55 protein-coding genes, 1 other RNA gene and 1 pseudogene are annotated in these 55,650 nt (G+C 52.0%); 39 read left to right on the top strand and 18 right to left on the bottom strand.

Annotated elements, in window-relative coordinates:
* The 22 genes from SIK69_RS06650 to SIK69_RS06755 all read left to right on the top strand — a co-directional run.
* A partial coding sequence (locus tag SIK69_RS06650) for a hypothetical protein (RefSeq protein ID WP_319785696.1) occupies window positions 1–1,151 on the top strand: 1,151 nt, incomplete at its 5' end.
* 31 nt (window positions 1,152–1,182) lie between these two features.
* A complete protein-coding gene (locus SIK69_RS06655; RefSeq protein ID WP_319627593.1) occupies window positions 1,183–1,425 on the top strand; it encodes an acyl carrier protein in 243 nt (80 codons plus the stop codon).
* 13 nt (window positions 1,426–1,438) lie between these two features.
* Window positions 1,439–1,813, top strand: a complete 375-nt coding sequence (locus SIK69_RS06660; RefSeq protein WP_319627592.1) for a hypothetical protein — start codon at window positions 1,439–1,441, stop codon at window positions 1,811–1,813.
* A gap of 214 nt (window positions 1,814–2,027) precedes the next feature.
* Entirely contained in the window at window positions 2,028–3,245 is a 1,218-nt protein-coding gene (locus tag SIK69_RS06665) for a PrgH/EprH family type III secretion apparatus protein (protein WP_319627591.1), read from the top strand.
* Between the two features lies 1 nt (window position 3,246).
* Complete coding sequence (locus SIK69_RS06670) at window positions 3,247–3,510, top strand: type III secretion system needle complex protein (RefSeq protein WP_319627590.1); 264 nt, start codon at window positions 3,247–3,249, stop codon at window positions 3,508–3,510.
* Window positions 3,511–3,525: 15 nt separating this feature from the next.
* Window positions 3,526–3,828 (top strand): type III secretion system inner rod subunit SctI, encoded by a 303-nt coding sequence (sctI, locus tag SIK69_RS06675; RefSeq protein ID WP_319627589.1) that lies wholly within the window; start codon window positions 3,526–3,528, stop codon window positions 3,826–3,828.
* Between the two features lie 2 nt (window positions 3,829–3,830).
* Window positions 3,831–4,703, top strand: coding sequence for an EscJ/YscJ/HrcJ family type III secretion inner membrane ring protein (locus SIK69_RS06680; RefSeq protein WP_319627588.1), 873 nt, complete (start codon window positions 3,831–3,833; stop codon window positions 4,701–4,703).
* Window positions 4,693–5,232 (top strand): OrgA/MxiK family T3SS sorting platform protein, encoded by a 540-nt coding sequence (locus tag SIK69_RS06685; RefSeq protein ID WP_319627587.1) that lies wholly within the window; start codon window positions 4,693–4,695, stop codon window positions 5,230–5,232. Before SIK69_RS06680 ends, SIK69_RS06685 begins: the two co-directional genes overlap by 11 nt.
* On the top strand, window positions 5,213–5,926 hold the full coding sequence (locus SIK69_RS06690; RefSeq protein ID WP_319627586.1) for a hypothetical protein: 714 nt from the start codon (window positions 5,213–5,215) through the stop codon (window positions 5,924–5,926). The genes SIK69_RS06685 and SIK69_RS06690 overlap by 20 nt, the downstream gene beginning before the upstream one ends.
* Entirely contained in the window at window positions 5,913–6,113 is a 201-nt protein-coding gene (locus tag SIK69_RS06695) for a hypothetical protein (RefSeq protein WP_319627585.1), read from the top strand. The genes SIK69_RS06690 and SIK69_RS06695 overlap by 14 nt, the downstream gene beginning before the upstream one ends.
* A complete protein-coding gene (locus SIK69_RS06700; protein ID WP_319627584.1) occupies window positions 6,094–6,678 on the top strand; it encodes a hypothetical protein in 585 nt (194 codons plus the stop codon). Before SIK69_RS06695 ends, SIK69_RS06700 begins: the two co-directional genes overlap by 20 nt.
* A gap of 239 nt (window positions 6,679–6,917) precedes the next feature.
* A complete protein-coding gene (locus SIK69_RS06705) occupies window positions 6,918–8,465 on the top strand; it encodes a winged helix-turn-helix domain-containing protein (protein WP_319627583.1) in 1,548 nt (515 codons plus the stop codon).
* A gap of 953 nt (window positions 8,466–9,418) precedes the next feature.
* The gene (locus SIK69_RS06710; RefSeq protein WP_319627582.1) at window positions 9,419–9,952 is read left to right on the top strand and encodes a fimbrial protein; all 534 of its coding nucleotides are present in this window, start codon (window positions 9,419–9,421) and stop codon (window positions 9,950–9,952) included.
* A 52-nt stretch (window positions 9,953–10,004) separates the two neighbouring features.
* Complete coding sequence (locus SIK69_RS06715) at window positions 10,005–10,562, top strand: fimbrial protein (RefSeq protein WP_319627581.1); 558 nt, start codon at window positions 10,005–10,007, stop codon at window positions 10,560–10,562.
* Entirely contained in the window at window positions 10,562–13,060 is a 2,499-nt protein-coding gene (locus SIK69_RS06720) for an outer membrane usher protein (protein ID WP_319785697.1), read from the top strand. Before SIK69_RS06715 ends, SIK69_RS06720 begins: the two co-directional genes overlap by 1 nt.
* Before the next feature lie 81 nt (window positions 13,061–13,141).
* A complete protein-coding gene (locus SIK69_RS06725) occupies window positions 13,142–13,894 on the top strand; it encodes a fimbria/pilus periplasmic chaperone (RefSeq protein WP_319627579.1) in 753 nt (250 codons plus the stop codon).
* A gap of 5 nt (window positions 13,895–13,899) precedes the next feature.
* Window positions 13,900–14,532: a fimbrial protein gene (locus SIK69_RS06730; RefSeq protein WP_319785698.1), complete on the top strand. Its 633-nt coding sequence runs from the start codon at window positions 13,900–13,902 to the stop codon at window positions 14,530–14,532.
* A gap of 10 nt (window positions 14,533–14,542) precedes the next feature.
* A complete protein-coding gene (locus tag SIK69_RS06735) occupies window positions 14,543–15,040 on the top strand; it encodes a fimbrial protein (protein WP_319785699.1) in 498 nt (165 codons plus the stop codon).
* A gap of 22 nt (window positions 15,041–15,062) precedes the next feature.
* The gene (locus tag SIK69_RS06740) at window positions 15,063–15,566 is read left to right on the top strand and encodes a fimbrial protein (protein ID WP_319785700.1); all 504 of its coding nucleotides are present in this window, start codon (window positions 15,063–15,065) and stop codon (window positions 15,564–15,566) included.
* Between the two features lie 10 nt (window positions 15,567–15,576).
* Complete coding sequence (locus tag SIK69_RS06745; RefSeq protein ID WP_319785701.1) at window positions 15,577–16,131, top strand: fimbrial protein; 555 nt, start codon at window positions 15,577–15,579, stop codon at window positions 16,129–16,131.
* 10 nt (window positions 16,132–16,141) lie between these two features.
* Window positions 16,142–17,065: a fimbrial protein gene (locus SIK69_RS06750; RefSeq protein WP_319627574.1), complete on the top strand. Its 924-nt coding sequence runs from the start codon at window positions 16,142–16,144 to the stop codon at window positions 17,063–17,065.
* Between the two features lie 204 nt (window positions 17,066–17,269).
* Window positions 17,270–17,824 (top strand): hypothetical protein, encoded by a 555-nt coding sequence (locus tag SIK69_RS06755; protein WP_319627573.1) that lies wholly within the window; start codon window positions 17,270–17,272, stop codon window positions 17,822–17,824.
* 84 nt (window positions 17,825–17,908) lie between these two features.
* Here SIK69_RS06755 and ychF read toward each other — a convergent pair whose 3' ends face one another.
* Both ychF and pth read right to left on the bottom strand, forming a co-directional pair.
* Window positions 17,909–19,003 carry a redox-regulated ATPase YchF gene (gene ychF / locus SIK69_RS06760; RefSeq protein WP_319627572.1) on the bottom strand — a complete coding sequence of 365 codons (1,095 nt, stop codon included), beginning with the start codon at window positions 19,001–19,003 and terminating at the stop codon, window positions 17,909–17,911.
* Between the two features lie 115 nt (window positions 19,004–19,118).
* A complete protein-coding gene (pth, locus tag SIK69_RS06765; RefSeq protein ID WP_319627571.1) occupies window positions 19,119–19,703 on the bottom strand; it encodes an aminoacyl-tRNA hydrolase in 585 nt (194 codons plus the stop codon).
* A gap of 271 nt (window positions 19,704–19,974) precedes the next feature.
* On the opposite strand from pth, the gene ychH reads away from it, so the two are divergent.
* Window positions 19,975–20,250 (top strand): stress-induced protein YchH, encoded by a 276-nt coding sequence (gene ychH / locus SIK69_RS06770; protein ID WP_319627570.1) that lies wholly within the window; start codon window positions 19,975–19,977, stop codon window positions 20,248–20,250.
* Between the two features lie 92 nt (window positions 20,251–20,342).
* Here ychH and SIK69_RS06775 read toward each other — a convergent pair whose 3' ends face one another.
* From SIK69_RS06775 to lolB, 6 genes are all read right to left on the bottom strand, one after another.
* A complete protein-coding gene (locus SIK69_RS06775) occupies window positions 20,343–20,741 on the bottom strand; it encodes a YfeC-like transcriptional regulator (protein WP_319627569.1) in 399 nt (132 codons plus the stop codon).
* A 166-nt stretch (window positions 20,742–20,907) separates the two neighbouring features.
* Window positions 20,908–21,435, bottom strand: coding sequence for a GNAT family N-acetyltransferase (locus SIK69_RS06780; RefSeq protein WP_319785702.1), 528 nt, complete (start codon window positions 21,433–21,435; stop codon window positions 20,908–20,910).
* A gap of 40 nt (window positions 21,436–21,475) precedes the next feature.
* Window positions 21,476–23,170, bottom strand: a complete 1,695-nt coding sequence (gene dauA / locus SIK69_RS06785; RefSeq protein ID WP_319785703.1) for a C4-dicarboxylic acid transporter DauA — start codon at window positions 23,168–23,170, stop codon at window positions 21,476–21,478.
* A 122-nt stretch (window positions 23,171–23,292) separates the two neighbouring features.
* Window positions 23,293–24,240, bottom strand: coding sequence for a ribose-phosphate diphosphokinase (gene prs / locus SIK69_RS06790; protein ID WP_097164424.1), 948 nt, complete (start codon window positions 24,238–24,240; stop codon window positions 23,293–23,295).
* Window positions 24,241–24,364: 124 nt separating this feature from the next.
* Window positions 24,365–25,234, bottom strand: a complete 870-nt coding sequence (ispE, locus tag SIK69_RS06795) for a 4-(cytidine 5'-diphospho)-2-C-methyl-D-erythritol kinase (RefSeq protein WP_319785704.1) — start codon at window positions 25,232–25,234, stop codon at window positions 24,365–24,367.
* Window positions 25,231–25,848, bottom strand: coding sequence for a lipoprotein insertase outer membrane protein LolB (gene lolB, locus SIK69_RS06800; protein ID WP_319785705.1), 618 nt, complete (start codon window positions 25,846–25,848; stop codon window positions 25,231–25,233). Before lolB ends, ispE begins: the two co-directional genes overlap by 4 nt.
* A 194-nt stretch (window positions 25,849–26,042) precedes the next feature.
* On the opposite strand from lolB, the gene hemA reads away from it, so the two are divergent.
* The 5 genes from hemA (at window position 26,043) to kdsA (ending at window position 31,042) form a co-directional block, all read left to right on the top strand.
* On the top strand, window positions 26,043–27,299 hold the full coding sequence (hemA, locus tag SIK69_RS06805; protein WP_319627564.1) for a glutamyl-tRNA reductase: 1,257 nt from the start codon (window positions 26,043–26,045) through the stop codon (window positions 27,297–27,299).
* Window positions 27,300–27,341: 42 nt separating this feature from the next.
* Window positions 27,342–28,424, top strand: a complete 1,083-nt coding sequence (prfA, locus tag SIK69_RS06810) for a peptide chain release factor 1 (protein ID WP_319627563.1) — start codon at window positions 27,342–27,344, stop codon at window positions 28,422–28,424.
* Window positions 28,424–29,260, top strand: a complete 837-nt coding sequence (gene prmC, locus SIK69_RS06815) for a peptide chain release factor N(5)-glutamine methyltransferase (protein ID WP_319627601.1) — start codon at window positions 28,424–28,426, stop codon at window positions 29,258–29,260. Before prfA ends, prmC begins: the two co-directional genes overlap by 1 nt.
* 78 nt (window positions 29,261–29,338) lie before the next feature.
* The gene (gene sirB1, locus SIK69_RS06820) at window positions 29,339–30,148 is read left to right on the top strand and encodes an invasion regulator SirB1 (RefSeq protein ID WP_319627562.1); all 810 of its coding nucleotides are present in this window, start codon (window positions 29,339–29,341) and stop codon (window positions 30,146–30,148) included.
* A 39-nt stretch (window positions 30,149–30,187) separates the two neighbouring features.
* Window positions 30,188–31,042 (top strand): 3-deoxy-8-phosphooctulonate synthase, encoded by an 855-nt coding sequence (gene kdsA / locus SIK69_RS06825; protein ID WP_319627561.1) that lies wholly within the window; start codon window positions 30,188–30,190, stop codon window positions 31,040–31,042.
* A 120-nt stretch (window positions 31,043–31,162) separates the two neighbouring features.
* Here kdsA and SIK69_RS06830 read toward each other — a convergent pair whose 3' ends face one another.
* The 3 genes from SIK69_RS06830 to chaA all read right to left on the bottom strand — a co-directional run bounded on the left by SIK69_RS06830 (window position 31,163) and on the right by chaA (window position 36,074).
* Window positions 31,163–33,202 carry a glycoside hydrolase family 31 protein gene (locus SIK69_RS06830; RefSeq protein ID WP_319785706.1) on the bottom strand — a complete coding sequence of 680 codons (2,040 nt, stop codon included), beginning with the start codon at window positions 33,200–33,202 and terminating at the stop codon, window positions 31,163–31,165.
* Between the two features lie 39 nt (window positions 33,203–33,241).
* Window positions 33,242–34,615, bottom strand: a complete 1,374-nt coding sequence (locus SIK69_RS06835; protein ID WP_319627559.1) for an MFS transporter — start codon at window positions 34,613–34,615, stop codon at window positions 33,242–33,244.
* 358 nt (window positions 34,616–34,973) lie between these two features.
* The gene (gene chaA / locus SIK69_RS06840; RefSeq protein ID WP_319627558.1) at window positions 34,974–36,074 is read right to left on the bottom strand and encodes a sodium-potassium/proton antiporter ChaA; all 1,101 of its coding nucleotides are present in this window, start codon (window positions 36,072–36,074) and stop codon (window positions 34,974–34,976) included.
* A 267-nt stretch (window positions 36,075–36,341) separates the two neighbouring features.
* Here chaA and chaB point away from each other — a divergent pair, with 267 nt between their 5' ends.
* Window positions 36,342–36,572, top strand: a complete 231-nt coding sequence (gene chaB / locus SIK69_RS06845; protein ID WP_319627557.1) for a putative cation transport regulator ChaB — start codon at window positions 36,342–36,344, stop codon at window positions 36,570–36,572.
* Window positions 36,573–36,748: 176 nt separating this feature from the next.
* Complete coding sequence (locus tag SIK69_RS06850) at window positions 36,749–37,429, top strand: gamma-glutamylcyclotransferase (RefSeq protein ID WP_319627556.1); 681 nt, start codon at window positions 36,749–36,751, stop codon at window positions 37,427–37,429.
* 77 nt (window positions 37,430–37,506) lie between these two features.
* Here SIK69_RS06850 and SIK69_RS06855 read toward each other — a convergent pair whose 3' ends face one another.
* The 4 genes and pseudogenes from SIK69_RS06855 to SIK69_RS06870 all read right to left on the bottom strand — a co-directional run bounded on the left by SIK69_RS06855 (window position 37,507) and on the right by SIK69_RS06870 (window position 39,236).
* A complete protein-coding gene (locus SIK69_RS06855; RefSeq protein ID WP_319627555.1) occupies window positions 37,507–37,752 on the bottom strand; it encodes a DUF1883 domain-containing protein in 246 nt (81 codons plus the stop codon).
* Between the two features lie 215 nt (window positions 37,753–37,967).
* Window positions 37,968–38,168, bottom strand: a pseudogene (locus SIK69_RS06860) (methyl-accepting chemotaxis protein); the annotation flags it as partial.
* Between the two features lie 71 nt (window positions 38,169–38,239).
* Complete coding sequence (locus tag SIK69_RS06865; RefSeq protein WP_319785707.1) at window positions 38,240–38,590, bottom strand: DsrE/DsrF/TusD sulfur relay family protein; 351 nt, start codon at window positions 38,588–38,590, stop codon at window positions 38,240–38,242.
* A 94-nt stretch (window positions 38,591–38,684) separates the two neighbouring features.
* Entirely contained in the window at window positions 38,685–39,236 is a 552-nt protein-coding gene (locus tag SIK69_RS06870) for a YbhB/YbcL family Raf kinase inhibitor-like protein (RefSeq protein WP_319627553.1), read from the bottom strand.
* Between the two features lie 179 nt (window positions 39,237–39,415).
* Between SIK69_RS06870 and SIK69_RS06875 the strand changes: the two genes are divergently transcribed.
* On the top strand, window positions 39,416–40,810 hold the full coding sequence (locus SIK69_RS06875) for a YchO/YchP family invasin (RefSeq protein ID WP_374941384.1): 1,395 nt from the start codon (window positions 39,416–39,418) through the stop codon (window positions 40,808–40,810).
* On the opposite strand, the gene narL is transcribed toward SIK69_RS06875, so the two are convergent.
* Together narL and narX are read right to left on the bottom strand one after the other, a co-directional pair.
* Window positions 40,807–41,457, bottom strand: a complete 651-nt coding sequence (gene narL, locus SIK69_RS06880; RefSeq protein ID WP_319627552.1) for a two-component system response regulator NarL — start codon at window positions 41,455–41,457, stop codon at window positions 40,807–40,809. The two genes, SIK69_RS06875 and narL, sit on opposite strands and share 4 nt — an antisense overlap.
* Entirely contained in the window at window positions 41,450–43,246 is a 1,797-nt protein-coding gene (narX, locus tag SIK69_RS06885; protein WP_319785708.1) for a nitrate/nitrite two-component system sensor histidine kinase NarX, read from the bottom strand. Before narX ends, narL begins: the two co-directional genes overlap by 8 nt.
* Before the next feature lie 310 nt (window positions 43,247–43,556).
* On the opposite strand from narX, the gene SIK69_RS06890 reads away from it, so the two are divergent.
* From SIK69_RS06890 to narI, 8 genes are all read left to right on the top strand, one after another.
* On the top strand, window positions 43,557–44,948 hold the full coding sequence (locus SIK69_RS06890; protein WP_319785709.1) for a NarK family nitrate/nitrite MFS transporter: 1,392 nt from the start codon (window positions 43,557–43,559) through the stop codon (window positions 44,946–44,948).
* Between the two features lie 189 nt (window positions 44,949–45,137).
* The gene (locus SIK69_RS06895) at window positions 45,138–45,857 is read left to right on the top strand and encodes a GntR family transcriptional regulator (RefSeq protein WP_319627549.1); all 720 of its coding nucleotides are present in this window, start codon (window positions 45,138–45,140) and stop codon (window positions 45,855–45,857) included.
* A complete protein-coding gene (locus SIK69_RS06900) occupies window positions 45,854–46,828 on the top strand; it encodes a sugar phosphate isomerase/epimerase family protein (RefSeq protein WP_319785710.1) in 975 nt (324 codons plus the stop codon). Before SIK69_RS06895 ends, SIK69_RS06900 begins: the two co-directional genes overlap by 4 nt.
* Window positions 46,829–46,927: 99 nt before the next feature.
* Window positions 46,928–48,196, top strand: a complete 1,269-nt coding sequence (locus SIK69_RS06905) for an MFS transporter (RefSeq protein ID WP_319785712.1) — start codon at window positions 46,928–46,930, stop codon at window positions 48,194–48,196.
* A 340-nt stretch (window positions 48,197–48,536) separates the two neighbouring features.
* On the top strand, window positions 48,537–52,280 hold the full coding sequence (locus SIK69_RS06910; protein WP_319785713.1) for a nitrate reductase subunit alpha: 3,744 nt from the start codon (window positions 48,537–48,539) through the stop codon (window positions 52,278–52,280).
* Window positions 52,277–53,812 carry a nitrate reductase subunit beta gene (narH, locus tag SIK69_RS06915; RefSeq protein WP_319785714.1) on the top strand — a complete coding sequence of 512 codons (1,536 nt, stop codon included), beginning with the start codon at window positions 52,277–52,279 and terminating at the stop codon, window positions 53,810–53,812. Before SIK69_RS06910 ends, narH begins: the two co-directional genes overlap by 4 nt.
* Entirely contained in the window at window positions 53,809–54,519 is a 711-nt protein-coding gene (narJ, locus tag SIK69_RS06920) for a nitrate reductase molybdenum cofactor assembly chaperone (RefSeq protein ID WP_319627544.1), read from the top strand. The genes narH and narJ overlap by 4 nt, the downstream gene beginning before the upstream one ends.
* On the top strand, window positions 54,519–55,196 hold the full coding sequence (narI, locus tag SIK69_RS06925; protein WP_319785716.1) for a respiratory nitrate reductase subunit gamma: 678 nt from the start codon (window positions 54,519–54,521) through the stop codon (window positions 55,194–55,196). Before narJ ends, narI begins: the two co-directional genes overlap by 1 nt.
* A gap of 279 nt (window positions 55,197–55,475) precedes the next feature.
* On the opposite strand, the gene SIK69_RS06930 is transcribed toward narI, so the two are convergent.
* Window positions 55,476–55,605, bottom strand: a non-coding RNA gene (locus tag SIK69_RS06930) — RtT sRNA.
* Window positions 55,606–55,650: the final 45 nt, after the last annotated feature.

A 55,650-nucleotide genomic window follows, 5' to 3' on the forward strand; every position in this document is an offset into this window, starting at 1 on the left:
AAGATACTCAACGCCGTGAGGTGGAAAACATCTTTGAAAGGTCAGTTCAGCAGACGCCTGATCTTTCTGAGCGGCATACTCAGACAACATCAGCCGCCGGGTCCCCGGGGTCGGCGTATATCGGCGGGCCGGGCTCCTCAAGCGCACGCACGAATCCGGCAGAGTCCCGCCGCACGGCGCTGAACAACCAGGGGACGCCGTTCCAGGGGCTGAACCGCGGCCAGACGGAAGGCACGCAAGATACTCAACGCCGTGAGGTGAATAAGGTCTTTGAAAGGTCAGTTCAGCAGACGCCTGATCTTTCTGAGCGGCATATCCAGACAACATCAGCCGCCGGGTCCCCGGGGTCGGCGTATATCGGCGGGCCGGGATCCTCGAGCGCACGCACGAATCCGGCAGAGTCCCGCCGCACGGCGCTGAACAGCCAGGGGACGCCGTTCCAGGGGCTGAACCGCGGCCAGACGGAAGGCACGCAAGATACTCAACGCCGTGAAGTGAATAAAGTCTCTGAAAGGTCAGTTCAGCAGACGTCCCATCTTTCTGAGCGGCATATTCAGACAACATCAGTCGCCGGGTCCCCGGGGTCGGCGTATATCGGCGGGCCGGGCTCCTCGAGCGCACGCACGAATCCGGCAGAGTCCCGCCGCACGGCGCTGAACAGCCAGGGGACGCCGTTCCAGGGGCTGAACGGTGGACGGGCAAGAGGGACTGCGGGCGCTCCGGCGTCAACGGGCACCTCGGGCTTGCCGCGGGATGTCGGTACGAATACGACTGCTACCAAATCCCCACGCATGACTCCGGGCGGCACGGGGACACTGAACCATCAACGCTCGCAGCAGGACATGATTGGTGGACAGGCACGCCGCGCGACGGGTAATTCTGCACCATCGGGGGCTATGGACTCATCGTATATCGGCGGACCGGGCTCCTCCAGAGCACCCGCGAACCCGGCTGAAGCTCGTCGCTCCACTCAGGATGAACCTGGCATGCTCAATCGTCAGGGTACGCACTGGCAAGGCATGGATGGGAAACAGGCGAGCAAAGTGATCCCAGAGCAGACATACAAATCATCATCGTTTATAGGGAGTCGCGGTTCATCGCAGGCGACACCGGATTTCAGCGGTGTTTCAAAATCCACGGTGAAAAAATAGTTCGCTGTGTGCCATTTTGAAAGAGGAAGTTATGAAAATAGAACAAGATGTTGTAGGTACCGTGAACAATATTATTGCGCAAGCATTATGTTGTGATATTGAACAGGTCACTAAAGATAAAGATATGTACTACGATCTTTTGGCCGACTCATTGACAATGCTTGATATTTTTATTGCACTGGAGCAGACGTATTCGATTGCTTATACTGAAGACGATATAACCAAAGTAGAACGTGTGGAAGATTTATACCGTTTTGTCGAAGTTCACATTTAATGAGGAGTGGTTGATGAAAATCAATACAGCTATCTCTGTGGACTATCTCTATCAAAACTCAGGTCCTCTTTTCTCGTATCCTTCTCGGTATTTTCTGACGCAATTAGAGGGTGTAAGGGGAGGGATCCCAACGAATATGTTCAGGAAGAATGTGTGTGATTATCAAAATCTGGTGAATTATAAGATAGATGATGATGATCTTACTGATGAGCATATTTTTTCTCCGTTACGTAAAGCAAAGTCATTGCACATAGTATCGTTAATCCGGTTAGTTTCCGGTGTGGAAGGCCAACTTCTGGCCTATTTTGTGCCTTTCCAGTCTGGAAAACGCACAATCTTTAAAGTACGCCATCGTGGTTACACTGTCAGAAGGTGTAAAAATATCTAAAGTCGCTTTACAATTAGATTCGTAAGCGTAGTTAAAAGGCACTATGGATTTTCCTCCTAGTGCCTTTTTTATGGAAAAATGATCTTATTTATCGTTATTTGATTATGTTTCCATCACAATTGAATCATGATGTTTATCGTGCCTCATAGTACTATTGCGACATGATTGATGGGCTCGCTGTCTATCATTTATCACAGGATCATAAAAACTTATTATGCTGGAAAAAAAACAAAACGATATTTCTGCGCGAAAAGTCGTAATTCGTTTGATTAATGGTTCGCTACGCGGCTGTGAGTTCACACTTACGGCGGGGAGAACCATATTCATCGTCTGTCATGCAGATGATATTAAGCAGCAGCATCAGGGAACCATCACCCCGGATAACACGATTTACATCCCGTGTAGCGTGCCATCGCCAAATTTTGAAATTGTTGTACCAGAGGATAAAGATAAGCTTCTTGTTTTACATACACTTGACGCCGATGGCACGACTGAAAAAGAAATTTCTGCGAATAAACTGATTGCTATCGGTGAGCAGAAGATCTGCTGGAGGGATGCAAAGGATACTTTTTCCGACGATCTGTTGACGGATTATGTTCATCAACACTCCGAAGATGAGGCTGAGCAAAAAGATGATGCCAGGAATGCCACTGGCAAAAGCCCTTGGTGGAAACTGGCTGCGGCTTTAGTCATTATTGGCTGTGTTTCTGCTGCCGGATACTCTTATCTGAACGAAACGCAGCGTCAAATTACTTCAGTCGCTGAATTTTTAGATGATAAGGTAGGTGACTATCATATCATCTATGGCAAGGACAATATTATCTATATCCTCTCTGAAAGCGAAAGCGCGGCGCAATGGGCCGTTCAGAGTATGATTCGCACGCCTTCGCCGTACCGCACTAAGATCCTGACTACCGATAATGAAGAACAGCGAATCGGCAAATGGATAGAAAGCAACTGGCCGCAGGTCAAGATCCATCGTGTCAGGCTTGATGATCCCGAACACCCTATTATTGAGGTTAGCAAGGAGCGAACGAAACTGTCGCCAGCGGAAATGAAAAGGTTTACTGATTCGATAGCCAAAAATATTAATTATGCTACGGGTATCGCAGTTAATAGTATTTCAGATCAGCGCATTCGCCGCTTAGCCATCGATGGCCTTGAAAAATTATCGCTATCCTTTACGGAAGTGAAAAATAGCAACAGCGTGACGCTGGTTATTCGTGGAGCACTCGACGATGGCGAGTTTGAAAGATTAAAAATATTTATTACGCATTACTCTCAAATATGGAAAGGGGAGTATGTGCAATTTGCTATGGAGCTTAAAGATGATTGGCTCAAAGGCAAATCATATAAATACGGAGAGCGCGGCTATGTCAAGTTATCTCCAGGACATTGGTATTTTCCCCGGAACATAAAAAAGGAACTATGAAATGAGTAATATGAATTATGCAACATTTATCAACTGGGATGGTTTTTTATCTGAAATGTCCTCCTCGTTCGATGCTGGCGTGACTAACCTGAATATTCAACTGGACGAAGCATTAACAGAACTGACAGGCGATCCATCAAACCCTGAGCTGTTGGCAAAATACCAATCACGCTTATCAGAATATACACTTTATCGTAATGCGCAGTCCAACGTGGTTAAAGTATATAAAGATGTCGCTTCAGCAATTATTACTAACTTCCGTTAATATGAGATTAATGTTATGAGCATCATGGTTAATCCTATCGAGGCATTCGCTGGTCAATCAAAAGATATTTCAATGTCAGACCCAACATCTGTCACACTGGAAGCTCGGATGATTCAGGCCTATGCCAAAACGTCAACGACATTTGAAGCTGAACAAAATGATGTGATCAACCGATTGCAGCAATCGAAAGTGACCTCGGATCCTGCAGAGTTATTCAGGTTACAGCAGCGCACATCGGATTATAACCTGCAAGTTTCTATGATCAGTACCTTAACTCGCAAAGGCGTCAGCGCGGTTGAAACACTACTACGTTCCTGATAATGAAAAAATCATATTTATTTTTGCCATTAACAGTGTTGCTTCTTACGGGCTGTAAAGAAGAGCAATTACTCAAAGGCCTTGAGCAAAATCAGGCTAATGAGGTTATTGCTTTGTTACAGCGGAATAATATTATGGCGGCGAAAATCAGCACGGCTAAAGAGGGTTTTACCGTTTCTGTTAATGCTCGGGATTTTGCCGCTGCCGTTGATCTCATGACTATGTATGGTCTGCCCAGACCACCGGATATTGAAATCGCACAGATGTTTCCTGCTGATTCTCTTGTGTCGTCTCCACGAGCGGAAAAGGTCCGACTTTACTCTGGTATTGAGCAACGTCTGGCCCAGTCGCTGTTAGCTATTCGAGGGGTAGTCTCATCCCGGGTCCACGTTAGCTATGATATTGATGCAGGAGAAGGAAATAGCAGGAAAAAACCTATCCATTTATCGGCGCTGCTCAATTACGATAATCAGATCACTGATACCTCGCTTTTAGTTGGGGATGTGAAACGTTTTTTGAAAAACAGCTTCGAGGATGTGGAATACGATAACATTTCAGTCATTTTATCCAAGGTTAATAGCGTTCAGCGGATAGCGCCTGCCATTGCGTCCGAGCGCTCTCCATCGTGGATGTCCTGGTTATTTATCGTGGCCATGCTGGCAGTGAGCTTTGTATTAATTGCTGTGTTGATGTTCAAAAGGAAAGGTCATACGTTGGCTTCGGCTTTAAGTAAGCATTCCAGGCTCAATGGCAATAAAGGCCAGCATAAGGAAACTGGCGGAGAGCAGGCGGAAGTAAACCCCGACGTACAGAGCATCGGAGCGGTTTCAGAACAAAAATCTTCACAGGCTGAAGGGAAGGAAAATGTACGCTGAAGCACAGCGGATACTTTATGACCCCGTATCCTGGATTCATCCACATCGATTTCCGGCGATAGAGAATTTTTCTTCAGCAAGATGTCAATCTGTATTGAATGACATTCTTTTAGAGGAGTTTAAGTTATCGACTGATTGTGTCGATCTTAATAATAATCGTGAGCGTTATATTATTTCGCACTGGGCGCTTTTGCCCGGTGCGGCATTAATGGCTGCCTGCCATCGCCATCGGGCAAAACTGGCGCGCAGCGGTTTGATTGCAAAACTGGATAAGGTGACTCAGCAATTTGCTCTGTCGTGTCTTACTGAGTCAGAGAGTGATGGTCATGAGAGATTAACAGGCCCGGAATTAGCGCAGTTGGCCTGTCAGGAAGCAATGGCATTCAGTTGTTCATTATCGGTATCAATACGAGAAAGAATCCCATTACTTTTTTCATCCTCACCGACGAATTCGGATAAGGAAGTTTATAATGAAAGTGATGAACTGCTATTAAGGATGGCTATTCAGCATGCAAAACGAGCCCCATGATATTATTTTTCAGAATGTTGCCGAAGGTGTCTTGTTGCCTGCAGCTAGATTATCGTTGATAAAGCGGTCACATGACATTATTGCGCAGGCAAAAAAAAATGCCAGCAGGATAATTAAAGAGGCAGAAGCAGAATGCGAGCAAATCCGCTGTGAATCATACAGAGCTGGCTATGAGCAGGGGCTGATGATGTCGATCGGTTCGGTATGTCAATTCATTGACAATAGTGAAAAACATACTCAAGAAATGGAAGTAAAGATAAGAAATGATTTGAAAAATACTTTGTCTGATATTATCAGCGAAGATGATTTTAATGTAAAGGTGGTTGAGCATTGGGCCGAAGGACTCGATAAAAGTGATGAATCTTTACCTTTACATATCCTTATGCCTTATGCGAATCGAAAGCTTAAGGAGCGATTTTCACAGGCGATCAAACAAAAGTATGCCGGGAGCGTTATCTTTGAATACCACGATGAACCCCGGTTTGTTTTTAAATATAATAATCGACTGGCAGAGTTTTATCCTGACGAATTTGTCTATGCGACCGTTGATGCATTGACATCAAAATATACATTTGCTGAGCGAACGCGTGAAATATCTAATGAGGCCATCATGTATCTCCATGAACAGCTGAGCTTATTGTATCCGCCGTTACACGAAGACGATATTGAGGAAGCAACAGATGACAATAATTGATGCAATCAGTAGCAACAACCCTGGGTTGGTATCGCAAAATCACGTCGAGGAAATTAAAAGTCTCGATCAAACGATGAGTGAGTCGAAGACCGACCTGAATCTCGGTTTCCTGATGATGTATGAAGAGTGGAAACAAAGCATTCTCTTATCCGATGGAATTAATGAGGATGAAAATGCCGAATGGTAAATTGTTGTATATAAAATCCAGTCTTGCTGCTGGGGTTATTTTGTTGGGCGGCTGTCATTCATTCTCGCCGGATAAAAGACTAACAGCCAGCCATCAGCAAGAGGTTATTGGCCCGGAGTATCGATGCGTCAGCGGGGAGGGCAAACTCAATAATGTATTACCGGCGACACTGTATAAGAATATGAATGCGTGTATTGCCAGGGAATCATGGAGTGATGCGGTATATTTGTATGCTCTGGCTGGGAGTTCAACATGGTATGATGCTATTCAGGTAAATACGCAATTTGCGCGTTCCATGCACAGTCGGTTACTTAAAGAAACTATGGATGCTCTTGATAATACCCAACGAAATAATTTCTGGCGGCACATTCAGGTTACTATGTCAGATGTTACTCAAAAGACAACATTATGTGAAGCTCTCATTGCCTCAGGCGCACCAACTTATCGGCCTGATTATATGCTGCTATCTGCTTCCATGAACGTAGAGAGAAAACTTCCAATAGCGATGGGCTGGAAAAAGGCCGTTTATTCGTATGTGGGCTGTGGTAACGAAAAGTTACCTTGATAACTAATGTTCATAATAGTCCTGCCATTCTTGAATATTGGTGCATGTTTTATCATTAAGGCGCTTCTACTCTTTCTTTTATTATATGGGTATGTTAAAAATAACAGACATGACGAATTGAACAGTCCTTTTATCTGCTATGAAGTTCTTGCATAAACAAGAATCATTGTTTTTATCAACTCATTTAAAAGAAATTTTAGACTATATTGGGATTTATCTTCACAGTAAAAGGATTTTTTATGGATTCTATATGTTACAAATTTGAAGGGTATAAGTTTCGATATGGACGTCTCATCAACAATGAAATGAATGAAATTACGCTAGCGCCAAAGGAAAGCGCGGTGCTGAGGCTATTGCTGGAACGTGCGAATGAAATTGTGACCAAGGAGGATTTCGTTCAGCTAGTGTGGAAGGGGGGGATTGTTTCTGATGAGTCATTGACACGCTGCATTTACGTTCTGCGACGCATTTTGGGTCACTCTGATAGCAGGCGTTTTATTGAGACAGTATATGGCAAGGGTTATCGTTTTGTTGTTGATGTGCAGACAGTCGATGATGATTTTTCATACGATGATACTCCTGCGCCAGTGCTTCAACCCGATGCATCGGGCAACCCCAGCATTGCATTATTTCCATTTGAGATGGAGAATAATAAATTATCTATATCGCTACATGATATGCTGGTAGAAAGATTACAACGCATAATAATGGACAGTTCGGCATCAATGCATGTGATCTCTTCATTTGTTACGCGAGCTTATCGGGACTATAGCGATTTTCTATTAGCAATTGAAAAATCAAATGCCGATTATTACATTACTGGTGCAGAAGTCTATTCTGACGATAACTGTATTATCAGGCTAGAGTTAGTCAGAGCTTACGATCATTCTGTGCTGGGTCGTGAGGGGGTGACGCTGACGGGCGATCATCATCTTAATTTTCACGCTATTTTTAAGATGATCACCATCCTGCTCTCCGGGATTGGTGTCGCGATAAAAGATGTCAATATCACCACTCCCGTGCCCGAAATAGGCAGTGAAATAATAGCAGAAGAAAAACATCAGCATTACTCTACTCACACATTGAGAAATCATCTGGACCTTATCTGCGAGGAGAGGGGGCATCGAAAGGGATATGCTAATAATTTCCATGAGGCCATTGCTATCTACTTCTCAATTGCTAATCACGGAATTATAAAATATCCGTATTTACGCGATGAGATAAACCACATCTTTAAGAAGATGGCGGCCAGGGAGCCAAATAAAGCGATTGCTTTAGCGTTGCAGGCGGTACTCGAGGAAGGGGATACGGCAGCGGAAAAATTTAAACTCGGGCTGTTGCTGTACCCAGGTGTAGCGGAAGTCTATTACTATTACGCTTGTTTTCTGGCCACCAATGGCGACTATTATGATGCACTGCGGATGAATAATATTTCCATAGATCTCAACAAGAATTCATCTGCTGCAAAAATATTATCACTTATTATTTATTATCTCATGGGCGACTATTCTAAAGTTTTTGAAATTGGTGACAGGCTGTTATTAACTCGCTCCTGCTTTACATCTATTGTGAAAGGCATACTGGCTTTAATTTATGTCAGCAGAGGGGAACTAAAAAAAGCACAGAATTTTACCCATGCCTTTGAGAAAATAAAGAGTGAGTGTGATTTTATCGCCTACTGCTATGATGAGGTTCACTCCAGAGTCAAGGGTGATCACACAAGACATTTTCCTAATGCGGTAGAGAGAATGTCTCAAGAAAGCAAGTATGTTGCTTTTAACTTATGATAATACTTGTTCATCTAAGGTTATTGTGATGTTGTTTTTATAAGCGTGAATTTATAATTATGAATGATGATGAATGCCCTCTCCATATAATTTGCGATTAACCACGTGTTAGTTGTCGTTAGGCTTTATATGTCATATAAATCACACTGACAATGTATTTATTGGGTTAGAGGTTATTCATAATAACATTTAATGCATTTTTGATTGGCACCGTAAAAGAGAAAAAATTAAAATGTCAATTGATTCCATCTGCAATGTGTAATTGATGCTGTGCCGTTCCTACGGCTTCAATAATGATGAGCGCAAAAACACATACCTATACATAGTTTTAAACCACTAGACTCTCCTTCTGGCGGTAGTCGTCAGAAGGGGTTGTTGAGACCTTACCTATTGTAGTAACAGCGGTGTTTTAGCACGCCAGAGAGTATCTGAAGTTCTAAAGTGGGAAATACGTTGTATCCGCGGGGTTCACCACACGCGATAACTTCTCATTGGTGTTTTCGCTTCTGATGTGCACAATTAACCCGACAGCAGGATGTACTAACGAAGGTCTTACACATTCCCATATAAACTCACGGCGCTTATTCAGTTATGGATCAGACGTTATTTCTGTTTTACGTGCGCAATCACGCTAAAGGCCTCGGATTTTTGGATGAGATATCCGGACTATCTCGCTTACGATTTATTCAATGAATTTTAGAACAGCGGTGATCGATCCAATTTAATGCTGGCCAGAACTATGTTCAATACAAGCGAGCCTGACTTGCGGAAAACGTATTTCTTGCAAAAAACGCTTTTTAAAAATAGATATATATTCATGGTGTCGTTTTTTGAAAGTCGTGATTGTAAATATTAAATAGAATAAATCCTTATAACTTTATATGGATCGCTCACTCTTTGCGGATAAAGCAAGAGTTGGTGATATCTATTCACTTTTTCAGGAATGAACAAAGATGCAATTAACCAAATGGGCTTGGGCCATTGGCCTGACGACCACCGTACTCGCCGGTCACGTGCAGGCGGGAGACCAGGGTCACGGCAAGGTCACATTTACCGGAGCAATTATTGATGCCCCATGTTCAATCACCCCCGATTCCATTGAGCAAACCGTCGATCTTGGTGAAATTTCTAACAAAGCACTGATGAATGGGGGGAAATCACGTCCACGATCGTTTGATATCAAGTTGGAAAGCTGCGATCTCTCCGGCCTCACAGATAAAACGGTCACCATCACCTTCACCGGCTCAGAGTCCAGCGCTCTACCGGGCTACCTGGCGCTGGTTGGCACCGCCAAAGGCGCGGCAATCGCCATTACCAATGATGAAGGTACCAATATCCCGCTCGGGACACCGAGCTCGGCAACGAAAACCCAGCAGGGTGATAACACCCTGACCTATGCCGCTTATTTGCAGGGCAATGGTGCCTCTTCGTCGGTGGTGCCGGGCGACTTTACCTCGGTTGCTAACTTTACCCTGGCCTACCAGTAAGCCGTCTCTGGTCTTACGCATTTTCGGTACGGTTTTTATGTGCGGGGTATCTATGAAATGTAGTGCTTCATTTGTCACGCCTTTGCGGTTGCTGTGGCTAATGCTGCCTTTTCTCTCCGCGAGCGTACTGGCGACCGATGTTAGGGATCAGGGGCACGGAAAGGTCAGCATGCAGGGGGCAATTATCGATACGCCCTGCGCGATTAAGGTCGATAGCCGCGATCAGGTCATCGACCTTATCACGTTGCCGTTGGACCAAATTATCAGTACCGGTGTTGGGCCATCGAAGTCGTTCAGCATTCACCTTGTGAATTGCGCGCTGGAGCCGATGTTGCCCAATCATCCTGATTGGTCACATTTTCGCGTTACTTTCGATGGCGCTATCACCGATGGATCGCTGTTTGCTCTTGGTGGTGAGGCCCGTGGAATTGGCCTGGAAATTATGGATGCGGCGGGAAACCGCATGCAACCCGGTATCGCTTCTTCTGAGGGGCAGATACTGCCTGGCGCGATGCGCCTTGATTACAGTCTGCGTCTGGTGGGCAACCATCAAAAACTGCGGGCTGGGGCCTATCAGACGACGGTGCGTTTCAAACTGGATTATTTTTGATGAGGCGAGTTTTTAACTACTCAGGGATTGCGCTGCTGGTCGCGCTGGCTGTACAGGGCGCGCCGAGCTTGGGATATGCAGCGGAAGCTATCCAGTTCAATACAGACGTACTGGATGTTGGCGATCGGGCGAAAATCGATCTAAGCCAGTTTTCTCGCGCCGGATATATCATGCCGGGAAAGTACCATATGGTCGTGCGTCTGAATAAGACCGAGTTGCCTGAACAGCCGCTGAATTTTTTTGCGCCGGATGATGACCCAAAGGGCAGTGAGGTTTGTCTGACACCGGACTTGGTTGCACAGCTAGGACTTAAATCTTCTGTGCAGAACTCGCTGACGTGGTGGCATCACGATACCTGCCTACAGTTGGTCAGTTTGCCTGGGGCCAGTGTACGCGCCGATCTTGGCAGTAACACGCTCTACCTGAGCATTCCCCAGGCGTATCTGGAGTATACCGCCGAGAACTGGGATCCTCCGGGGAGCTGGGATGAAGGAATTGGTGGGGCGATTTTCGATTATAACCTGAACGGACAAGCCTCTCGTTATGCAGCGGGAAACCGTCGTGAGATGAAGTCGCTGACCGGTAATGGGACGACCGGCTTCAACCTCGGTGGCTGGCGGGTACGCGCCGACTGGCAGGGACGCTATAGCCATAGTGATGGAGCGTACAAAGACGAGCAGCGTGAATGGGCGTGGAGTCGATATTACGCATGGCGCTCTCTGCCCGCGCTTAAGGCGAAACTTATGCTAGGCGAAAACTATCTCAACTCAGGCCTGTTTGACAGTTTTCGCTATACGGGAAGCAGCCTGGAGTCGGATGACACTATGCTGCCGCCAAATCTCCGCGGCTATGCGCCGGAGGTGGTTGGCGTCGCCAGAACCAACGCCAAAGTCACCATCAGCCAGCAGGGACGCGTACTCCACGAAACCACCGTGGCGGCAGGGCCGTTTCGTATTCAGGATCTGAATACGGCGGTCTCAGGAACGCTGGATGTCGCCATACAGGAACAGGATGGCACCGTACGCCGTTTCCAGGTGGATACCGCCAATATTCCCTATCTGACACGACCGGGAATGGTGCGTTACAAGCTGGCGATGGGCAAACCGTCGGACTACCGCCACCACAGCCTGGGGCCGGGATTTGTGACGGGGGAATTTTCGTGGGGGGTGAACAACGGTTGGTCACTGTACGGCGGCAGCCTGCTGGCGGGGGAATATAACGCGCTGGCGGCGGGGATCGGACGGGACCTGCTAGCCTTGGGGGCGGTCTCATTTGATTTGACAGAGTCACGTGCCGTACTGCCGCACGCTGGCAGTAAAACCGGCGGCTCCTGGCGTCTTAGCTACTCTAAACACTTTGACGAATATGACAGCCAGGTCACCTTTGCGGGCTATCGATTTTCGCAGCGTAATTTTATGAACATGGCTGAGTTCCTCAACGCGCGTTATCACGGCATTGCGGGTAATAACAACAAGGAGCTTTACACCATTGCCTTCAATAAACAGTTTCGGCAGCTCGGGCTAAGTGCCTATATGAACTATAGCCATCAGACCTACTGGGACCGACCGGATAACGAAACCTACAATTTCTCGGTATCACGCTTTTTTGATGTCGGGCAATTGAAAAATCTGGGACTGAATTTATCGGCCTATCGCACCTACTTTAACCATACCCGTGACGATGGCGCTTACCTTAGCCTCTCCGTGCCGTGGGGAAATAGCGGAACCTTTAACGTCGATAGCCAGGCGGGAAGTTCTGGCAATGGCGCGACGGTAGGTTATTTCGACAGCATTGATCTGAACAACAGCTATCGACTTAAAGCCGGTGTTGCCCAGCAGGGCCGGGGAACCAGTAGCGCGTATTTTACCCATAAAGGTGACGTCGCGGAACTGTCCGTCAATACAACCTACGAACAGGGACACTACCGCTCATGGGGTGGCGCTATCCAGGGTGGGCTGACGGCGACGGCGCAAGGCGTGGCGATGCACCGGGTAAGCAGTATGGGCGGGACGCGCATGATGGTGGATACCGCAGGCATAGCCGGAGTACCCATCCGCGGCTACGGCGCGGGAACGCAGACGAACCGTTTTGGCAAAGCGGTGGTCGCGGATATCAGCAACGGCTATCGCAGCAGCGTTAGCGTGGATGTTAACGATCTAGCCGATGACGTTGAAGCCACGCGATCGGTAGTGCAGGGAACGCTAACGGAAGGGGCTATCGGCTATCGCCGTTTTGGCATGATCGCCGGACAAAAGGCCATGGTGCGATTGCGTCTTGCGGACGGTAGCGCCGTGCCATTTGGCGCGGTTGTGGTCAGCCACCACGAAAGTCAGGTGGGGATCGTTGACGATGATGGAATAGTGTGGCTAACGGGGATGGTAGCAGGAGACACCATGCGGGTGAGGTGGGATGGGCAAACGCAGTGCGCAATCATGCTGCCAAAACCTTTACCAACAGGTAGCCGTATTCTGCCGTTAACCTGCTCGCCGCAAATATAACACCTCAACTCTCCGCAGCCGTGGAGACAACAAGCGGCCCGGCATATTTTTCGGCGGGCCAATAACAGCGAGTATCTCAGTATGAAATATCATTTATTGCCCACGATGGCAGGCGCGGCTCTGAGCTGCGTACTGGTAAGCCACAGCTCTCAGGCTGCCGTTACGCTCGATCGCACGCGTGCGGTGTTTAATGGCGGAAACCAGTCAATGAGTTTGAACATCACCAATCAAAACAAAGCATTGCCTTATCTGGCACAGGCATGGATTGAAGATGAATCGGGGAATAAAGTCAGCGGGCCGATTGCGGCGTTACCGCCATTACAGCGAGTGGAATCATTGGCTAAAGGCCAGGTGAAGCTGCAGCTTACTGATGATGCGCAGTCGCTGCCGCAGGATAGAGAGTCAATTTTTTATTTTAACCTAAGGGAAATTCCGCCTAAGAGCAGCAAAGCGAATACCCTTCAGATAGCGCTGCAAACGCGAATCAAACTTTTCTATCGCCCCGCAGCGCTACAGCTCAATCGCGGTAACGCCCAGGACCTCTGGCAGAAAAAACTGGTTATAACCCGCCAGGGTGAGGGTTATCGCGTCAGTAATAGCAGTCCCTACTATGTGACGCTGGCCGCCGCTTACAACCAACCCGGCGGTAAACCTGTTTCGGGGTTCGATCCGGTGATGATTGCGCCTTTCAGCGAATCACCGCTCACCGTGAAGGCGGGCGCGCTCGGTGATAAACCGGTCTTGACCTGGATTAACGATTATGGCGGTCGGCCAAAGCTGATATTTAGCTGCCAGCATGATGTTTGCCGGGTAGTGGACAGTAAGGCCGGATAAGCGCCATGACGATGATTGAAACCATGAATGGCGCAGGATGCCGGATGGTGGTGCCGGGAAAAGGTATCGCGGCCTTGCTTATTGCCTGCGCTGTCGGCCTGCCGTCTGTGGCTTGCGCGGATCCGGACAAGTGGAACGTGGAAGGGGAACATGGCGAGCTGCACGTTTACGGCGAGTTCGTAGAGGGTGCCTGCCGCCTTGATATGGCCTCGCAAAATCAGGAGGTCACACTCGGGACGATCCCGACGCAGCTTCTGAGTAAGGTCGGTTCCCGTGGTGAGGGGGTAGCCTTCGTGATGCGTCTGCGTGACTGCGTTCATATCGGCGGCAATATGCTCGACCAGCGCACGGGCAATCACCTTTGGGACCGTTATCAGCCTATGGTCAGCGTGACGTTTATCGCCCCTGCGGATGTGGATACGCCTGAGCTTGTTAAGGTGGAGGGTATCACCGGAATGGGGCTGCGTATGACCGATAGCGCGGGTCGCGATATTCGTCTTGGGCAACGCGGTGCGCCACAATTTGCTGCCCCGGGTAACGATGCGTTGATCTATCGCGTTCAGCCAGAAAGGACGGCGCAGGCGCTGACGTCGGGCGAATGGCGCGCAACGGTGGGTTTCGAACTGAATTATGACTAAGGAACGCTTTATGAAGTCCCTGACCCACAGCGCGGCCGCGCTGATGCTGCTGGTGGCCGAGAACGCGGCTGCCGGACCGGGATCCAGCAATGTGAATATCAATCTGACCGGCGAGGTCATTGCTACCGCATCCTGCAGTTTCTCAAATGGCGATCCCATTAAGGTCGAATTCGGCGATGTTTATATCAATGAGATCGTTGGTACGACCTATCGCCAGATGATCCCCTATCAGGTGAATTGTAAGGGTGACCCGGATGGTAAAACCTTGCAGATGCAGGTTTCTGGTACCTCTTCGGGCGGTGATAACAGCAAGCTAAAAACGGATGCCAGCGGCCTGACGATAAAGTTGCAAAATGGCAGCGCGACGCTCCCACTTAACCAATGGTTTGACTTTAATAATGCCAGTCCACCTTCGTTGTATGCGGTGCTGGAAAAACAAAACGGTGCCCGGTTTCAGGATGGTCAAGCGTTTAACGCAACGGCAACCCTGAAAGTGGCCTATAACTGAGGCGAACAGGATGAACAACTCCATGATTAGTCGACAGTCTCTGAGCGTTGCACTTTTTGTACTGGCCCTGTGCAGCGCAGGGCCAGCTCTCGCTGTGGCAACTGGAGACAGCCGGGATATCGCATTTCATGGCACCTTGAAAATTCACCCCTGTCATATCAACAACGACCGTGACCTGAGTATTCATTTCGATAATGTTGGCATCCATAAGGTGGACGGGCAGCGTTACAAACAGACTATTGGTTATCAGCTGGTTTGCGATGATATCGACCCGAGCTGGCGTTTGACCATGATAGTGAAAGGCAGCGCCGCCTCATTTGACGCCAGTGCGCTGAGTACCAATGCCACAGGGCTGGGGATCCAAATTCGCCAGAATGGCCAACCATTTGAGATCAACAAAGCGCTGGATATCACCTATCAGAATCCGCCCACGCTCGAAGCGGTGCCGGTAAAAGATCCCAACGTCAGCGAGCTGAGTGAAGGCGCGTTCAGCGCAACCGCAACCCTGCTAGCGGAATATCTATAAGGAGAGTGGCATGAACACCATCAGCAAGCGGCGCATCGTGTTGGGCGTATTACTGCTGAGCGCGGCGCAGTTAGCTCTGGCTGCCGGCGGTGGCGTAAAAGAGGTCAGTAACAATCTGCGCTTTGACGGCCAATTGGTTGCAGATCCCTGCGAACTTGACCCAACGTCTACTTCGATTACCCTCGATTTTGGCACGGTGATAGATACCTACCTTTATTTACATACCCGTACCCATGCGCAGCCGTTTGTTATCAGACTTAAAGAGTGTGACCTCACGCTGGGCACCCAAGTTGAAGTGACGTTTAAGGGGGCCGAGAGCACGGAACTTCCTGGTCTGTTGGCCGTAGCTTCGCCTGCCGATAGCGGGCTGGCCATCGGAATGTCGCTGCCTGACGGCACACCTTTGCCCTTCAATAAAACGATACCGGCGTTTTCTCTTCATAGCGGCAATAGCGAACTGGAGCTTAATGGTTACGTGATGGGGGAACCAAGTGCGTTGGCAAATCGTACTTTGCGTCGTGGCGTATTCAGCGCGTTGGCGACTTTTGAGCTTAATTATCCTTAGGAAGGATCAAATGAAAACGACATTGCCTTTGCTGGCATTTTTGCTGCTTCAAAGTATGGCGGCATCGGCCTATGAGTGTGCTTCTATCGGCTGGCACGGTGGTGACGCTGATATCAGTATTAACATCAGCTCAGATGTCAGCACCGGGAAAAACAGAATTATCGATCTGGCCCCGCAAATTACCTGTAAAAATACGGCAGGTAAGGACGGATGGATTGATACCATGTGGCTGGCGAGCGATGGGGTAAAACTTGATAGGACTATTTTTAAAAATCTTAAATATGGAGTGTTGATCTCAGGTAAAGATCATCCGTCGCCGGTATCCGAGACCAAAATTTTCGACCTGGACAATGGTGAATCAAGAGAATTGCCCGTCGTACTTTATTTTGAATTAACCTCGCTGGGAGAAGAAATTCATATCAAGTCGGGTGATAAACTCGGCAGCATACGATTCGTGCAAACAAATAATCATAGCGAGCGTCACTACTATCAGTGGACTTTCTTTGCGGCAAATGATGCAGATATTAATACCTCTTCTTGTAAAGTTTTATCTGGTTCAACCTTTAATGTGGATTTGGGGCAGATAGAGCGCGGGGATATCGTCTCTGGCGGCACATCATCGCAAACGATAAATAAAGACTTCAATATTGTTTGTGATGCTGCACATGCCGTAGATTTTGATGTCAGAATGAGTCTGGTATCTCCTGCCTGGAATAATAAGGCGATTAAAACCAGCAATGACAATCTGGGCGTGGAAATGCTCTGGAATGGCCATGCCGTCAGCAACGGTGGTAGCCAGAAGTTGAGTGTGATGAACGGTAGCGCTACTGTGCCATTAAGTTTTACGCCAGTTAAACCGGCCTCACTGAGTTTTGAAGATATTGCAACCGGTGCATTTACCGCCTCGGCCACCTTGATTTTGACGCAGTATTAATAGCCTAAATAGCGTTTTTTGATAGAGAGTATTCTTTGCTCTGTGTTAAATTTTGAACATGGATTGAGCCGGAGAGATAATAATGTCTGTTATCAAGACAACTCCGTAAAGTGGTAACCTTCATGTAGCGTGAGGACATTGCTTTTGAGCGGACAGGGACGTTCCGCAATAATATTTTTGTTGTATTCAACAATGGATGGGTGTGTGAAGATTATTTCGAGGGATAATTGTTTCATTTCTGCGATGGCGTGCATTACTAAGCAGGTGCCAATTTCTAATGCTGATGATCTTGTTATATTCGATGCTGGGCAGCACTATGTTTATATCTTTCACTCAAGTGCGTTACAAAAATATAGGATATCAGATCCCTATCGTGCATTGATGTACTGCTGTGATTATCGTATTGTACGTGATGCGCCAATAAATGAATATATTCAATGCCTGTTAGCCGAAGAGATTAAGACGAAATCAAGTTCGCGTTTGAGTCGCAAAGATGAGTGGATAATTAAAATATTGTTTTGCGAACCTGATGCAGATGAATTGAGAGAGCGGTTGTGCATTAATAGAAAAACGTTCAGTGCGCACAAGGTTAAAGCGTTACGTAAGCTTGGGGTCAAGAATGTGAATTTTCTTCATTCGCTGCTACAGGCATGGAAGGAACACTGGCCTTCCATTCGATCAGAGCTTCAACGTGAGGCTAAATATAAATGTCCTCCAGCCAAGAGCAGAAATACCGATTCTCGGTTATCGAGAATATAAAAAAATCCACGCAGCTGCGTGGATTTTAAAGTTTTGGCAATTCTTATGAGATTTAGCGAAACCCCATAAGACGACAAATTTTATTTAGACGTTGAACAGGAAGTTCATCACGTCGCCATCTTTAACGATGTAGTCTTTACCTTCGGCACGCATCTTACCGGCTTCTTTCGCGCCTTGTTCACCCTTGTAGGTGATGAAGTCTTCAAATGCGATGGTCTGCGCACGGATGAAGCCTTTTTCGAAGTCGGTATGGATTTTACCGGCCGCCTGCGGGGCAGTCGCGCCAACAGGGATGGTCCACGCGCGAACTTCTTTCACTCCAGCGGTGAAGTAGGTTTGCAGGTTCAGCAGTTCGTAACCGGCGCGAATAACGCGGTTCAGACCTGGCTCTTCAATGCCCAGCTCGGCCATGAATTCTTCACGGTCGGCATCGTCCAGCTCAGCGATGTCGGATTCCACGGCGGCGCATACAGCTACCACAACGGAACCTTCGCCAGCGGCAATTTCACGCACTTTGTCGAGGTATGGGTTGTTTTCGAAACCGTCTTCGTTGACGTTAGCGATATACATGGTTGGCTTCAGGGTCAGGAAGCTCAGGTATTTGATTGCCGCTTTATCTTCGTCGGTCAGATTCTTCAGCGCGCGCAGCATACCGGCGTTTTCCAGCTGAGGCAGACATTTTTCCAGCGCAGCCAGTTCCGCTTTCGCATCTTTGTCGCCGCCTTTGGCTTTCTTCTGCACGCGATGAATGGCGCGTTCGCAGGTATCGAGGTCAGACAGCGCCAGCTCGGTATTAATGACGTCAATATCATCAGCCGGATCGACTTTGTTATTCACGTGGATAATGTTGTCGTTTTCAAAGCAGCGCACCACATGGCCGATAGCTTCGGTTTCACGGATGTTAGTCAGGAACTGGTTGCCCAGACCTTCGCCTTTGGATGCACCTTTCACCAGACCGGCGATATCGACGAATTCCATGGTAGTCGGCAGAATACGCTGCGGCTTCACGATTTCAGCCAGCGCATCCAGACGCGGATCGGGCATCGGCACGACACCGGTGTTCGGCTCGATGGTACAGAACGGGAAGTTGGCCGCTTCGATACCCGCTTTGGTGAGCGCGTTGAACAGGGTGGATTTGCCGACGTTAGGCAGGCCGACGATACCGCATTTAAATCCCATGATGTAAATCACCTTAATCTTTGGTAATCAACCTGTTACGTTGAACAGATTGCATAAAAGTAAATAACTTCGCCTATTATACACGGCGCGGGGCAAAATTGCCGCCTGCCGGGCGTTATTGTGCTTTAAAAGCGTGTAAGCGGTTGGTGGCTTTAGTCAGGCCGTCTTTCAGCCAGATTTCAGTGCAGCGTGCCGCTTCGTCAACCGCCTCGTCAATCAGCTTCTGCTCAGCAGCCTGGGGTTTACCCAGCACGAAGCCGACAACTTTGTTTTTATCGCCCGGATGACCAATTCCCAGCCGTAAACGGTGAAAATTAGGGTTATTGCCGAGTTTGCTGATGATGTCTTTTAGGCCGTTGTGGCCACCGTGACCGCCGCCAAGTTTGAATTTCGCCACCCCGGGCGGTAAATCCAGTTCATCGTGTGCCACCAGAATTTCATCCGGCGCGATGCGGAAGAAGGTCGCCATTGCCGCCACCGCTTTTCCACTAAGGTTCATAAAGGTGGTCGGTACCAACAGGCGCACATCTTCGCCCGCGAGGTTGATGCGAGAGGTGTAGCCGAAGAATTTGCTCTCCTCGCGTAGCGGGGCGCGAAAACGATCCGCCAGTAAATCCACGTACCATGCCCCGGCATTATGGCGGGTAGCCGCGTATTCCGCGCCTGGATTGGCGAGCCCGACAATCAGTTTAATCGTCACGTTATTATTCCTGGGTGAGTCGAAATCTGGCGCGTAGTGTACTGTAATCGCAGCGGTTGACACAATTGCACCAGCCAGACAAGGCGAAGCGGATAGTTGCGTCGATGAACCATTATAAATTCATATAGTTCAGCCTGTTATTTGTAAAGTTTTGTTATCCAGATGTTCGTAATTGTGATCGCCTACGCACTTAACAAGCAGAGTGTTGTCTATACTTTACACACAAGGACCAGGGATATTCCCTGTCAACCCAAAGTTCCGGAGGTGACATATGAAACGCAGATACGCTTCACGACTCGGTAACGTGCTCATGGGTTTAGGGTTAGTCGTCATGGTCGTTGGGGTGGGTTACTCAATTTTAAACCAGCTGCCTCAATTTGACCTGCCGCAATATTTCTCACATGGTGCGGTGCTGAGCATTTTCCTCGGCGCGGTACTGTGGCTGGCAGGGGCCCGCGTGAGCGGACACGAACAGATAAGCGACAGATACTGGTGGGTGCGCCACTTTGATAAACGCTGTCGTCGCAACGGTCAGCATCACAGTTAAGCCCTAAGAGTGTGATGCGCTGGGAAAATGAATCCCATGAACAGATGAGATCCGGAGATGCTGCGCATTTCCGGATTTTTTTCGCCTGACGCTTACTCGCTTGGTTCAGCCATACTCACGTGCATCAGAACCGCACTCCGATCTTCCCGCTCCAGCAGACCCAGTAATCGCTGTTTCTCGGTCATGGTCATCGTCAATAATATCGCCTGAATCATGCGCAACAGCGGATCGTTTTCCTGCGCCTGGTAAAAGGGGTCTGGTTCTTCCGCCTGCAATCTCAGTGTGAGCTTGCGAAGCTTTCGGGTTGAGGCCAGCGTATCTCTGACCACCGGGGTGATAACAATCACCCGACCCCGGCCACCTTGTACACCCATCACTTTTTGGGTTGCCCAGTGATGCTTTCGGATCCAACGGTTAACGGTCTGGGTTGTTACCCCGACAAGGGTTGCCAGTTCGCTGGTACTCATTTTACGAAGAAGGGTTATTTTCATTGTGCGTGTGACGCACGTTCAGCGTTGATCGCGTTCTTTCCCTGAACATGCTGCTTCCTGCAATCATGATGGTGGCTATTAGAGCTTCATTTTATAGCATCCTTTTAGTTGAACGCATGACGGGTTTTGTTAATCATTGCGAGCATGCTCGCAATGTGAGAAAGCCTCAGCGTACAGCGGGGCGGGTAAACATACGTACCGGTTTACCGTGGTAGATGACGTCATGTTCGTAAGTGAATCCGAAACGTTCCGCCAGATGAATGGAACGCAGATTATCCTCATCAATAATGCAGCACAGCGGGCCGCCGAGTTCATGGTCGGCCCAGTGCAGCATTGCTGCTAACGCTTCTTTGGCGTAGCCCATGCCGTGTACGGCAGGGGTAAGCGCCCAGCCCGCTTCGGGGCAATCCAGCGCGGGGGTGAGCTCCCGACGCGCATCCTGCAAACCAAACGAGCCGACATAGCGTCCGGACTGCTTTTCAAACGCCGCCCAGTAACCGTATCCCAGCACCTGCCAGTGGCCGATGTAGCGCAGCAGCCGGCTCCAGCTTACCTCCGCACTTTGCGGCTCCCCACCGATAAACTTCACCACCTGCGGATCGGCCCAGAAGGCCGCCAGGTCGTCAAAATCATCCACGGTAAAATGGCGTAACACCAGGCGTTCAGTCTCCAGGCGCGGGGCGTGAGTTTCCATCGTTATCTTTCCCATAGGTCGTTTAAATCTGTGTCTGGCTTTATGGCTGATTATCGACGATATCCGCCAGCGCCGCATCGCGGTTCGGGTAAAATGCCAGTCGACCCGCAATGGGTTGAACTCCGGCCCGCGCCAGGGTGCGTAACGGCTGGAACTCCAGATTTGATACCCGCAGTTCACAGCCTTCCGGCAGTTTACTCACGAAACGCTGGAACGCTTCCAGGCCGCCAGCATCCAGCACTGGCACCGCATCCCACTTCAACACCACCACACGCTTGCCGCTGATGCGCGACTCCAGGTCGGTAAATACCGTTTCGGCGGCGGCAAAAAACAGCGGACCGATCACCCGAATGACCAGCACGTCGTCCGGCACGGTGACATTCACCGGGGCCAGATGGGTCATGCGCGCGATACGGCGCATAAACAACAACGAGGCCAGCACAATGCCGACGCTGATCGCCACCACCATGTCGAATAACACCGTGAGCGACATACAGATAAGCATCACTACGATGTCGTCGATTGGCGCGCGGCGCAGCAAATGCACCACTTTGTGCGCCTCGCTCATGTTCCACGCCACCATTAATAGCAGGGCGGCCATCGCGGAGAGCGGCAGCCACGATAGCAGCGGGGCCAGCACTAACAGCGCCATGATCACCAGCACCGCGTGGATTATCGCCGCCACCGGTGAGGTGGCTCCGGCGCGCACGTTAGCGGCTGAACGGGCGATGGCGGCAGTGGCGGTAATGCCGCCAAAGAATGGGGCAATCATGTTGCCCAACCCCTGACCAATCAGCTCGTTATTAGCTTTATGGCGGGTGCCGGTCATGCCGTCGAGTACCACCGCGCACAGCAGCGATTCAATCGCGCCCAGCATTGCCATGGAGAAGGCGGCGGGCAGCAGGGCCTGCAAGGAATCCCAGCTCAGCGTAAAGTTTGAGTCAGGCATGTTCCACGGCAGCACCAGCTGCGGCAGAAGTTGTGGAATGCCGTTGCCCTGGATTCCGTCGCTGAGAATATAGTGGAACTGTGATCCGATGGTCGCCACATGGCCGCCGAGTAGATTGACCACGCCCATTACCGCGCAGCCTCCCAGTAGGGCCGGTAGATGACCTGGCAGTCGAATACCCAGACGCGGCCACAAAATCAGGGTCGCCAGCGTCACTACACCGATCGCTGCATCGCCCGGATTGATCGTCGGCAACGCCATAACCAGTGCCCCCACTTTTTGCCAGTAGTGTTCCGGCATAGGGGTTAACTGTAGGCCAAAGAAATCCTTAATCTGCATGGTGGCGATGGTGATGCCGATCCCGGAGGTAAACCCGAGGGTGACCGAGATCGGGATATATTCAATCAGGCGGCCAAACCGGGCGAGGCCGAATAGCACCAGAAATACGCCCGACATCAGGGTCGCCACCAGCAGGCCCGCGAGTCCGAACTGTTGGGATACGGGGTAGAGGATAACCACGAACGCCGCGGTCGGGCCGGAGACGCTGAAACGCGATCCGCCAGCCAGGGCAATTACGATCCCGGCGACCGCCGAGGTATAGAGGCCATATTGCGGCGCAACGCCGCTGCCAATCGCCAGCGCCATCGCCAACGGAATGGCAATAATGCCGACGGTTATCCCGGCGATCAGGTCGCGGGTGAAACGGTTAACGGTGTACTTTTCTTTCCAGCAGGCGTCGATAAGGGCGCGAAACGGTAAGATATCTGCGAGTGTGGCTTTGTTCACAGCGGTCTTTTCCAGGAGCGCATCATTTGCTTTGTGAATGGCAAATGAAGGAGGCATTAGTCATACAAATAGTTGTTGAAAACAAAAAAACCCGCCGCAGCGGGTTTTTATACCGGGTTCGATTAATGCTCGAACATGGCAGAGATGGATTCTTCGTTGCTGATACGACGAATCGCTTCCGCCAGCATACCTGACAGGGTCAGGGTACGGACGTTTGGCAGCGCTTTGATTTCATCAGACAGCGGAATAGTATCGCAGACAATAACTTCGTCGATGACGGAGTTACGCAGGTTACTCGCCGCATTGCCAGAGAAGATCGGGTGAGTTGCGTAAGCAAATACGCGTTTCGCACCACGCTCTTTCAGCGCTTCGGCGGCTTTGCACAGAGTGCCGCCGGTGTCGATCATGTCATCAACCAGCACGCAGTCACGACCCGCAACGTCACCAATGATGTGCATCACCTGGGAAACGTTAGCGCGTGGACGACGTTTGTCGATGATAGCCATATCGGTATCGTTGAGCAGTTTCGCGATAGCGCGAGCACGCACAACGCCGCCGATGTCCGGAGAAACCACGATTGGGTTTTCCAGTTTCAGCTGCAGCATATCTTCCAGCAGGATTGGGCTGCCGAAGACGTTGTCTACCGGTACATCGAAGAAGCCCTGGATCTGTTCAGCATGCAGGTCAACGGTCAGTACGCGGTCAACGCCGACGCTGGACAAGAAGTCCGCGACAACTTTGGCAGTGATTGGCACACGAGCAGAACGTACGCGACGATCCTGACGGGCATAACCAAAGTAAGGGATAACGGCGGTGATACGGCCTGCGGAAGCACGGCGCAGAGCATCGACCATTACAACCAATTCCATCAGGTTGTCATTGGTTGGGGCACAAGTGGACTGGATGATGAAAATATCACCACCGCGTACATTTTCATTAATTTGTACGCTGACTTCACCGTCGCTAAAACGACCTACGGCGGCATCGCCAAGAGAAGTGTACAGGCGGTTGGCAATACGTTGTGCTAGTTCCGGGGTAGCGTTACCAGCAAAAAGCTTCATATCAGGCACGAGAAGAACCTCAGGCATGCGTCCAGTGGTGGATGAATGGGCCAAAAACTGTGCGGGCCAGGCGCATTTCATCCAGGCGGTGTATTAATGAGCACGATGCAACGTCTGGAACGGGGTGACGTTGTCACCGAAACTCAGTCTGCTCCTTCAAAGCGTGCATTAACGGTGAGATGTTCACACCGCGGGCAATAAAGCCCTGCAGCCATTCCGGGGCTTGCTCAAGCACCTGGCGGGCAGCGGATTCGGTGTCAAATTCAGCAAACACACAGGCCCCGGTGCCAGTCAGGCGCGACGGGGCGTATTCTAACAGCCAGGAAAGCGCTGCATCAACCTTACGAAAACGTTTTCTTGCGATAACCTCGCAATCGTTGCTGAATTCACATTTTAGTAACGTTTCAATTGACCTGCGCGGTGAATTTCTGGGCAATTCGGGATCGTTGAAGATGACCGGGGTCGGGATACTCTCGCCGGGGTGCGCGACCAGGTACCATTTTTCCGGGACGGTGACCGGGGTCAACACTTCTCCCACCCCTTCGGCGAAGGCGGCATGACCGCGAACAAACACCGGCACATCGGCCCCGAGCGTCAGACCTAATGTCGCCAGTTCATCCACTGACAGCCCGCAGCGCCACAGATGATTCAGTGCCACCAGCACGGTGGCTGCATTTGAAGAGCCACCGCCCAGCCCGCCGCCCATCGGCAAACGCTTGTCGATGCTTATGTCTGCGCCCGCGCCCTGCGGCAGGCGACCACTGTTCGCCGCAGTCTTCATCAACAGACGCGCGGCGCGCACGATCAGATTCTCTTCATCCGCGACACCTGTTACCGGCGTCAGCAGGTGCAGCTCGCCGTCCGCCCGCACATCGATGGTTATCGTGTCGCCGTAATCAACAAACTGAAACAGCGTCTGCAACGTGTGATAACCATCAGGGCGCTGGCCGGTGATATAAAGAAAAAGATTCAGTTTTGCCGGGGAAGGCCAACGGGTACTCATTTAACGATCCAGCTATCCATTTTCAGTTTGATGCGCTCGCTGCCTTCGGTCAGCTCCATATTTGACGGCAGGGACGGTTTGCTCTTGCTGTCATAACCGCTGTACACCACTTTCCAGGTTTTGCCGTTCTGGGTGTAGTTCAGCTCGCTCAGGCGCGCCTGGTCGTCAAGTTTGTAGTCGGTGGCATCGCCCGGCAGGCCGAGGATCCACTGGCGCAGGCTGTTGAGCGGGATAGGCATTCCGGTCAGTTTGCCAATCATCTCTTCAGCATCGGTGGAGGTGTACGACTGACCTTTATTATCCACCAGCGTCGCGCTGCCCGGCGTCGCGGTCAACGACAGCTCAGTGCTGCCGAGCGGGTTGGTCAGCAGCAGACGGTAGTTATCTTTCCCGGTCTGCTGCCAGAAGAAGCGGGCATAGACTTTTTGCTCATCATTCAGGAAAGCAAACGCGCCACGGGTCTGATACTGGCTTAACTGACGCACTTCCTGCTGATGCTGTTGCCACTGTGGAGAATCTGGGCTTTTGCCCGGGCCCTTCGGGGCGTTAATGGTACAGGCGGTCAGTACCAACGCGGCCAGGGGCATCAGGCGTAATACACGGGTCAGGTTCATAAAAATCCTTGAGATACGTTGCAGTTATAACCGTCAATGCTAGCGCCGCCTGCGGGCAGCGTCTACGTTCAAGTTGTCCCAAATCATAATATTACCGATTACTCCGAAAGGGGGGCCTCCCTTTTATTGACCTTGCGCATCCTGTATGATGCGCTGAGACTAACCTTATCAACGCTGGTACTACTCCTGCATTCATGACGCTCCTGGCACTAGGCATTAACCACAAAACCGCTCCGGTCGCGCTGCGAGAACGTGTTACGTTTTCGCCGGATACGCTCGACAAGGCGCTGGAAAGTTTGCTTTCCCAGCCAATGGTGCAGGGCGGAGTCGTGCTGTCGACGTGTAACCGGACCGAACTTTATCTCAGCGTTGAAGAACAGGGTAATTTGCAGGAGTCACTGATCCGTTGGCTGTGCGATTATCACCAGCTCAATGAAGAAGACCTGCGCAATAGCCTTTACTGGCATCAGGATAATGACGCGGTCAGCCATTTAATGCGTGTGGCCAGCGGGTTGGATTCACTGATCCTCGGTGAACCGCAAATTCTGGGACAGGTAAAAAAAGCCTTCGCTGACTCCAGTCGCGGCCATTTGCACGCCAGCGACCTGGAACGCATGTTCCAGAAATCCTTCTCCGTCGCCAAGCGAGTACGGACCGAAACCGATATTGGTGCCAGCGCGGTATCTGTGGCGTTCGCCGCCTGTACGCTGGCCCGGCAAATCTTTGAATCGCTGTCGTCGGTCACCGTATTACTGGTCGGTGCCGGCGAAACCATCGAACTGGTGGCCCGTCATTTGCGTGAACATCGCGTCAAAAAAATGCTGATTGCCAACCGCACCCGCGAACGTGCGCAACTGCTGGCGGATGAAGTCGGAGCTGAAGTCATTGCCCTGAGTGATGTCGATGATCGCCTGAAAGAGGCAGATATCATTATCAGTTCCACTGCCAGCCCGCTGCCGATCATCGGTAAAGGAATGGTTGAACGCGCGCTGAAGGCGCGACGTAATCAGCCGATGCTGCTGGTGGATATTGCCGTCCCGCGCGATGTTGAGCCGGAAGTCGGCAAGCTCGCCAACGCCTATTTGTACAGCGTGGACGACCTGCAAAACATCATTCAGCATAACCTGGCGCAGCGCAAAGCCGCCGCTCAGCAGGCTGAAACCATTGTTGAACAGGAAACCAGTGAATTTATGGCCTGGCTGCGCGCGCAAAGCGTCAGCGAGACCATTCGTGAATACCGCTCGCAGGCCGACCAGGTGCGTGATGAACTCACCGCCCGTGCGCTGGCCGCGCTGCAACAAGGCGGCGACGCCGAAGCCATAATGCAGGATCTGGCGCGTAAGCTGACCAATCGCCTGATCCACACCCCAACGAAATCACTTCAACAGGCTGCCCGTGACGGGGATGATGAACGCCTGAATATTCTGCGCGACAGCCTCGGGCTGGAATAGCGCCGCTCTCTCAAATTCTCATTACAGGATGAATCCAGGCCTATGAAGCCGTCTATTGTTGCCAAACTGCAAGCACTGCATGAGCGCCATGAAGAAGTTCAGGCGCTGCTGGGTGATGCCGGAACCATCGCCGATCAGGATCGTTTTCGCGCGCTGTCGCGGGAGTACGCCCAACTCAGCGACGTGGCGAAATGTTTTACCGACTGGCAGCAGGTGCAGGAAGATATTGAAACGGCACAGATGATGCTCGACGACCCTGAAATGCGCGATATGGCGCAGGAAGAGTTGCAGGACGCCAAAGCTAAAGGCGAACAGCTGGAGCAAGAGCTTCAGGTGCTGTTACTGCCGAAAGATCCGGATGATGAACGCAGCGCGTTTGTCGAAGTTCGCGCCGGAACCGGTGGCGATGAAGCCGCCCTGTTTGCAGGCGATCTGTTCCGCATGTATAGCCGCTACGCCGAATCTCGCCGCTGGCGGGTAGAAATCATGAGCGCCAACGAAGGCGAGCACGGCGGCTTTAAAGAAGTCATCGCCAAAATCAGCGGTGACGGCGTTTACGGGCGTCTTAAGTTTGAATCCGGCGGTCATCGCGTACAGCGTGTCCCGGCCACCGAATCGCAGGGGCGTATTCACACCTCTGCCTGCACCGTGGCAGTGATGCCAGAACTGCCGGAAGCCGAAATGCCGGACATCAACCCGGCGGACTTGCGTATTGATACCTTCCGCTCCTCGGGCGCGGGCGGTCAGCACGTTAACACCACCGACTCCGCAATCCGTATTACTCACCTGCCAACCGGCATCGTGGTGGAGTGTCAGGACGAACGTTCGCAGCACAAAAACAAAGCCAAAGCGTTGTCAGTGCTTGGGGCGCGTATTCGTGCTGCCGAAGTGGCGAAACGCCAGCAGGCGGAAGCCTCAACCCGTCGTAACCTGCTGGGCAGCGGCGATCGCAGCGATCGCAACCGCACCTACAACTTCCCACAGGGCCGCGTGACCGACCACCGTATCAACGTGACGCTGTACCGTCTGGATGAGGTGATGGAAGGCAAACTCGATATGCTGATTGAACCGATCGTCCAGGAATATCAGGCCGATCAGCTGGCGGCATTGTCCGATCAGGAATGATAAATTTTAAGCAGTGGCTGACGCAGGCGATTGCCCGTCTGGCGCAGAGTGAAAGCCCGCGTCGCGATGCCGAGATTTTGCTTGGTCACGTCAGCGGAAAAACGCGGACCTATATTCTGGCCTTTGATGAAACGGCTTTAACGGCCGAGCAAAGCGACAGGCTGGAATCGCTGCTGAGCCGCCGGGTCAATGGCGAACCGGTGGCGCATTTAGTCGGCATGCGTGAGTTCTGGTCATTGCCGCTGGCCGTCTCGCCGGCCACGCTTATCCCGCGCCCGGATACCGAATGTCTGGTTGAACAGGCGCTGGCGCGTTTGCCTTCCAGGCCCTGCGATATCCTCGATTTAGGCACCGGCACCGGGGCGATCGCCCTGGCACTGGCGAGCGAACGCCAGGATTGCCGGGTGACCGCCGTGGATTTTGTTGCGGATGCCGTTGCGCTGGCGCAATGTAACGCCACCAGTCTGGGCATCGACAATGTAACGATTGTTCAGAGCGATTGGTTTAGCGCACTGGCGGGCCGCACATTCGACATGATTGTCAGTAATCCGCCGTATATAGACGAACAGGACCCGCATCTCGCTGAAGGTGACGTGCGTTTTGAACCGCTCAGCGCGTTGGTGGCGGCGGATGAAGGGCTGGCCGATTTGGCCCACATCATTGGTGAAGGGCGGCACTTTTTAGCACCCGGCGGCTGGATGCTGCTGGAACACGGCTGGAAGCAGGGCGACGCGGTGCGTCAACGCTATCTTCAGGCGGGTTATACGCAGGTGGAAACCTGTCGTGACTATGGCGGCAACGAGCGCCTAACGGTCGGACGACGTAATGCTGACTGAAAGCCCGTTTAGCGTTATTATTAGCATCATTTTGAAGTTATCCGGTTGCCATTGCGCAACCCGCAGTTGGGGTAGGTCATGAGGTCATTAGCAGATTTTGAATTTAACAAAGCACCTTTGTGCGACGGCATGATCCTCATCTCTGAACTGATCCGTGACGATTTCCAGGCCCAGTATGTAATCGACGAGCTGGAGCAACTGGTGAGTCTGGCACGGGAAGAGATTAGCCCTTCGTGGACTGAAACCCGTCAGGTGGAACGTCTGATTGAGCTGTTCTACGGCGAATGGGGTTTCAGTTCCGCGCACGGTATTTACCGTCTCTCCGACGCGCTGTGGCTCGATACCGTTCTGAAGAATCGTGAAGGCAGCGCCGTTTCGCTCGGGGCGATCATGCTCTGGGTCGCCCGCAGCCTGTCTATTCCAATGATGCCGGTGATTTTCCCGACCCAGCTGCTGCTGCGTGCCGACGTTGAAACCGGCGAAATGTGGCTTATTAATCCGTTTACTGGCGATACCCTTGATGAACACACCCTCGAAGTGTGGCTGAAAGGCAATATCAGCCCGGTGGCGGAACTGTTTAACGAAGACCTGGATGAAGCGGACAACGCCGAAGTTATCCGTAAGCTGCTCGACACCCTGAAATCTGCGCTGATGGAAGAGCGGCAGATGGAGCTGGCGCTGCGCGTCAGCGAGGCGCTGTTGCAGTTCAATCCGGAAGATCCGTATGAAATCCGCGATCGCGGCCTGATCTACGCCCAGCTGGAGTGCGAGCACGTGGCGCTCAGCGATTTGAGCTATTTCGTCGAGCAGTGTCCGGAAGATCCGATCAGCGAAATTATTCGCGCGCAGATCAACAACATCGCGAACAAACACATTACCTTGCATTAATCCGGAAAGAATCCGATTAACCCCTGATAAGGCGATCCTATGAAACAAAAAGTGGTTAGCATTGGCGATATCAACGTCGCAAACGACCTGCCGTTCGTACTGTTCGGTGGTATGAACGTGCTCGAGTCGCGTGACCTCGCGATGCGTATCTGTGAGCACTATGTGACCGTGACCCAAAAGCTGGGCATTCCTTACGTGTTCAAAGCCTCTTTTGATAAAGCCAACCGCTCATCCATCAAATCCTATCGTGGCCCGGGCCTCGAAGAAGGGATGAAGATTTTCCAGGAACTGAAGCAGACTTTCGGCGTGAAACTGATAACTGACGTTCACGAAGCGCACCAGGCGCAGCCTGTGGCCGAAGTCGTTGACGTTATCCAGCTGCCTGCATTCCTCGCCCGTCAGACCGACCTGGTCGAAGCGATGGCGAAAACCGGGGCGGTGATCAACGTGAAGAAACCCCAGTTCGTAAGCCCTGGCCAAATGGGTAATATCGTCGACAAATTCGCCGAAGGCGGGAACGACAAGGTTATCTTGTGTGACCGTGGGACGCAGTTTGGCTACGACAATCTGATTGTCGACATGCTGGGCTTTAGCGTGATGAAAGCCGTTTCAGGCAACTCTCCGGTGATTTTCGACGTGACCCATGCGCTGCAGTGCCGTGACCCGTTTGGTGCCGCATCCAGTGGTCGCCGTGGTCAGGTAACCGAACTGGCGCGTGCCGGGATGGCTACCGGCCTGGCCGGCCTGTTCATTGAAGCGCATCCGGATCCAGAAAACGCGAAATGCGATGGTCCATCCGCGCTGCCGCTGGATAAACTGGAACCGTTCCTGAAGCAGATCAAAGCCATTGACGACCTGGTGAAGAACTTCGAACCGCTGGATACCAGCAAGTAAGAAGCCGTTGAAAGGATCCGGAAATGCGCAGCCATTTTCGGATCCTTGATGGTGCTCAGCGCAGACACTCAAGCAGTTTACTCCCCTCCGGTGATGCTTAAGCCATCAAAGGCGTCTGATTTACATCGGCAGTATGTGACGATATTTCCCTTTTTCCTTAATGAAAACAGGGATCTGATTCAGCGGTGCGGCGTGAGAACGTGTTTGGCCTCCCGCATAGCGCTCTCCGCTATAAAAATCAATCCAGGTTTCCCCTTCAGGCAGCCACACCTCCCGCTCCCGAATGCCTTCATACAGAATCGGCGCGACCAAGAGATCCGGTCCGAAACAGTATTGATCGGTAATATTCCAGCTCATGGGTTGATCCGGGAACTCAAAGAACAGCGTTCGCATGACGGGCGTATTTTTACTGTGGGTTTCCTGCATAATTTGGGTGATATAAGGTTTCAATGTCTCGCGCAGTTGCAGACAGCCAGTCACAATCTCCTCAACCTCACTTCCGTAGCTCCAGACCTCATTGGGTGCCCCGGTTGGGCATTGTGCAATGCCGTCACGATAAGGTTGTTCCGGCAGTATCTGTGGATCCCGATTCCCGTGTAGACGCATTACGGGGCTGAAAACACCCCACTGGAACCAGCGGATTAACAGCTCATGGAATTTCGGATCGTGGATGTTGCCCCCGTGAAAACCGCCGATATCCGTTGTCCACCATGGGATGCCCGCAATGCCCATATTCAGACCCGCCGCCAACTGGTTGCGCAATGAGCGGAATGAGGAGTGAATATCGCCGGACCAGACCAGCGCGCCGTATTTCTGACTGCCTGCCCAGGCGCAGCGCAGGAGATTGATCACCTGTTCCTCACCTTCAGCTTTCATTCCGTCAAAGAACGTTTTGGCATACATGCGTGGATAAATATTACCAACCTCCAGTACCGGTCCGGCGTGGTAGCGATAGTTATCATAGTCGTAGACGCTGAATTCAGGCTCTGCTTCATCCAGCCAGAACAGCTTCACGCCTTTGTCATAGTAATGGCGTTTTGCTTTGCCCCAGACATACTCCCTCGCCCCCGGATTTGTGGCATCGAAAAAGGTCGTATTGCCGAGGAAATCCATATTGATGGGCAAACCACGTTCGGTATGGACCAGCCAACCGTTTTGTTTCATTTCTTTGTAGCTGTCGGTGCGATTATCGACTGTCGGCCAAATCGACACCATCAGTTCAATGCCCATCGTTTTTAGCTCTGCAATCATGGCATCCAGGTTGGGCCAGTCGCGGGAGTCAAACATCCAGTCGCCCTGGTTCGGCCAGTGAAAGAAATCAATGACGATGACAGAGAGAGGGAGTTGGCGACGCTTGTATTCACGTGCAACGGTCAGTAATTCTTCCTGATTACGATAACGCAGTTTGCATTGCCAGAACCCCATGGCGTATTCCGGCATCATAGGGGGTGTACCGGTGACCCGGGCGTAGGCTTCGCTAATTTCAGCGGGGGTATCCCCTGCGGTTATCCAGTAATCTAACTGTTCACTGACAGCCGCTTCCCACTCCGTTCCATTTTGGGCAAAAGTGACGCGGCCAACTGCCGGGTTATTCCATAAAAAGCCGTACCCTTGACTCGATAAGAGGAAGGGGACCGACGCCTGAGAATTTCGTTGGGCCAGCTCCAGCATGCAACCTTTTAAATCCAGATTAGGCTGTTGATATTGCCCCATCCCATATAATTTTTCGCCGTCATTGGCCTCAAAACGCGCTTTGATGGAGAACTTGCCGCCGGGGATGGGTTTGAATTCGCGTCCTTCCAGATTCAGGGCGCTGACATATTGCCCATGGGCGGATTCGTCTTCACCCATTTCGCCGCGCTGACGCCAGAATTCCTGAAGCAAACATCTCTCTGAATCGCGCCAGAAGCTGACTTGCCCCTGTTGATTAACCACCGCGGTAATTTTTCCATTCTTCAGCGTGACGTGTTTATCGCCATAGGTCAGTTGTGCCGCAGAGGTGGCGGGAACCTCCGTTAAGGCCCAGTGCTCATTTCGCATCACCGGCAGATGACGGCCACTACGAACGCGCAGACTATTTTCGCCCCAGGCTTCAATCCATAGATAGCGATCGTTGTATTGCCAGATCAAACGCTGGGGATCTTGCTTGATAAACGACATAGGTATTCCTTCCGATTGTGATTGATGGGTTGGAAATTTTCAGTGAGTGTCAGACAGCAGGTCCTGCTGGATACGGCTCTCCATCGCTTCATACCGACGAAAGAAGAGCAAAGGCAGCGCAGCCAGCGCAAAGAGGAGTGCTGGTAGCCAGATAAAGGCGCAGGTAATGCCGGTAAGGCTATCGGCGGTCTGGGCATGATTAGGCACATAGCCAAAACTGTTCATAATCCATGCCGCAAATGCCGTACCTATCCCGCTGCCCATTTTGATGCAGAAGGTACTGCCGAAAGCGATCAGGACACCCGTGGCGCGGATACCGGTTCTCCATTTACCGTAATCGACCGCAAAACCGAGCATGGCGAAGGGCATTGAGCAGGCAATACCGCTGCCGATATTGGCGAGCACCCAGGCGGCGATGAGGAAAGGAATATTATCTGCCGCGAACCACATCAATACCCCGCCGAAAGCAGCCACCAGCAGACCGCTTATCCATATCCAGGTTTTGCTCAGAAATTTACTAAAGAAGGGGATGGCGATGATGAATAAAATCTGCAACGTGGCGAGGCTGTTGATGAGCGGTACCAGATCTTTACGATCAAGGTTCCAGGTTAAATAGTAAACAATGGTGGTGGCCCGTTGCTGTAAGGCAATCCAGAAAATGAGGTTCGCCAGCACCATCAGGATCCACGGCCAGTTTCCCTTCATGGCCGAGAAACTTTTTATCATTGGGAGTCGTGGTTGTTGCTGAATCTTTCCTGCATCTAATTCACGAATATTTTTAAAGGCAAAAAGCGTGAGCGCACAGGATATTACGGCGAACGTTATCGCAGTATAAATAAAGCCGGTTTTGTCATTGCCATTGCCCAAAAAAGCAACCAGTGGTAATGCCGTGGCATTCATTAATAACACCCCGATTTGTCCACCCGTCATGCGGTACGAATTCAGAATTAATCGCTCTTTTGGCGAGAGGGTCATGAGGGGTAATATTGCACTCAGTGGCGTGTTTAAACCGGTAAAAAGAATGCTGGCCAACATGTAAGATATGGCTGCATAGATGGCTTTTCCTGTCATGCTAATATCGGGTGACCAGAACGAAAGTGCACTAAATACAGCAAAGGGTAACGGCAACCATAAAAACCAGGGGCGACATTTACCATAGCGTGATCGCGTCTTATCAATGATAACTCCCCATACAGGGGCATCAATGCCGTCTACGATACGTGCCAGCAGCAGAATTATCCCTGCAATAGCAAGGCTGATACCTGCAACATCCGTGTAAAAATAAAGAATGTAGGTTGAACCAAAGCAGTACAGCAAGTTGCCAGCGACATCCAGCGCACCATAACTGATCCGTTGTATCAGAGGTAATGAATCAGAATCAGATGGCTGGGTGCTTTCAATAAGAGAACTCATTTCATTCGCTCCAGTAATAGAAGTGCAGGCCCAGAAATACAGCTTTATTTTCTAAGCGGAGAGAGATGTAAAATCCTGTTCATATTATTTTGGTGAATATCAACGTACTGAGGGTGAGATGACTTGATAATGAATGTGTGCAGGTGAGAGTAGTGAAGGTTGGTGGTGTGGACAATTATTATATTTTGTTTTGAGGTTGCGTTAATTGGTTTTTAGACTGTTCACGCTGATATTTGCTAAGCGCTTCACGTTTTCAAATAAAAATAAATAGTGTCGAGGGAGTGAAAGAATAACGCTCAGATAGCTCCCCAATTCAAAGGAGAGCTATCTGCAATAACGCCATTGCTGGCAGCTGTTATCAGGCAAATATTGTCATCAAATACGCCACAAACAGTGCCAGATGCGCAGAACCGTTAAGCACATTGGTGCGTCCGGTGGAGAAGGAGAGCTGGCACAGCACCAGAGACGCCACCATCACAATCATTTCCGGTGCACCCAGCGCAAACTCCAGATGATTGCCCGTTGCAAACGCAATGAGCGTCACCACCGGCACCGTCAAAGAAATGGTCGCCAGCACCGAACCAAAGAAGAGATTCATTGCGCGCTGTACCTGATTATTCAGCACCGCACGTAGCGCCCCAAGACCTTCAGGAGAGAGGATCAGTAGCGCAATCAGGAAGCCGGTAAAGGCCACCGGAGCGTTCATGGTGCCGAGCAGCATCTCCAGCGGACCGGCGTTCATTTTCGTCACTGCGATGACCGCAATCAGATGAATTACCAGCCACACCGCATGCCAGACGCTGCTGTGCGCCGAGGGTTTACCATGATGCGGGTCATCGTCGTCGGCCTCGTCCTCATGCTCGTACACGAACAGGCTCTGGTGCGTTTTGGTTTGAATCAGCAGGAACACGCCGTACATCGCGGCGGAGATCAGGGCAACCAACAGCGCCTGTCCGGTGGAGAAATTCCCACCCGGCAGCGCCATCGGGAACACCAGCACGATAATCGCCAGTGGGAACAGGGCAATCAGATATTGTTTAATGCCAAAGAGATTCATGTACTGAGTGGCAAACTTGCGACCGCCCATCAATAACGAAAAGCCCACCAGGCCGCCGGTAACAATCATGATGATCGAATAGAGGGTGTCACGCATCAAAGTCGGGGCCGCATCGCCAGTGGCCATTAACGCAGAAATGAGGCTCACTTCAAGAATAACGACTGAGAGGCTTAAAATCAGTGAGCCATAGGGCTCGCCGAGGCGGTGGGCCAGTACGTCTGCATGGCGAACCACGCTAAAAGCGCTACTTAAAATACCGATAAGGGCCAGGATGTTGATCCCAATAACCACTGGCAGTGACTGGCTGTTACCAAAGAACACCAGCACTGCCAGTGCCAGTACCGGGAAAATGAGAGTCGTCTCCTTGTGGCGGGTTTTCACCGCCTCATGTGCATGTGTCATTAACCATCTCCGTTTGAGCAGGTAATTTTAATTATAGATAACATAAGGACATAACATAGCAGACCGCGCGGGAATATCTTCGTGTTTTTACTGAAATTTACCTCTCTGTCTCGCGTGTCATAATAAACACAGTAAAAACCATGTTATGTTTATTTTCTATTTATATAACAATGCATTGATTGTCATTTTTCTGCAATAATCTTCGGAATTTGCGCCTCGGGGAATCCTTGGCCACACTGAATATGGGTCTCAATTCAGGAGAGCGTTATGCCTTACCACGACCGAAGTGATTTACCCGACAGCGTGCAGCATGTGCTGCCCGCGCATGCTCAGGATATCTATAAAGAAGCGTTTAACAGCGCCTGGGATCAGTATAAGCATAAAGAGGACCGTCGGGACGATGCCAGCCGCGAAGAGACCGCGCACCGTGTGGCGTGGGCGGCGGTGAAGAATGATTATCAGAAGGGAGACGATGATAAGTGGCATAAGAAGAAGTAAATGAAAGGCTTAATGGAATAAGCTGTCACTTGCCGGAAACAATTGTCATTTATTGACACTTTGTTGCCTTGCCTTCGGCCCGTTCATTGCATATTGTCTGTGGAAGCTGGATAATATTTCAGCAATTCAGAGGGAAATAGTGGTAACAGGGAAGATTGCAGTGGCGGAGGTATAAAGTGTTAACACGTGATTTCTTGCTGAAAGCCGATTGCAAGACGGCGTTTGGTGCAATCGAGGAATCGCTACTCTGGTCGTCGGAACAACGTGCAGCTTCACTGGCCGCGACGTTAGCCTGTCGTCCAGATGATGGCCCGGTATGGATTTTTGGTTACGGTTCCCTGATGTGGAACCCGGCGCTGGATTACAGTGAATCCTGCACCGGGACGCTCGTCGGTTGGCACCGTGCCTTTTGTTTACGCCTGACGGCAGGGCGCGGTAGTGCCTGTCAGCCAGGCCGCATGCTTGCCCTAAAAGAGGGCGGACGCACCACCGGCGTCGCCTATCGTCTGCCGGACGGTGCGCTCGAAGAGGAGCTGTCGCTGCTCTGGAAGCGTGAAATGATCACCGGGTGCTATCTGCCAACCTGGTGCAAGCTGGAACTTGACGACGGCCAAACGGTGAACGCGCTGGTGTTCATCATGGATCCGCGCCACCCGCTGTATGAATCTGACACCAGCGTGCAGGTGATAGCCCCGCTGATTGCCGCCGCCAGTGGGCCGCTCGGCACTAACGCCCAGTATCTGTTCTCGCTCGAACAGGAATTAGTGAAGCTGGGCATGCAGGATGAGTGTCTGAACGAGCTGGTCGGGAAAGTGCGCTACCTGCTGAACGGTGAAAATCTGCCGCGCACGGCATGAAAAAATGTCCGGCGGGGCTAACGCCTGCGTGGCCTACGGTTGTGTAGGTCCGCTAAGCGAAGCGCCACCGGACATTACTATGCCGGAACGAAGCTGATTGAATGTTCCAGCGATTGGCTATGGCTGTCGATCAGCACATTCCAGGTTCCACTGTACGGCACGGTCAGATAGGCATTATCACGATTCTGCACGCTGAGAATATCGGTCTGCGCATCGCTCGCCTGTTTTTTTGCACTCATCAAATGAATATGGCAGCGTTCAGAGCACCGAACCACCACTGTATCCCCACCAAATAACGTCAAACTTGCTTTCACCATTGCCATTGTTTACCCCGTTGCAGTCAGCCCACGCACTCCGTGCCAGAGATTCCTCGTGTGTGATGTTGTTCACAATTCACTCATGGCATAACACCAAATGGGGAGGGGGCTGATGCTGATTTTGATCAAAAATTGCGGCAACGATTCAACAAAAATGACAATGTTCCTGAAACCATTCAGCTGGCGCGTGATTTGAGGTTCAAAACTGCGCCAGCAGAAAATTAAATGCGGAAATGTCCGGCGGTTGTAGCAAGGTCGCCCGCCTGGCTTTGCAGAGCGCCTGCCGCTGCGGCTGATTCCACCACCAGTTCAGCATTCTGCTGCACCATTCTGTCCAGATGGATCACCGCGTGATTAATCTCTTTAAAGCCCTGCATCTGTTCGCTGCTGGTGGGGGTAGGGTGGATTTCCCGTACGTTAGCGACGACGCTGTCCATCGTTACGTCCCCGGCAACCACTGCTTAAGAAAAACACTTTATCAGCGCTTTTTGACTCAGAAGGTTAATACCTTGTCCGCCTCGAGCGTCCACTGCGCCAGCTCAACCAGCGTGCCGATTTCCACGCCATCTGCCAGCGGAAGCGGGGTGATACCCCGGCCATCGGTGCAGGTTTTGCATAATTTCACCGGAACATCCTGGGCGGTTAAAATTTCCAGCATTTGCTGAATATTGTAGCCCTCGGCCGGTTTTTGCCCTTTCAATCCAGCGGTCACCGCATCGGACATCAGGAACACTTTCAGGTCTATCTGCTGTTGGTCGCGCAGCGCAATGGCCAGACGCAGACTATTAAAAAGCGATTCGCTGCCGTAGGCCGCGCCGTTGGCGATAATCACAATACGTTGCATGTTCACTCCTGAAATGGCTTAAAGACTCCTGATGCTACTGCCCCGCGCCCAGGCTGCCAACCGCTTCAGGTCGGGGGCATGATCTGGCGCAGTTCTACTGTCCGAAACGGCCAATCAACCCGGCTGCGGCCAATTGATGTCCTTTCAGTTTTTCAAACAGCGCCTCGCGGGTTAAGCCTTCGGGCAGGGTCGGTGGCAGCGACGTGGCGATCAATGTAAAGGTGTAATGGTGGGCCCCGGTTCCCGGAGGCGGACAGGGTCCGTACCAGCTGGCGGTGCCCGGCGTGTTTTTGCCACCGGTGAATCCTTTTCCGTCGCGTAAGGCATCCGGTCCAAACCCGGTCAGCGCAGGGGAGATGTTGTAGGCCACCAGATGCGTCACGCCAAGCCCTTTATTGCCCTCGGGATCGTGCACGACCAGCGCCAGGCTTTGGGTTTGCGGCGGAACGTTGCTCCAGACCAGCGGCGGCGAGTTATTTTTCCCGGTGCAGTTCGCATTCTTCGGGTCATTCCCGGCAAAGGTTTTATCGAGCATCGCGTTATCGGCAAAATTAGGCGACTGTAATATAAACAGACTGTCCGCGCAGGTGGCGTTCACGCTGGCAAATAAGGCCGCGCAGGCCAGCAGGCGGGGGAGGGTTTTCATAAGGACATCTCATGCAGGAAAGGTGGTTTAACTGTAGCCGATGCTTAAGGATCTTCCTGAAATTTGCCCCCGGGCTGAAAGAGAAGGGTAAAAGCGTTAAGATAAGGTGAGGTGTCATCCGACACCCTTTTTCGTTCTGCTGTTGATTTATTGAGGGATCCCGCTGCGTTTTGCGTTATTTGCTGTCACCACCACGTCTCTTGTTGTTCCTACTCTTGCCCTTAGCAGGCGGTGTTGCCGGTGCTCGTCAAACCTTCGTCGATCAGGCCGAACACCCTTTTGCACAGAGCCCCGAGGCGCTGCCGAGCCTGGGCATTGCCCCTGATAATCACGAAAGTGAAAAGCAGCTCGCCGAAATGATGAAAGCCTTTGGCGAAGCCAGTATGAAGGACAACGGGCTGGATACCGGCGATCAGGCTCGCCTCTTCGCCATCGAAAAGCTCAGTCACCAGCTTAACGCCGAAGTGAATCAGCAACTGGACTACTGGCTTTCTCCGTGGGGCAACGCTTCGGCAGAACTGCTGGTGGATCGCGACGGCAAATTCACCGGCAGCCACGGCAGCTGGTTTGTACCGTTGGAAGACAATAACCGCTATCTGACCTGGAGCCAGGTGGGCGTCACCGAGCAAGACGATGGTCTGGTGAGTAACCTTGGCGTCGGACAGCGTTGGATCGCAGGCAACTGGCTGGTGGGTTATAACGCTTTTTATGATGCGCTACTGGGTGAACGCTTGCAGCGCGGGGGCTTTGGCGCAGAAGCTTGGGGCGAATATTTGCGCCTTTCGGCGAACTACTATCAGCCGTTCAATGGCTGGCAGGACGAGAGTGAAACCCAGGAAAGCCGGATGGCGCGCGGGTACGATCTGACCGCGCAGGCCCGACTGCCGTTTTATCGCTTCATTAATACCAGCGTCAGTTTCGAGCAGTATTACGGCGACAGCGTTGACTTATTTCACTCCGGCACCGGCTATCACAATCCGATGGCCGTGTCCCTGGGGCTGGCGTATACCCCGGTGCCGCTGGTGACCATTTCCGCCGAACATAAGCAGGGCGAAAGCGGTGTGAGCCAGAATAATCTCGGCATGAAACTGAACTATCGCTTTGGCGTACCGTTGAAGAAACAGCTGGCCTCCAGCGAAGTGGCGGACTTTACCTCGCTGCGCGGCAGTCGTTACGACAGCCCGGAACGCAGTAATCTGCCGGTGGTGGAGTATCGCCAGCGTAAAACGCTGTCGGTGTTCCTCGCCACGCCGCCATGGGATTTGCAGCCGGGCGAAACGGTGTCCCTTAAGCTTCAGGTGCGCAGCCGGTTTAAAATCAAGTCGCTGACCTGGCAGGGGGATTCACAGGCGTTAAGCCTGACGCCGCCGGTGAATCGTAGCCATACCGACGGCTGGACGGTGATTATGCCCGCGTGGGATTACAGCGACGGGGCGCAGAATCGCTGGCATCTGTCGGTGGTGGTTGAAGATGAGAAGGGACAGCGCGTCTCGTCCAATGAGATTACGCTGGTGCTGACGGAGCCGCTGGTGACCTTCCCGGCGGCATCGTCAGATACGCTACTGATGCCTTAGAAAATGCGTTCCTGATGCACCCACACCGCCGCTTCGACGCGGGATTTAAGCTTCATCTTTTTCAGCATGTGCTTCACGTGAACCTTCACGGTGCTCTCGGTGATATCGAGACGGCGGGCGATCATTTTATTCGGCAGACCCTGGGCGATCAGCTTCAGAATGTCGCGTTCACGCGGGGTCAACTGATTAATATCCCGATCGGAGGTGGCGCGATTGGCCCGCAGGCTGGCGGCCAGCACTGGCGTTAACGCTTCACTGAGTACCATTTCACCCGCCGCGGCCTGGTGCAGCGCCTTGAGTAAATCTTCCGGCTCCATGTCTTTGAGCAGGTAGCCGTCCGCCCCACGTTTTAACGCGGTGACCACATCTTCTTCGTGGTTTGACACGCTGAACACCACCACCCGGCCAGAGAGTGACTTCTCGCGCAGCTTGTCGAGGGTTTCCAGGCCGTTCATGCCGGGCATATTCAAATCCAGCAGGATCAAATCCGGGTCAAGTGACTCAGCCAGTTCGATACCCTGTTCGCCGTTGCTGGCTTCGCCGATCACCAGAAGATCGGGGGCCATGCTGATCAATTGCCTGACGCCGGTGCGCAGCATAGGGTGGTCGTCAATTAACAGGATGGTGGCCCGTTCCTGATTACTCATGGATTTCTCCTTGCGGTTGTGGAAGCGGTTTTTCGGGAATAAAGGAGACGACAACTTCTGTGCCGCCCGTGTCACGGCGTTTGACCTGGCAATCACCACGCAGGCTTTGCGCGCGATCGCGCATGATGATTAAACCGTAGTGGTTATTCCGCTCGGCATGGTCCGGCACGCCACGGCCATTATCGGTCACGGTCAGACGGACCTGGTTGCCATTATGCATCACCGATACGGTGACTTCCGTCGCTTCAGAATGTTTAAGTGCATTGCTCAACGCTTCGCGGGCAATCTGTAAGGCATGAATCGCCTGATGCGAAGGGACAAAACGCGGGGGAAGCTGGTAATCCAGCTGTACAGGGAAGCCAAAGCGAGCGCTGTATTCCTCACAGCTCGCCTCCAGTGCAGGACGCAAGCCCGGTTCGGTTAACTGTAGCCGGAAAGTGGTCAGCAGCTCGCGCAGCTGTATCCAGGAGATGTTAAGTTCATTACGCATCTGGCTCAGTAACTGGCGGCTGTCTTCCGGCAATTTCTCACCCTGCATTTGCAGACAGCTGACCTGCATCTTCATACACGACAGCGACTGGGCGATGGAATCGTGGAGTTCGCGGGCGATAGTGGCGCGCTCTTCCATCACGATCAGCTGATGCTGACGTTCCTGTTGACGGTCGAGCGCCAGCGTGGCGGTCAGCTGTTCCACCAGAGTATCAACCAGCTGCTGCTGATCGTGGCTCAAATGACGGCCCGCAGGTAGCGTCGCGAGCAAAATACCATATTGATTATGAGCGTCGGTCAGTCGCCATTTCAGCGTAGTGCCGGTGCCGGGTAGTGCTGGCAGATTACGCGGGCAGAGATAGCAGCCTTTTTCGTCACACTCTTGTTCAGAGTGACAAATAAACTCCTGATGGTTTTCCTCATCTTCCAAATCGTAGACCCGGACTTCAATATCCCGCAGTAAAGTCAGGCCCTGAAGGCCATTGAGCACCGGCGAAATACGCTCGCACAGGGGAGCCTGAGAGTGCAGACGTCGGTTGGCCTGCCAGAGGAAGTTGAGGATTTCGTTCTTTTGTTCGAGGTTGGCGGTTTTTTCCTGAACCCGCTGTTCGAGCACCGCATAGCTGCCTGCCAGCTCTTTCGACATATTGTTCAACGCCATGCCCAGCGTCGCCATCTCGTTGCGACCGCTGATAGTGGCTCGCTGGGTGAAATCACGCTGGCTCACCGCCCGCGCCATCCGCAACAGCTGTTCCCACGGATGCAGCAACCGCGCGCGCAGCCAGACGATGGTGAACAGCAACAGCAGCGCCATACACAGGGCCATCATACGATGTACCCACACCACATGCTGAATGCGTTTTTCGGTGGTATGGTCAAACGCAGTCACCAGCTGGTCGATGCGGTTCACGAAGCTGGCGACTTCTCCGGCCACCTGTTGCTGGCGGTCAGCGAGCTTCATACTCGGCGCAAGCTTAGACTGCCAGTAGGTTTGCAGGGCTTCGAGCTGCTGACGCTGACCGTCCCGGCGCGCGGCTTCAATCAGCTCCGGGCTGGTAACCGTCTGGTTCATTTCATCGAATAATTTCTGACTGTCAGGTTGCAGCGGGATAGCCGCCAGCAGGCGATAACTCTGCATCCGCAGGGAGCCTGCTTTGTTGATGGCATGGGCGCTACCCTGCACCCCGTGAACCAAACGGGCAGAAATCGCCATGCCCGTCACACCGATGGCGGTGGACAGCAAAACGATAAGCGCCAGTTGATTGACCAGCGTAAGCGGGGTAAAAAGACGTTTAAACATCGACAGCTAGGCTCCTGACCTGGATACAATCCGGGAGTGAGGCTTATTCTCGGATATCACCTGGAGTATACCCATACCCCCAAAGGATTACCTCTTAATTGCCGGTATGGCGAGGCAGGGGATGATAAGGGGTATTTCGCGCCTAAGGGATGTGAAAAACCACACTTTTTTGACTGGTTTGCTCTACTCACTAAGAGTAATGCTGATTTTTTGCCCTCAATTATGTTCGATTTTCCTTTGATTTATATCAACTTACCCCGGCCCGTAAACCCTAATGTGGCAGCAACTAACTCCATCATTTGAGGTTTATATGAGTCACACTTCCGCATCGGAAAAGGATAAAGGCGCTGTCATTACAGACTGGCGTCCAGAAGACGCAGCCTTCTGGCAAACGCGTGGGCATCGCGTGGCCAGTCGAAACCTGTGGATTTCCGTACCCTGTCTGCTGCTCGCGTTCTGCGTCTGGATGTTGTTCAGCGCGGTTGCCGTAAACCTCAATAAAGTCGGGTTCAACTTCTCAACCGATCAGCTGTTTATGCTGACCGCGCTGCCAGCGCTGTCCGGCGCACTGCTGCGTGTGCCTTATGCGTTTATGGTGCCGGTCTTCGGCGGTCGTCGCTGGACTGCGTTCAGCACCGGGATCATGATTATTCCGTGCGTATGGCTGGGCTTTGCGGTGCAGGATCCGACCACGCCGTTTGGCGTGTTCATGGTCATTGCGTTGCTGTGCGGTTTCGCTGGGGCTAACTTTGCTTCCAGTATGGCGAACATTAGCTTCTTCTTCCCGAAAGCGAAGCAGGGTGGTGCCCTGGGCCTGAACGGCGGCCTGGGCAACATGGGCGTGAGCGTGATGCAGTTGGTGGCTCCGCTGGTGATTTCCGTTTCGGTGTTTGCGATGTTTGGCGGCACTGGCGTGGAGCAAGCCGATGGCTCGTCGCTGTTCCTGGAAAATGCGGCGTGGATTTGGGTGCCGTTCCTGATTATCTTCACCCTCGCAGCCTGGTTCGGCATGAACGATCTGGCGGCGTCTAAAGCCTCTCTGAAAGAGCAGTTGCCGGTCCTGAAGCGTGGTCACCTGTGGATCATGGCGGTGCTGTACCTCGCCACGTTTGGCTCGTTCATCGGGTTCTCTGCCGGGTTTGCCATGCTGTCTAAAACCCAGTTCCCGGACGTGCAGATCCTGCATTTCGCCTTCTTCGGCCCGTTCATTGGTGCCCTGGCGCGTTCTCTTGGCGGCGGTATTTCTGACCGTCTGGGCGGGACTCGCGTGACGCTGATTAACTTCATCGCGATGGCTATCTTCTCCGCGCTGCTGTTCCTGACCCTGCCAACCAACGGCGAGGGCGGCAACTTCATCGCCTTCTTCGCGGTATTTATGGGGCTGTTCCTGACGGCCGGTCTGGGCAGTGCTTCTACCTTCCAGATGATCTCCGTTATTTTCCGTAAGCTGACGATGGATAAAGTGAAGGCAGAAGGCGGTACTGAAGAGCACGCTCTGCGTGAAGCGGCCACGGACACTGCGGCGGCACTGGGCTTCATCTCTGCGATTGGCGCTATCGGTGGCTTCTTTATCCCTAAATCCTTTGGTATCTCGCTGGAACTGACCGGTTCGCCAGCGGGCGCAATGAAAGTCTTCCTCGTGTTCTATATTGCCTGCGTGTTGATCACTTGGGTGGTATACGGGCGTAAAACTAAAAAATAAGCGTTACTTTTTTGATTATCATGGCGCGAGAAATCGCGCCATTTTTTTACCTGAAATTCCTCCCCGATCTGACTTTATTCTGCGAGAAACCTCACATTTAGAATAACTCCCCCTCCAGACACCATTGTCACATTCGCGGGCGAAGAGTACCGTGATAGCAAATCTGGTTTAAACCAAATGGATTAAAACATGAAAAGCCATTCCACCGTAGAAACGGCAAAAGAGATGCTCAATGACTGGCTGAGCAAAGGGGTCGTCCAGCCTGGCGGTAAATTACCTTCCGAGCGTGAGCTAGAAGAATTACTGGGTATTAAGCGCATGACACTGCGACAGGCGCTGCTGTTCCTTGAAGGGGAAGAAAAGATCTTTCGTAAAGATCGTCGCGGCTGGTTCGTGGCTTTACCGTGTTTCAAATATACCCCTAACACCTCCACCAGCTTTAAGCAGGCAGCTCAGGAACAGGGGCGTTTGCCGTCCTGGGGGTTTCTGGAAAAAGAGCGGGTTTACACAGCGGAACCAGAAATTCTGTCGCAGCTAAATGTGAAAGAGGGTGATGAAATTTACAAAATTTGTGGTTGGGGGGCGCTTGATAACCATAAAGTTTTCTATCACGAAACCTTTATCAACGCGCAGTCCGCCCCCGGCTTTATCGACAAATTAGGCGATCGCTCTTTTGTTGAGGTGTGGCAAGAAGACTTCGGCAAGAGTTCGCATACGCAGCATCTGGCCTTCAAACCGACACGTCTTTCTGCGGGGGCTTGCAAGGGGATGGGCGGCACTGCGGGGACGCCGTCTATCCGGGTTGAAAAATACCGTGCCGATGAAGGCGGGCAAGTTATTCAGGTTGATATCGAATATTGGCGTTTTGAATCAGTAGCGTTTCATATCGATTTACAGGAGTTTCCATGAACAACATCCAGGCTACAAAAATTGTTGAACGTGCCGCAAATCTGCCGTTGTATCTGCATGCCTATGCGTTTCATTTAAACATGCGCATGGAAAAGATTCTGCCGGAAGACTTACTGGATATTGCCAGTCAGCAGCAATTGAAGGGAGTAAAAATTCATGTTATGGACGGTGAAAGCCAGTCTTTAAGGCATGCCAGCGATGAGCGGCTTAAGAATTTTGCAGAAAAATCGCGCCAGTTGGGGTTGGATATTCATATCGAAACCAGCGCCTCAGATGCTCGTACCATTGATGAGGCTGTGAGGATTGCGCTGAAATCAGGAGCGACATCGGTGCGGTTTTATCCGCGCTATGAAGGGACACTTTCTGCGGTAATGGAAATGATTGCCAAGGATATTCAATATATTAAAGCGAAATACCAACATAGCGGTCTGACATTTACGCTTGAGCAACACGAAGATTTGCAAAGCCACGAACTGGTGAAGCTGGTCCGGCAAGCTGATTTTCCACAGCTTTCCCTGCTGTTTGACTTCGCCAACATGATTAATGCCAACGAAGAGCCGCTTGATGCGCTAGCGGTGATGGGAAGTGAGGTCACACAGGTGCATATCAAAGATGCATTAATCACTCACGAAGGTGAAGGCCGCGGGCATACAGCATGTATTTCTGGCGCAGGTGAGCTACCGTTTAAAGAATTATTACTGCAATTAATTTGTCTGGGTGAAGATATTCCGCAAGTCACCGCCTTCGGTCTGGAAGAAGAAGTAGATTATTATGCGCCGGCATTTCGTTTTACTCACGAAGATATAAACCCGTGGATCCCATTACGCCAGATGAGTGAAACCCCGTTGCCGACTTCCGGGATTGAAGAAAGGCTAAATAAAGAAATTGACGATGCCATGAATCAAATAATGTATGTGCGCAATATCCTTGGCGATCTTCATAAAGAGGCTGTGAATATTTTAAAGCGGTAATTAACCAAAAACATTTAAATTCGGCTGTCTCACCTTTCGTGAGGTAACTGTACTCTCTAAACAATAAATAATTCCGCTAATTCAGGGGTGGAGTGTCTTATGCTATCCAAAAAAAGATGGACTATATTTAGCTTATTGGTGCTGTGTGGCGGGACAATATATAAACTGCCGTCATTGAAAGATGCATTCTATGTTCCTATGCAAGAGTATTTTCACCTGACCAATGGTCAGATTGGTAATGCGATGTCGGTTAACTCTATTGTTACAACCATTGGTTTCTTCTTATCAATTTACTTTTCTGACAAATTACCACGACGCTTTACCATGTCGCTTTCTCTGATTGCGACTGGTATGCTGGGGATCTACCTTTCTACAATGCCGGGCTACTGGGGGATACTCTTTGTCTGGGCGTTGTTCGGCGTGACCTGCGACATGCTTAACTGGCCTGTGTTGCTAAAGTCGGTGAGTTTGCTGGGAGACAACACTCAACAGGGGCGCTTGTTTGGTTTCTTTGAAACAGGCCGAGGAATTGTCGATACCGTTATCGCGTTTAGCGCCCTGGCAGTGTTCACCTGGTTTGGTAGCGACTATTTCGGATTTAAAGCTGCAATATTGTTTTACTCTTTCATCGCTATTGTAGTCGGTGTGGTTATTTTCTTGGTATTAAAAGAAAGCCCGGAAGAGCAAATCGCTAAGCAAGAGAAAACAGAGAAAAAAGAAGCTACTCCAGGTCTTGGTAGTGTATTAAAAAACAAAACCGTCTGGCTAATCGCTTTTAGTGTGTTCTGTGTCTATGCGGTATACTGCGGATTAACATTCTTCATTCCTTTTTTAAGAAATGTTTATGCATTACCCATTGCATTGGTTGGTGCGTACGGAATTATCAATCAGTATTGTTTGAAAATGGTGGGTGGTCCAGTTGGCGGGCTGATTGCGGACAAGGTTTTAAAATCACCTAGCCAGTATTTGTTCTATACCTTTATTATTAGTGCGCTGGCATTGGTGGCACTGATAATACTACCACATGAGCAAATGCCTGTTTATTTAGGCATGGCTTGCACCCTGATGTTTGGTGCGGTCATCTTTACTCAGCGTGCGGTGTTCTTCGCCCCTATTGGCGAAGCGGGAATCAGTGAGAAAAGTACCGGTGCGGCAATGGCGTTGGGAAGTTTTATCGGATATGCCCCAGCGATGTTCTGTTACAGCCTGTATGGATACATTTTAGATACCTATCCTGGGTTGTCAGGCTACCAAATCGTGTTTGGCTTGATGGCTGTTTTCGCCTGCGCCGGTATAGTTATTTCAGGCCTGCTTATCAAAAATATTCGTGCTGAACGCAACGCTGAATCGCTAACATCTCTCGGATAATTGCACTGTTCAACATGGGGTTATCCTCGGAAGGGGGGCCCCATTTTTTGTACTCTCCCTTCCCCAGAGACTGACTTACCCCTTAATACCCGGTAGCGCAAATTGCTACTCCTAACAGAAGTCATAAAGTGGATAAAATATCTATATATCAATAAATTAAATGCACTCCTGCTCTTGCCACTTTAGTGGTACATCACCGCCGGGCGCTTAAATCATCCTCAGATGTCGTTGATCGTTATCAATTATCCCTCCTTTAGTGCAGGTTACCGTGCCGTCAATCTTAGCAATGTCGATTTTATTATAAGACAGAGCCTCAAGGCTCCATATCAGGAGAAACCCGATGAGCAAATTTCTGGACCGGTTTCGCTACTTCAAGCAGAAGGGCGAAACCTTTGCCGATGGGCACGGTCAGCTTCTGGAAACTAACCGGGACTGGGAAGATGGATACCGTCAACGCTGGCAGCATGACAAAGTGGTGCGGTCTACCCACGGCGTGAACTGCACCGGTTCATGTAGCTGGAAGATTTACGTTAAAAATGGTCTCGTGACCTGGGAAACCCAGCAGACCGACTACCCGCGTACGCGTCCAGATATGCCGAACCACGAGCCACGCGGTTGCCCTCGTGGCGCGAGTTACTCCTGGTATCTCTACAGCGCAAACCGTCTTAAATATCCGCTGATGCGCAAACGCCTGATGAAAATGTGGCGTGAAGCGAAGGTTCAGCATCCCGATCCGGTGAATGCCTGGGCGTCAATTATTGAAGACGCGGATAAAGCCAAAAGCTTTAAGCAGGCGCGTGGTCGCGGGGGCTTCGTGCGCTCTTCCTGGCAGGAAGTGAACGAGCTGATTGCCGCTTCCAACGTCTATACCGTGAAAACCTACGGCCCTGACCGTGTGGCAGGCTTCTCGCCGATCCCGGCGATGTCGATGGTCTCTTACGCTGCGGGCGCGCGTTACCTTTCTCTGCTCGGCGGCACCTGTCTGAGCTTCTACGACTGGTACTGCGACCTGCCGCCTGCGTCACCGCAGACCTGGGGCGAGCAGACCGACGTACCAGAATCTGCCGACTGGTATAACTCCTCGTACATCATCGCCTGGGGCTCTAACGTGCCGCAGACCCGTACGCCGGATGCGCACTTCTTTACCGAAGTCCGTTACAAGGGCACCAAAACGGTGGCGGTCACGCCGGACTACGCGGAAATTGCCAAGCTGTGCGATCTGTGGCTGGCACCGAAGCAGGGCACCGATGCGGCGATGGCGCTGGCGATGGGCCACGTGATGCTGCGCGAGTTCCATCTCGACAAACCGAGCCAGTATTTCACCGACTACGTGCGTCGTTATACCGACATGCCGATGCTGGTGGCCCTTGAACAACGTGACGGCTATTACGCCGCAGGCCGTATGCTGCGTGCCGCTGACCTGGTGGATGCATTAGGCCAGGAAAATAATCCGGAATGGAAAACCGTTGCCTTTGATGAAAGCGGCGAGTTGACCGTGCCAAACGGCTCTATCGGTTTCCGCTGGGGCGATAAAGGCAAATGGAACCTCGAACAGCGTGACGGCAAAAGCGGCGATGACGTTCAGCTGCGCCTGAGCATGTTGGGCAGCCACGACGAGATCGCGGAAGTCGGCTTCCCATACTTCGGCGGCGACGGCACCGAGCATTTCACCAGCGTCGAACTGGAAAACATCCTGCTGCATAAACTGCCGGTGAAACGCCTGCAAATGGCCGACGGCTCCGAGCAGCTGGTCACCACCGTGTATGACCTGACCATGGCGAACTACGGCCTGGAACGTGGTCTGGGCGATGACAACTGCGCCAGCAGCTACGATGATCTGAAAGCGTATACCCCGGCGTGGGCCGAGAAAATCACCGGCGTCTCCCGGGCACAGATTATCCGTACCGCGCGTGAATTTGCGGACAACGCCGATAAAACCCACGGTCGCTCGATGATCATCGTCGGCGCGGGTTTGAACCACTGGTATCACCTCGATATGAACTATCGCGGGATTATCAACATGCTCATCTTCTGTGGCTGTGTTGGTCAGAGCGGTGGTGGCTGGGCACACTACGTCGGCCAGGAAAAACTGCGTCCGCAGACCGGCTGGACGCCGCTGGCGTTCGCCCTGGACTGGAACCGTCCGCCGCGCCACATGAACAGCACCTCCTATTTCTATAACCACTCCAGTCAGTGGCGCTATGAAACCCTGACCGCGCAGGAACTGCTGTCGCCGATGGCGGATAAATCGCGTTATACCGGGCATCTGGTTGACTTCAACGTCCGTGCTGAACGCATGGGCTGGCTGCCGTCCGCTCCGCAGCTGGGCACCAACCCGCTGCACATTGCCGCTGAAGCGGAAAAAGCGGGCATGTCAGCGGTGGATTACACCGTGAAATCGCTGAAAGACGGCTCGATGCATTTCGCCTCTGAGCGTCCGGACAACGGTAAAAACCATCCGCGTAATATGTTCATCTGGCGTTCGAACCTGCTGGGCTCATCCGGTAAAGGCCACGAATACATGCTCAAGTACCTGCTGGGTACCGAGCACGGTATTCAGGGCAAAGATCTGGGCGTGCAGGGCGGTGTGAAGCCGGAAGAAGTTGAATGGGTGGATAACGGTCTCGACGGCAAACTGGATCTGGTGGTGACGCTGGACTTCCGTCTGTCGAGCACCTGCCTGTTCTCCGATATCGTGCTGCCAACTGCCACCTGGTATGAAAAAGACGACATGAATACCTCGGATATGCATCCGTTTATTCATCCGCTGTCGGCGGCCGTTGATCCGGCGTGGGAATCGAAAAGCGACTGGGATATCTACAAAGACATCGCCAAGAAATTCTCCGAAGTCTGCGTTGGCCATCTGGGTAAAGAAACTGACATTGTCACCCTGCCAATCCAGCACGACTCCCCGGCGGAACTGGCCCAGGCGATGGATGTGAAGGACTGGAAAAAAGGCGAATGCGACCTGATTCCGGGTAAAACCGCGCCGCATATCATGACCGTGGAACGCGATTATCCGGCGACCTACGAGCGCTTCACCTCCGTCGGTCCGCTGCTGGAAAAAATCGGCAACGGCGGGAAAGGTATTGCCTGGAATACCGACAGCGAAGTTGAGCTGCTGCGTAAGCTGAACTACACCAAGGCTGACGGTCCGGCGAAAGGTCAGCCGATGATCAACACCGCGATTGATGCGGCGGAAATGATCCTGACTCTGGCCCCGGAAACGAACGGCCAGGTGGCGGTGAAAGCCTGGGATGCGCTGAGTAAAATTACCGGTCGCGACCATACCCATCTGGCGCTGAATAAAGAAGACGAAAAAATTCGCTTCCGTGATATTCAGGCCCAGCCGCGCAAAATTATCTCCAGCCCGACCTGGTCTGGCCTTGAAGATGAACACGTATCGTATAACGCCGGGTATACCAACGTTCACGAGCTGATCCCTTGGCGTACCCTGTCTGGCCGTCAGCAGCTGTATCAGGATCACCAGTGGATGCGTGATTTTGGCGAAAGCCTGCTGGTGTACCGTCCACCGATTGACACCCGTTCGGTGAAAGCGGTGATGGGCCAGAAGTCCAACGGCAACCCTGAGAAGGCGCTGAACTTCCTGACGCCGCACCAGAAGTGGGGCATTCACTCCACTTACAGTGACAACCTGCTGATGCTGACCCTGTCACGCGGTGGGCCGATCGTCTGGATGAGCGAAGCCGATGCCAAAGACCTGGGTATCGATGATAACGACTGGATTGAAGTCTTCAACAGCAACGGTTCTCTGACCGCGCGTGCGGTAGTAAGCCAGCGCGTTCCGGCGGGGATGACCATGATGTATCACGCCCAGGAACGTATTGTGAACCTACCGGGATCGGAAATCACCGGTCAACGCGGCGGGATCCATAACTCCGTGACGCGTATCAGCCCGAAACCGACCCATATGATTGGCGGCTACGCGCAGCTGGCGTATGGCTTTAACTACTATGGCACCGTCGGCTCGAACCGTGATGAGTTCGTGGTGGTGCGTAAGATGAAGAACATTGACTGGTTAGACGGTGAAGGTAACGACCAGGTACAGGAGAGCGTAAAATGAAAATTCGTTCACAAGTCGGCATGGTGCTGAATCTCGACAAATGCATCGGCTGTCATACCTGCTCAGTCACCTGTAAAAACGTCTGGACCAGCCGTGAAGGCGTGGAGTACGCGTGGTTCAACAACGTGGAAACCAAGCCGGGCGTCGGCTTCCCTAACGACTGGGAAAACCAGGATAAGTGGAAGGGGGGCTGGATCCGTAAAATCAACGGTAAACTGGTGCCGCGCATGGGTAACAAAGCGCTGCTGCTGGGTAAAATCTTCGCTAACCCGCATCTGCCGGGTATCGACGATTACTACGAGCCGTTTGATTTTGACTACCAGAATCTGCACAAAGCGGGTGAAAGCAAACATCAGCCGATTGCGCGTCCGCGCTCGCTGATTACCGGCCAGCGGATGGACAAAATCACCGCTGGCCCGAACTGGGAAGACGATCTGGGCGGCGAGTTCTCTAAGCTGTCTCGGGACAAAAACTTCGAAAACATCCAGAAGGAAATGTACGGCCAGTTCGAAAACACCTTCATGATGTACATGCCACGCCTGTGTGAACACTGTCTGAATCCGGCGTGTGTGGCGACCTGTCCGAGCGGCGCGATTTACAAGCGTGAAGAAGACGGCATTGTGCTTATCGATCAGGACAAATGTCGTGGCTGGCGCATGTGTATCACCGGTTGCCCGTACAAAAAAATCTACTTCAACTGGAAGAGCGGCAAATCAGAGAAGTGCATTTTCTGTTATCCACGTATCGAAGCCGGTCAGCCGACCGTGTGTTCCGAAACCTGCGTGGGCCGTATCCGCTATCTGGGCGTGCTGCTGTATGACGCCGACGCTATCGAACAGGCGGCGAGCACGGAAAGCGAGAAAGATTTGTATCAGCGTCAACTGGACGTGTTCCTCGATCCGAACGATCCGAAGGTTATCGAACAGGCGCTGAAAGACGGTATTCCGCAGAGCGTTATCGACGCCGCGCAGCAGTCGCCGGTCTACAAAATGGCGATGGACTGGAAGCTGGCGCTGCCGCTGCATCCGGAATATCGCACCCTGCCGATGGTCTGGTACGTGCCGCCGCTGTCACCGATTCAGTCGGCGGCAGATGCCGGTGAGATTGGCAGCAATGGCATTTTGCCTGATGTCGATAGCCTGCGCATTCCGGTACAGTATCTGGCGAACATGCTTACCGCGGGTGATACCGCGCCGGTGCTGCGTGCGCTGAAGCGTATGCTGGCGATGCGTCACTACAAACGTGCTGAAACCGTTGACGGCGTGAACGATACCAGCGCCCTGGACGAAGTCGGTCTGACCGAAGCCCAGGCACAGGAAATGTATCGCTATCTGGCGATTGCCAACTACGAAGACCGCTTTGTGGTACCGAGCAGCCATCGCGAACTGGCACGTGACGCTTTCCCGGAGAAAAACGGCTGTGGCTTTAGCTTCGGTGACGGTTGCCATGGCTCCGACAGCGGCTTCAACCTGTTCAACAGCCGTCGCATCGACGCCATCGATGTGACCAGCAAAACGGAGCGTCAGTCATGAAAGAACTGATGATCCTCTCCCGTCTGCTGGAATACCCGGATGCTGCCCTGTGGCAGCATCAGCAGGAGGTTCACGCCGCGTTGGCAGAATCTGATGTCCTGAGCAAAGAAGATGCACAGTCTCTGTGCGTTTTCGTCCGTGATTTAACGCAGAAAGACGTGCTGGATGTACAGGCCGATTACAGTGAACTGTTCGACCGGGGCCGCGCGACGTCGCTACTGCTGTTCGAGCACGTACACGGTGAATCCCGTGACCGGGGTCAGGCGATGGTTGACCTGATGGCGCAATATGCGCAGCACGGTCTTGAACTGGACAGTCGCGAGCTGCCGGATCACTTACCGCTGTATCTCGAATATCTGGCACAGCTGCCGCGTGATGAGGCGTTGGGCGGTTTGCAGGATATCGCGCCGATCCTCGCCCTGCTGAGTGCGCGTCTGCAACAGCGAGAAAGTCGTTATGCGGTGCTGTTTGACGTATTGCTGAAGCTTGCCAGTACCGAAGTTGACAGCCAGAAAGTGGCCGAAAAAATTGCCGATGAAGCCCGCGACGATACGCCGCAGGCGCTGGACGCTGTCTGGGAAGAAGAGCAGGTCAAATTCTTCGCTGACCAGGGATGCGCTGAGTCGGATATCGCCGCCCATCAGCGTCGTTTTGCCGGGGCCGTTGCGCCACAGTATCTGAATATTTCCACTGGAGGGGAGCGCTAATGCAATTCCTGAATATGTTCTTCTTTGACATCTACCCGTACATCGCCGGCGCGGTGTTCCTGGTCGGCAGTTGGCTGCGTTATGACTACGGACAGTACACCTGGCGTGCGGGCTCCAGCCAGATGCTGGACAAAAAAGGCATGAACCTGGCCTCGAACCTGTTCCATATAGGGATCCTCGGGGTGTTCGCCGGGCACGCCCTCGGGATGCTGACGCCGCACTGGATGTATGAATCGTTCCTGCCGCTGGAAGTGAAACAGAAAATGGCGATGATCGGTGGTGGGGCTGCCGGTCTGATGTGTCTGGTGGGCGGGGTGCTGCTGCTCAAGCGTCGTCTGTTTAACCCACGCGTGCGGGCGACCACTACCGGAGCCGATATTCTGGTGCTGTCGGTGCTGGTTATCCAGTGTGCGCTGGGCCTGCTGACTATTCCGTTCTCAGCCCAGCATATGGATGGCAGCGAAATGATGAAGTTGGTCGGCTGGGCGCAGTCGGTGGTGACGTTCCACGGTGGCGCATCAGCGCACCTGGACGGGGTGGCATTCATTTTCCGTGTGCATCTGGTGCTCGGTATGACGCTGTTCCTGTTGTTCCCGTTCTCGCGGCTGGTGCATATCTGGAGCGTGCCGGTGGAATACCTGACCCGCAAATACCAGATTGTTCGCGCGCGTCGCTAAGAACGCATGGCGCAATATTAAATACCTGGCCTCGGCCAGGTATTTTTTTGTGCGCAATTTGCCCGGCGGCGCTTCGCTTGCGCGGGCCTACAGGTAAGGAATGAGTGGATTTTGTAGCCCTGGTAAGCGTAGCGACATCGGGAAACATTCTGCACTGATGCTACGGCAACGCTTTCTCGCTCCGCTCGAATCGAACCTGAGTCGACGCTTCTCATCCTTCCCTGTGCGGAGAAAAATGTGGCATCTAAGGTGAGTTTGATAGTGGTGCTAAGAGGGAGATGGTGGCGGGGGAAGGATGACTCGGCGCAAGCGCCTCGCCCTTCGGGTCGTTGCCTGCGGCAACGCTTTCTCGCTTCGCTCGAATCGAACCTGAGTCGACGCTTCTCATCCTTCCCCGTACGGAGAAAAATGTGGCATCTAAGGTGAGTTTGATAGTGGTGCTAAGAGGGAGATG

Source organism: Scandinavium lactucae (genome assembly GCF_033843265.1).
Lineage (GTDB): Bacteria > Pseudomonadota > Gammaproteobacteria > Enterobacterales > Enterobacteriaceae > Scandinavium > Scandinavium lactucae.

Excerpts from the sequence above, each read along its gene's own strand:
- SIK69_RS06870 (WP_319627553.1), bottom strand. The coding sequence starts at position 39,236 with ATGAAAACCCTCCCCCGCCTGCTGGCCTGCGCGGCCTTATTTGCCAGC.
- SIK69_RS06750 (WP_319627574.1), top strand. The coding sequence starts at position 16,142 with ATGAAAACGACATTGCCTTTGCTGGCATTTTTGCTGCTTCAAAGTATG.
- SIK69_RS06895 (WP_319627549.1), top strand. The coding sequence starts at position 45,138 with ATGAAAAGCCATTCCACCGTAGAAACGGCAAAAGAGATGCTCAATGAC.
- SIK69_RS06835 (WP_319627559.1), bottom strand. The coding sequence starts at position 34,615 with ATGAGTTCTCTTATTGAAAGCACCCAGCCATCTGATTCTGATTCATTA.
- SIK69_RS06855 (WP_319627555.1), bottom strand. The coding sequence starts at position 37,752 with ATGGCAATGGTGAAAGCAAGTTTGACGTTATTTGGTGGGGATACAGTG.
- SIK69_RS06710 (WP_319627582.1), top strand. The coding sequence starts at position 9,419 with ATGCAATTAACCAAATGGGCTTGGGCCATTGGCCTGACGACCACCGTA.
- SIK69_RS06665 (WP_319627591.1), top strand. The coding sequence starts at position 2,028 with ATGCTGGAAAAAAAACAAAACGATATTTCTGCGCGAAAAGTCGTAATT.
- SIK69_RS06910 (WP_319785713.1), top strand. The coding sequence starts at position 48,537 with ATGAGCAAATTTCTGGACCGGTTTCGCTACTTCAAGCAGAAGGGCGAA.
- chaA (WP_319627558.1), bottom strand. The coding sequence starts at position 36,074 with ATGACACATGCACATGAGGCGGTGAAAACCCGCCACAAGGAGACGACT.
- narJ (WP_319627544.1), top strand. The coding sequence starts at position 53,809 with ATGAAAGAACTGATGATCCTCTCCCGTCTGCTGGAATACCCGGATGCT.
- hemA (WP_319627564.1), top strand. The coding sequence starts at position 26,043 with ATGACGCTCCTGGCACTAGGCATTAACCACAAAACCGCTCCGGTCGCG.
- SIK69_RS06720 (WP_319785697.1), top strand. The coding sequence starts at position 10,562 with ATGAGGCGAGTTTTTAACTACTCAGGGATTGCGCTGCTGGTCGCGCTG.
- lolB (WP_319785705.1), bottom strand. The coding sequence starts at position 25,848 with ATGAACCTGACCCGTGTATTACGCCTGATGCCCCTGGCCGCGTTGGTA.
- SIK69_RS06725 (WP_319627579.1), top strand. The coding sequence starts at position 13,142 with ATGAAATATCATTTATTGCCCACGATGGCAGGCGCGGCTCTGAGCTGC.
- SIK69_RS06705 (WP_319627583.1), top strand. The coding sequence starts at position 6,918 with ATGGATTCTATATGTTACAAATTTGAAGGGTATAAGTTTCGATATGGA.
- narI (WP_319785716.1), top strand. The coding sequence starts at position 54,519 with ATGCAATTCCTGAATATGTTCTTCTTTGACATCTACCCGTACATCGCC.
- SIK69_RS06900 (WP_319785710.1), top strand. The coding sequence starts at position 45,854 with ATGAACAACATCCAGGCTACAAAAATTGTTGAACGTGCCGCAAATCTG.
- narH (WP_319785714.1), top strand. The coding sequence starts at position 52,277 with ATGAAAATTCGTTCACAAGTCGGCATGGTGCTGAATCTCGACAAATGC.
- SIK69_RS06740 (WP_319785700.1), top strand. The coding sequence starts at position 15,063 with ATGATTAGTCGACAGTCTCTGAGCGTTGCACTTTTTGTACTGGCCCTG.
- prfA (WP_319627563.1), top strand. The coding sequence starts at position 27,342 with ATGAAGCCGTCTATTGTTGCCAAACTGCAAGCACTGCATGAGCGCCAT.
- SIK69_RS06655 (WP_319627593.1), top strand. The coding sequence starts at position 1,183 with ATGAAAATAGAACAAGATGTTGTAGGTACCGTGAACAATATTATTGCG.
- SIK69_RS06890 (WP_319785709.1), top strand. The coding sequence starts at position 43,557 with ATGAGTCACACTTCCGCATCGGAAAAGGATAAAGGCGCTGTCATTACA.
- SIK69_RS06865 (WP_319785707.1), bottom strand. The coding sequence starts at position 38,590 with ATGCAACGTATTGTGATTATCGCCAACGGCGCGGCCTACGGCAGCGAA.
- SIK69_RS06905 (WP_319785712.1), top strand. The coding sequence starts at position 46,928 with ATGCTATCCAAAAAAAGATGGACTATATTTAGCTTATTGGTGCTGTGT.
- SIK69_RS06660 (WP_319627592.1), top strand. The coding sequence starts at position 1,439 with ATGAAAATCAATACAGCTATCTCTGTGGACTATCTCTATCAAAACTCA.
- kdsA (WP_319627561.1), top strand. The coding sequence starts at position 30,188 with ATGAAACAAAAAGTGGTTAGCATTGGCGATATCAACGTCGCAAACGAC.
- SIK69_RS06745 (WP_319785701.1), top strand. The coding sequence starts at position 15,577 with ATGAACACCATCAGCAAGCGGCGCATCGTGTTGGGCGTATTACTGCTG.
- narL (WP_319627552.1), bottom strand. The coding sequence starts at position 41,457 with ATGAGTAATCAGGAACGGGCCACCATCCTGTTAATTGACGACCACCCT.
- SIK69_RS06735 (WP_319785699.1), top strand. The coding sequence starts at position 14,543 with ATGAAGTCCCTGACCCACAGCGCGGCCGCGCTGATGCTGCTGGTGGCC.
- ychH (WP_319627570.1), top strand. The coding sequence starts at position 19,975 with ATGAAACGCAGATACGCTTCACGACTCGGTAACGTGCTCATGGGTTTA.
- ychF (WP_319627572.1), bottom strand. The coding sequence starts at position 19,003 with ATGGGATTTAAATGCGGTATCGTCGGCCTGCCTAACGTCGGCAAATCC.
- SIK69_RS06700 (WP_319627584.1), top strand. The coding sequence starts at position 6,094 with ATGAAAATGCCGAATGGTAAATTGTTGTATATAAAATCCAGTCTTGCT.
- SIK69_RS06670 (WP_319627590.1), top strand. The coding sequence starts at position 3,247 with ATGAGTAATATGAATTATGCAACATTTATCAACTGGGATGGTTTTTTA.
- sirB1 (WP_319627562.1), top strand. The coding sequence starts at position 29,339 with ATGAGGTCATTAGCAGATTTTGAATTTAACAAAGCACCTTTGTGCGAC.
- narX (WP_319785708.1), bottom strand. The coding sequence starts at position 43,246 with ATGTTTAAACGTCTTTTTACCCCGCTTACGCTGGTCAATCAACTGGCG.
- SIK69_RS06690 (WP_319627586.1), top strand. The coding sequence starts at position 5,213 with ATGCAAAACGAGCCCCATGATATTATTTTTCAGAATGTTGCCGAAGGT.
- SIK69_RS06780 (WP_319785702.1), bottom strand. The coding sequence starts at position 21,435 with ATGGAAACTCACGCCCCGCGCCTGGAGACTGAACGCCTGGTGTTACGC.
- sctI (WP_319627589.1), top strand. The coding sequence starts at position 3,526 with ATGAGCATCATGGTTAATCCTATCGAGGCATTCGCTGGTCAATCAAAA.
- SIK69_RS06695 (WP_319627585.1), top strand. The coding sequence starts at position 5,913 with ATGACAATAATTGATGCAATCAGTAGCAACAACCCTGGGTTGGTATCG.
- SIK69_RS06830 (WP_319785706.1), bottom strand. The coding sequence starts at position 33,202 with ATGTCGTTTATCAAGCAAGATCCCCAGCGTTTGATCTGGCAATACAAC.
- chaB (WP_319627557.1), top strand. The coding sequence starts at position 36,342 with ATGCCTTACCACGACCGAAGTGATTTACCCGACAGCGTGCAGCATGTG.
- SIK69_RS06685 (WP_319627587.1), top strand. The coding sequence starts at position 4,693 with ATGTACGCTGAAGCACAGCGGATACTTTATGACCCCGTATCCTGGATT.
- SIK69_RS06680 (WP_319627588.1), top strand. The coding sequence starts at position 3,831 with ATGAAAAAATCATATTTATTTTTGCCATTAACAGTGTTGCTTCTTACG.
- SIK69_RS06715 (WP_319627581.1), top strand. The coding sequence starts at position 10,005 with ATGAAATGTAGTGCTTCATTTGTCACGCCTTTGCGGTTGCTGTGGCTA.
- ispE (WP_319785704.1), bottom strand. The coding sequence starts at position 25,234 with ATGAGTACCCGTTGGCCTTCCCCGGCAAAACTGAATCTTTTTCTTTAT.
- SIK69_RS06775 (WP_319627569.1), bottom strand. The coding sequence starts at position 20,741 with ATGAAAATAACCCTTCTTCGTAAAATGAGTACCAGCGAACTGGCAACC.
- SIK69_RS06730 (WP_319785698.1), top strand. The coding sequence starts at position 13,900 with ATGACGATGATTGAAACCATGAATGGCGCAGGATGCCGGATGGTGGTG.